Genomic DNA, 57183 nt, shown 5'->3' with positions numbered 1-57183 from the left:
GGCCTTTGTTTTTGTAATGATTAGCCATATAGTAGGAAATACTTACCTATCTTATTTCACGACTCCCTTGTACGGCATAGGCTTGTCTTTCTTATTGTTAAGAGGGATCCCTAAAAAACTCCTTTTCTTTTATGGTCTCTTTCCAATGATATTGGTGAATCTCTTTTATAGAGGTCTTTCTTATTTTGTGCTTCCATTTTTGGGACAAGGGCAAGTACATGATGATTACTCTTTGATTTGGTTGTGTATAATAATTTTCAATTTCTTCATTTCTCTAGCCTTTTTGAAATGGTTGGACTATGATTTCACTAGCTTGAGAAGGGAGATTCTAGATAAAGCCTTTCAAAAGTCCCTGACTAAAATTAACTGGATAATGGGGGCTTACTATTTGGTGATACAAACTCTGTCTTACTTTGAATATGAGCAAGGTATTCAATCAAAGACTATTCGCCATCTCATCCTAGTCTTTTACCTCCTCTTTTTTATGGGGGTTATCAAGAAATTGGATACCTATTTGAAGGACAAACTCCGTGAGAGACTGGACCAAGAGCAGGCCTTGCGCTATAGAGATATGGAACGCTATAGTCGGCAGATAGAGGAACTTTACAAGGAAGTACGGAGCTTTCGCCATGACTACACCAACCTCTTGACCAGCTTACGTCTGGGCATTGAAGAGGAGGATATGGAGCAGATAAAAGAGGTCTACGATTCGGTCTTAAAGGATTCTAGTGAAAAATTGCAGGATAATAAATATGACCTTGGACGATTGGTAAATGTTCGTGACCGTGCCCTCAAAAGTCTTCTAGCAGGGAAATTTCTAAAAGCCAGAGATAAGAACATTGTATTTAATGTCGAAGTTCCTGAGGAGATTCAGGTCGAGGGGATGAGCTTGCTTGACTTTCTAACCATTGTGTCTATCCTTTGTGACAACGCTATTGAAGCCAGTGCAGAGGCTAGTCAACCTCATGTTTCAATCGCCTTTTTAAAAAATGGAGCACAGGAGACCTTCATCATCGAAAATTCCATCAAAGAAGAGGGGATAGATATTTCTGAGATTTTCTCCTTTGGAGTTAGTTCTAAAGGGGAGGAGAGAGGTGTCGGTCTCTATACCGTTATGAAGATTGTGGAAAGTTATCCCAATGCCAGTTTAAATACTACCTGCCAAAATCAAGTCTTTCGTCAGGTGCTTACTATGATACCTACAGAATGATGAAAAAATAAGACCGAGAGTTCTTGTTACTCGGTCTTATTTTTTATAGTTGTATTGGATGATGAAGTCCTTTCGTATTGTTATGCTTAATTATATTAAGGTCGTATAAGATATCTTCCCACCATCCTCCACCTGTAATTTGGTTGAGTTCGGTAGTTGTTAGTTCTTGAAATGAAGTTAGGTTTTGCTTCTTATCCATGTTACAATTCTCCTTTTTGATAAGATAATAAATAGTTATAGAGTGTTATCTGAAAATTAATCAGAATGGGTTAAAATTTTATCTTTGAAATAATCAAAATATGTTTTCTTTGCAGTTACACTAGTGACGCGACCTTGTAAGCCGTATTGGATGAGTTTACTATCCTCATTAGATAGTTTTGCAAGAGCGGTTAATTTAAAGAGATTTCCTTGCTCTGTTCTGGTAGGAGTTTGATCAATTGTCTGAAGTTGACCGATGATGGTAATGCCGTGATTTCCAATCTTCTCCAGTTTTAATCTTACAGTTTGTCCTTTATCCAGTAGAGGTAGATAGTCAGAAGATACGTAGTAAGTGATTAGTACTTCTCTTGTATCTGTGATGATAGGGAATATTTGAGCAATTTCTGTACCAGTTGGAATTCTATTTTTACCTTCAAATTCGCTGTTCAGATGAACGATACCTTTACTTGGGGCGGTTAAGGTATTGTTTTCCAAACGCTGTGTTGCTTGATCTAGTTGTACTTTTAATTCTGTTAATTGATTTTCCACGGTTAGTTGTTGCTGAGAAGCTGTTTGTAAAAACTGAGTGCGGAGTACTTCAATTTTGGTTGCTAAACTATTATCATAAGTTGCTACACTTCCGATACCAGCTTGCTGAATTTTGAGGCTTGCGATAGATGATTCAAGACTTGCAACGTTTTGATTAATTTGAGATAAAAACGGCTCCTCTGCAGTTCCTTGTGTTTGTCCTTGTGAGGCTACAAGATAACGATTCAAAATTGACTGGTGTGGATTGCCAGTTGGTAAGCGAGCCCTTTTATTTATGATAGCATCTCTCAACTCTTGATATTCTCCAATTTGTTGTTGAACTTTTGTAATTTCTTGTTCGATGGCTGATGAACTGCTATTGGCAAGATTAGCTTGATTTGAAACCTCAGTGTTAGTCTTTGTGATACCCAGTTCAATATCATGAGCTTGTTTAGTAAAATTCATAAAGGTATTATGGTAGCCAAATTCATCCTCGCCAGAAAAAAGATCAGTCGCTGTTTCTAAGCTTTGCTTCAAAATTCCAAGTCCTTCTTTTTGCTTCTCAAGTCTTTGTAATTGAGTTTCTAAGGCAGTTTTCTGACTTTCTTCTATTGTTTCAGAGTATTTGATGAGTAAGTCACCTTTTTCAACTACTTGATTTGCCACTAAATGATTAGCAAGGATAGGATTATCACTGGTTGACTGAATGGATGCAATGACACTTGTAGGGGTGATTTCTCCTTGGGAAGTGACAGTAATTTCTTTTGTGGCAACGAGGGAGAAAATCAAGATGAAAGTAAACAGTAATGAAAGAGGTATGATTAATACTGTCGCATAGTTATGGTAACGTCTCTGATAAAACTCGACGCTTCTAAAAAGATTAGGATTCATGACATTCTCCTTATTTATTGAATAGATGATGGTAGAAACCTTGCGCCTGCATTAACTCTTGGTGACTACCAACTTCAATGATTTTCCCCTGGTCAAGAACAATGACACGGTTGGTTCGTTCGGCTATACTGAGACGATGGGCTACAAAGAGAATGGTTTTATCAGTTAGGGACATAAGATTATCTATAACTTTTTTCTCAGTCAAGACATCAAGACCGCTAGTAGCTTCATCTAGTATTAAAACAGGAGATTTAGTTAAAAGAGCACGAGCGAGGGCTATTCGTTGCTTTTGTCCTCCTGATAGACCAGCTCCATCAGAGAGCTGAGTTTGATAGCCCATAGGCATTCTTTCAATGTCTTGACGGATTTCAGCTAATTCACAAGCTCTTAGAATATCTTCTTGGCTAATCGTATTATTACCGCCCAAGGTTAAATTTTCCAATATAGATCCATTAAAGATATAGGCTTGTTGGGGTAGGTAATTAATATGACGGCGCAAGACTTTTTTATCAATGTTTTTAATATCCTGATGATTGATGGAAATATGTCCTTTGTAGGGTTCAAAGAAATTGACAATCATTTTGGCTAAAGTTGTTTTACCAGAACCACTAACTCCAACTAGGCTAACCTTATCTCCTTGTTTAATCGTGAGATTAATATCTGTTAAGGTATCTCGTCCAAAACCATACTTATAAGAAAGGTCATCAAATTCAATATCGCCCATCAAAAAATGTGAATGAACAGGGTTTTCTTGAACTTGAAATTCAGATTCGACTAGATAGACTTCGTTCAAACGGTTATTAGCGACCTTCGCAGATTGGAGTTTGGTTTGGAGGTTGATAATATTTTCCATAGGAGTTGTAAAGTAAGAAAGAAGTGTGTTAAAGGTAATCAGCTGACCGATAGAAATTTTACTTGACATGACTAATTGAGCGCCAAACCATAGGATAAGGATATTCAGAACTAATTTTGTTCCCTGCTTTAAACTCGTTTGTAAAATAGAATATTTACTGAGCTTAAAGGATTTTTCCAAATAATCTACAAATTCGCTGTCTATATTTTGATAGCGATTTTCTTCACTCGTGAGCGACTTTATAGTTTCAATCCCGTTGATATCTTCGATAATGGCAGAGCTAACCATAGAATTACTTTGCATGACATCATGGTTCATTTTTTCGAAAGGCTTCATAAAAGAAAAGATGATGAACATGTATATAGGAATAGAAATAAGAGAAAGAAGGAAGAGATTAGGGTTTTGTGCCAGTAAGACGCCTCCTACAAGAATCAGAATAGAAACATCCAGAAAAAGAGAAAGAATGGTAGAGGCCAAGGCATCTATAATAGAGTTAGCATCTGTGAACCGTGAAATGATTTCTCCTGTACGACGTGTTGCAAAGAAAGACATAGGAAGTTCAAAAATATGGCGAATATAGGATAAAATCACATCAATACTTAATCTCTGACTCAGAACAGTTAGGAGATAATCTCTGGAGAAACCCATGACTTGTTGGAGGATATAGGTAATAACCAGACCAACTGAGATGATTCCTAAAGTTGATTTCATCTGATTTGGGATGTATTCATCCAAGATTCCTTGAAGATAATAAGAACCACCTATATTGATAATCGTGACCAATAAGCTTGAGAGAACAATGTAAGCAATGAGAGATTTTTGTTTGAAAATCAGAGGAAGGAAGCTTAGTAGACCATTCTTTTTATCTTTATGGGGTTGATAGCTAGGTTTGGGAGCTAGAAAAATAGCTACTCCAGTCCATTCAGAGAAAAAGCGTTCTTTTGACATTTTGGTGATTTTTACAGAAGGGTCAGGATCACCAATAACCAGATAGTCTTTCTTTGTTTGATAGACAACATAGTAATGTTGGAGTTTTCCTTCTTTGTTAACGTGAACGATAAATGGATAGGGGACATCACTCATGTCAAATAGCGTTTTATCTGCTTGAACAGGTCTTGTTTCAAAGCCCATTTCATCAGCGGCTTTTACAATGCCAAGAGCAGTCGTTCCTTCTTTATTGGTCTTTGCAAGTTCTCTCAAGTGAGCTAGAGAAAAATCTGAACCATAGAATTTAGCAATCGAGGCTAAGGCAGCAACACCGCAGTCTCTAGCATCTATTTGAGGAACAAATGTACGTTTATAAGAAGTCATTGGCAATTCCTTTCATATAGTAGATAGGTATATTATGTCATAAAAATAGGTTCATATTTTATGAAATCTTGAATAGTCATTGAAACTTCCTGAATGGTAAAAAAGTGATTAGAAATTATCTTTAAAAAAAATTTAGAGGTGGTTTTAAATAAAAAAGCTAATTTAAGACGTTTCGATGACAATTCAAGATTTGGATGAAAAAAATTAATAAACGGTGATATACTAAACTTGTCAAGGTTGCAACAAGACAAAAATTAAAAATAAAAAGGAGGTATTCATCATGAATACAAAAACAATGTCACAATTTTCTGTTATGGATAATGAAATGCTTGCTTGCGTTGAAGGTGGAGATGAAGTAGGGGCTGGAGAAGTTGTTCAAGCATTGGGAATTTGTACAATAGGAGGTGCAGCTCTGGGGAGTGTTATCCCAGTTGTGGGAACTTTTGCTGGAGGGATTTTAGGAGCACAGTTCTGTACAGCAGTTTGGGGAGCTTTGAGGGCAAGTTAAATTTTTAGGGATATAGCAGATTAAAATATAATAGTAACAAATTGATTAAGAGATTTAAAGCAATTTCTAAAAATGCTTTAAAAACGACATTGTGCGATGCTAGATTCAATTTACTATAGTAGTAAAAGGAGGTGATTTATATGAGATACAGGTTATTTCTTGTTATTTTCTTGAGTAGTACGTTGGATATTCTTTTAGGGACATTTTTGAAAATCTCTAATGTATCGATTGGGTGGCTTGTTCTCTACAGTGGCTTGTTTGAAGCAGGAGTTTTCCTTCTTACTAATAAAGGTTTGGCGGTAAAAATCAAGGAAGCAGACATTCAAAATCGCTTTAAATTTATTTTTGGAAAAACGGTATGGTTTCAAATCCTTTTGCTCATCTTTTTGATTTTCAAACTTTATCTTGGTTTGGATGCGAAGATGATTTTATTCTATGGCCATGTTTTCATTATTTTTAATGTTTTAATCTATCTTTTATCTACTAGCCAAATTAATTTAACAAAGAAAGTGTGAAAATAATGGAACAATCAGTAAATAATTTCATCATTTTACCTGATGAAAAACTAACAACGATAACAGCTGGTGATAAACAACTTGCAGACAGATTTTTAAGTGGAGTAGGCGGTGCAGTTGAGGGGATTTCGCTTTGTATGGAGACAATCCCTTTCCCAACTCCTCAGATTTATTTGATTTGCGCAGCAGGTGGAGCGGCAGCTTCGTTTTTATGGCCACATTAGAGAAACCCGATTATTCATAAATAACACAAAAAAGCATCCAGAATCGATATGAAACCAAGGATTCTAGATGCTTTTCTCTTTTCCCCTATTGGGTGCTGTTTTTACTGGATAAAAAGGAGTTTCTCCTTTATGATATAAGTGCAAAAAATAAAAACAAAGGAAACTTCAATGCACAGTATATCAAATAAGTCTACGAAAAACAATACTTTATCACACTTTTCTTTCGATGGTGGAAATCTGACCAATCAAGCTGGTCTTCTGCTCTTCAAAGAACTCTTCACAAAGTTGAATCTAAAAGAAATTATTTCAAAACACCTTGTGACCGATAATAAACGATGCTATTATCACTATTTGGATGCCGATATTGTCATCCAATTTCTTTGAGTGATTATCAACTTGGTTTTTATCTTAGTTACTGTTAGGATAAGAGAGTTTGAAGATGATGATTTGGTTAGTCCTAGAACCAATCAACTTATATTCATCGGCTTGACAGGATTGATGTCTATTATTTGTTTGTATAGAAGTATCACAGCAGGAAAATTATACCAACAATTAATCGCTTATATTGGTGACATTCTCTGCTTGCTTATCATGCTTCTGCTTATGTGGGGCTTGAAGTATTATAAAAAGTAGAGCTTAATGAAGTATAAAGGGATAAGTGTTTTCGAAATACTTACCCTTTTATAATGAATTTTTTTGCAATTCAAGATGTTTCGATGACCATTTAAGATTTATATGAATTTGTAATCTTAAATAAGGTAAGATAAAGATAACAAATGTAAAGGAGTATTCTTATGAAGAATCAAAAGATAAAATCGCTATTACTTGTACCACTTGTATTTGCATCTATTACTACGGGTGTTGTATATGCAGAAGAGCAGCCTACTACTTCATCTATCCAGACGAATCCTAGTTCTGTTGTGGCACCAGATTTGCCATCGGCTAAGGAAAAGGTGGAGCATAAACCTTCTGTTGTAACCCCAGAAGAGTATGAGAAGAATGTTACGGACTTTAAAAAGATAGATATTGAAGCTGTACGTCAATCTTTTACAGAGGATCAATTGGAACATACTATTTATTTTGGTAGAAAAACTTGCTCTCATTGTCGTCAATTTTCTCCTGAATTGAAAGAATTTAATAACTTGATTGAAAAGAAGTTAGAGTATTATGATTTGGATGGTAAGGATTTTGATGGGGAAGCGAGAGAGTTTCTATTTAAAAAAGTCGGTATTCCAGGAACACCAACAATTTTGTATTTAAAAAATGGACATCCGATATCTGGATGGGTTGGTGGCGGAGCAACTGCACAACAGGTGTATGATTATATGTACTCGAGAAACTCACCTAAGCAAACGGAGACAGTGAAATCTTCTGAGGAAACAGTAACTGAAAGTGTCCGTGATGAGAATACTAGAAGTGACAGCATGAATATTAGTGATAAAGTTGTAAGTGACAGCAAAGGTATGAGTGATGAAAAAAGAACTGAAATGAAAATATCCAATGCTAATCCCAATTCTAATAGTGAAAATAGTGGGAAAGTGGAGAGTACAAACTCAACTTCTGAAGCTAAAACTACTCAATCTGACAATTTAGCAATGTTAGACAATAAGAATCAATTGGAAACTCCCAAACCTATTTTTGATGTTGCTCAAGAAAATAAAACTCCTTCAACTGATGTTAAGGGGACTGATTATGTAAGCAAATCTATTACTTCGAATGAAAAATTATTACCGAAAACAGGAGAGGAAGAAAGTTACCAACTGATTCGGCTAGCTGTCGCATTTTTTATGGCTTCTATAATGATTAAAGTGAAACAAAAAATTCATAAATAAAAATAGATAGTAAACAGGGGCAATGATATTATTTGTTTGTAATAACATATAGCTAACATTTGCCTATAGACAAGAGTGAGAAAATAGGTGTATTTATTTTATATATAAAAGATTATAATTGTATATGAAATGAATGGTAAAAGGTAAAGTATTTCCGAAATACTTTCTTTTTCGATTATTTTAACGCCTCAAGATGTTTTGATGACTATTTATGATTTGGATGGAAAATTTCAAAGAATAGTGGTATACTAACCTTGTTAAGGTTGTAGCCGAAAGTGGAATACCAACTCTTATAGGATTAAATAGTAGTTAATGCATAGGTAAAAAAGCATGGTAAATAGTTAGTATTAGCTGAAGTAGAAAATCGAAAATGAAGGGAAAATTATCATGAGTAAGAATAGTAGAACAGAAAAAGCTAGAGTAACAGAAAGTGCAGATTTTGGAGCATATTTTTTAATTTTAGCAGTTGTAGCCGTCGGGGCGCTTGCTTATTTTTCAGAAGATTTTGGGCCAAGGTGAGCAAAAGTTATAGAAATAGTCGGAGCGCCGTTTTCTTTAGGTTTAGGTTTTTTTGCTTTTGATAAAGGTTTTGAAATGCTGAACGATTATAAAGAAAATAAAAGAAAAGAAGACGAAGAGGAAGAAAAAAACAATGTTTCAATTTTCAGAAGCTAACAGTTAAAGTTTGTCTTTGTCCAGTTTGACTTTTACCATAGTATATGAGGTATATTAAATGAATAAGAAATCCTTTTTTATCATCTGTTCTACGTTGATCATAGCATCGAATCTTCTCATGATTTCCGTGGTGAACAAGGGAGAAGAAACAGGGGGCAACCTGTTTGTGATTGCTATAGCCTGTGTTATGTTACCATCATTCTTATATGCGGTTGAGAACCGAATGACTTCATTAATTCGGACAAGGTCAGTAGCTTTACTCTTATTGACAGTATTGTCTTTAGTCCGTCTTGTCAACAGAATAGAGAGGACGCCTGAAATTCTCAACATTATCATTACCCTCCTGGCTTTGGCAGGTGGGACAGCCTGTATCCTTGTTGCAATCATGAGAATCTATGAGAACAGACGGAAGTAAGGGTGAATCGTTTTCGATTATTGTTAAATTCCCATAGGGCAAGTATGTTTTCATGCTTGCTTTTTTAAATTTTTTACAATTCAAGATGTTTTGATGACCATTTGTGATTTGGATGGAAAATTTTAAAAAATAGTAGTATACTAACCTTATTAAGGTTGTAATAGGACGAAAGTAAAAAGAGGTATTCCTCGTGAATGCAAAAACAATTTTACAATTGGCTATTATGCTTGCTTAAAGGTTTGAGCTTGTATGTAGAGGAGCTGTACTTGGAGGTAATTATGGATTTCAAAAGTTTTCTTATTGCTTTTGTTGTTAGTATGTTTGTTTCTTTTATTACTTCTTTAATTAGGAAAAAATTTTTAAAATCTCCAAAGAAGAATAAAGATAGATCTAATTAGATAAAGAGATTTTTTATCGCTAGTTTAATCTACAGTGGAGTTTCTTTAATATTGTTTCGCCTGTTAAAATGATATGTGATAGCAGGATAAAAATCTACAAATTAAGTTGGTATCAATATGGTGTAAAGGGCAAGTATGTCTTTCATGCTTGCTTTTTAAATTTTTTAACAATTCAAGATGTTTTGATGACCATTTATGATTTGAGTGATCCAAGGTCAAAATGAGTGCTATACTAGCAGTGTAAAGGTTGTAGCTCAACTAAGATAAAGCATACATTTAGGAGGAAATCTTATGAAGAAAAAAATACTGATTATTTTCGTTTTGTATTTAATCATGTCCATCTTTCTTTATCCGCTTAGGGAAAGTATTTGGTATCAGCTATTTTATACTATAGCCTATATGATTGCGGTTATAATCTATCTTGCTTTAACTAAAAAGAAAGGAGCAAAGAAATGAAAACTTTTCTTGCTAAAAAACGGAACATCTTTCTTGCAAGATTGTTCCTAGGTCAGTTGCCCTTACTTGTATCTACTTATCTATTTCTATCTCGTCAGTTTTTAACTTTTTCATTGGTTTTCCAATTTCTTTTAGTGGTTATTAATTTGGCTTCTATTTTGGTCACTGTTTACCTCACTAGGGAAATGAGGATAAGAAAGTTTGAAGATGATGATTTAGTTAGTCCTAGAACCAATCAACTCATGTATATTGGTTTAACAGGTTTTATGTCTATTATCTGTTTGTATAGAGGTATCACAGCAGGAGAATCCTATCAACAACTAATCGCTTACATTGGCGCTATTCTCTGCTTGCTTATCATGCTTCTGCTCATTTGGGGCTTGAAGTATTATAAAAAGTAGAGGAAGAGCTTTCTTCTTAATCTGCGCTTAGTCCACAGTCTGGCAAGAGGAGGTCATCATGTATAAACACTTATTTTTCCTAGATTCCAAAACCTTAGACTGGTTGACACCCTATATTCTGGTCTTGGCTTCTGACACCATTGCTTTTAATGTTTTTGTGCTAACCTTTGTATCTGTTGTGGCCTTTTATTTCCTAAATCCCATGCTATCTTTAATGGCTATCTTCTTAGGGGGTGGTTATGTGGTCGGATTTTGGTTACTCAAATGGTTTGTTTTAGAAAGGCTAGAACTAAAGGATGACTTGTAGGGAAGTCTGTTTGTTGAGGAGGATAGTTTTATAGAGTTTTTTGATAAATTTCATGCCTTATGCTTTGGATTTTTAGTACTACTAATCGTCATTACAGTTCCTTATACGATTAACCATGGGGATTTTTTTCAAAATGAGCCTGCACTGATTATTGTAAGTCTTCTTGTAACCTCGATGAGTGTCGCTTATGCTAGACAGTTTGAAATGATTTCTTTTGGGATGTTAAGCAAGAAACAACTCTTGCTCTTCATTGAAATCTTTCTTCTAAGTCTGCTTGAGACGCTAGTTTATATTCATTTCTTCGCTATTTCTTCTGGCGCAGGAGTTCAACACTTGGCGGAAGTCAGCAGAGGAATTTCCCTGTCTTTGATTTTGATGCTAAGCTGGATTCTAGAAAATAGCTAAAATTCTTTGACAATTGGATTATTCTTTAGTATTATAGAGTCGGTGTAAAAAAATTACACTAAGGAGGAAACATGATTAAAACATTTAAAGTTAAAGGTTTTAAGAATTTTAAAGATGAATTAATCTTCGATTTTACCTCAGGGAATTACGAATATAATACTGATGCAATTCAAGATAACCTTGTTAAAGATTCACTAATCTATGGAGATAACGCCAGCGGGAAATCCAATTTAGGCTTGGCTCTTATGGATATAGTTTCACATTTGACAGATAAACATATTAGAAGAGAAGAATATGATAAACATTACTTAAATTTAGACAGTGATATAGATATAGCAGAATTTGAATATACTTTTCAGTTTGATAAGGATGAACTTATATATAGATATAAGAAATCTAGCTTTCTAAGATTAGTAGAAGAAATTGTTTTGATTAATGGAACTCCAGTAATAGACTCTCGTCAAAAAAATGAGAGAGAAAAAGCAACCTTGAAAGGTACCGAGCATCTAACATTTGATTTTGATACTGAGGATCTATCGTTAGTTAAATATATTAGGAATAATACCGCATTAAATCCTAAGACAGATAAAAATGTTGAAGTATTTTTACTTTTTATGGATTTTGTCAATAGAATGCTATCTTTTGATTCGCTGGACGGAAACAGGTATAGAGGTTTTAAAACAGGTTCGGAATCCATTGCCTCAGCAATTATTGAGACTGGAAACCTTAGTAACTATAATCAATTTTTAAAAGATTTAGGTATAGATTATAATCTATTTGAAAAAGAGGTTGATGGAGAAAAACAGATTTATGTGAAATTTGACTCAGGCAAGGAAGTAGAGTTTTGGGGCATTATGTCTAAAGGGACTAGATCACTAACACTTTTCTTTTATTGGTATTTATCGTTTGAAAAAGAAGTTCGTTTTGTTTTTATGGATGAATTTGATGCATATTTTCATAATGATGTTTCTCGTGAAATTATTAAAAGATTAATAAAAATACCATCTCTCCAATTAGTTATAACAACACATAATACCACTAATATGTCTAATACTTTATTACGACCAGATTGTTATTACATCATTGAAGATAATGAAATATCTAGTCTTTCAAATAAAACAGATATGGTTATAAGAAAAACACAAAATTTAGAGAAAATGTACAGAACAGGGTTCTTTGCTGATGTCAAAAACTAAAAGAATACTATTTATTACTGAGGGCAAAAAACCGGATACAAAATTCGTGAAATCGGTTTGCAATTTTCAAAGTGACTTTTTTTCTCATAAAATTGATTATGAAATAGTCATTTTTTCTACAAACATTTATTTCTTATATAATAAATTAAAAGAAAACCAATATGAACAAACAGTAGAACATATTTGTGAATTATCTGATGGGGAATTTGAATATACTAGCGAGGACTTCTCTTTAATTTATCTCTTTTTCGATTTAGATGCCCAACACTATAAAGAAGATAAAAAAGATAAAGATGTAGAAAAAATATATAACGAAATATATAACAAAATTGAGGAGATGTTAAACTTATTTGATAATGCAACCGAAAATGGTAAACTTTTTTTAAGTTATCCTATGGTGGAAGCCAATAATTACTTTCATGAAAGATTTATAAATTGTGATAGTATTAATCTTATTACATACCCTGTGTTTAGCGATGTTCACTTTAAAGATGAGTGTAAGATTTTTATTAAAGAAAATGGTCCATTTCAAATTAGAATGAAAGATAAAAATCAAATTTGGCTTAGTTTGATTCTTTATACAACTTATATATTATTTTATTTAAAAATCAATTCATTTATTCAAGAGGGGACTATAGATTCTAAAGACATATTTTTAAAGCAGTATAACGACTTTATATTACCTCTTGAACGAGTATTGTTACTTAGTGCATTTCCTCAATATTTACTTGATTTTTATGGAGTTGAAAGATTTATAGATAATGAACGACTGCAAATGTTATTAAAAAATGAAGTTGCTATGGAGATTACCCATGTTGGATAATTTTAGCTATGTTGAAAATTCTAAATTTTTACATTATTCACTTTTATTGTCACCTCCCAAAATAATAGATTTTCTATATCTTGTAGTCAAACACAGATAGTCGATAGGTGAATTTTTGAATTATCTAGTTTTTGTGTGAGACAATATAATTATTTTAGCATTTCGTAAAATTTTTGGCTCTTTGTCAACTGTAGTGGGTTGAAGTCAGCTAAGATCTAGAAAGGACAAATTTCGTCCTTTCTTTTTTGATATTTAGAGCGATGAAAATCCGTTTTTTGAAGTTTTCAAAGTTCCGAAAACCAAAGGCATTTCGCTTGATAAGTTTAATGAGATTATTAGTCGCCTCCAATTTGGCGTTAGAATAGGGTAGTTGAAGAGCGTTGACAATCTTTTCTTTATCCTTGAGGAAGGTTTTAAAGATAGTCTGAAAAAGAGGATGAACCTGCTTAAGATTGTCCTCAATAAGTCCGAAAAATTTGTCAGGCTCCGTATTCTGAAAGTGAAAAAGCAAGAGTTGATAGAGATGATAGTGGTGTTTCAAGTCTTCTTAATAGCTCAAAAGCTTGTCTAGAATTTCTTTATTCGTCAAGTGCATACGAAAAGTAGGACGATAAAATCGTTTATCACTCAATTTACGACTATCCTGCTGAATGAGTTTCCAGTAGCGTTTAATAGCCTTGTATTCATGAGATATTCTATCGAATTGATTCATGATTTGGACACGAACACGACTCATAGCACGGCTGCTACTATCCTAAAATCAAAAAAACATCTTATAATGGTAGTTATGAAACTTACAAACGAAGAAATACAGAAAATTGCAAAACTCCTAAGAGATTCATCGTACGCCAAATATCACAAACGTCTACAGATTATTTATTTTCGCTCAAAAGGAAAGAGTTATAAGGAAGTTACCCGAAATGCTTTTCTTTGAGAATCGGGTGTGGAGCGGTTGACGAATAGGCCAAAAACTAGTAGAATAGTAAGGAAACTTTATACGGAGGAAAGAAATGGATTTGGGTGATAATGAGCTAACACTGACTCCCATACCTGGGAAAAGTGGCAAGGCTTATATGGGTAGCTATCCTGATGGGAAGCGTATCTTTGTAAAAATGAACACCTCTCCAATCCTACCTGGTCTAGCTAGAGAACAAATTGCTCCACAATTATTATGGAGTCGCCGTTTGGCAGATGGGCGTGATATGTGTGCTCAAGAATGGTTGACTGGCAAGATATTGACCCCCTATGATATGAATCGTAAGCAAATCGTCAATATTTTAACCCGCCTTCATCGCTCACGTCCGTTGATGACACAGTTGAGTCGTTTGGGGTATGCCATGGAAACACCTGTAGATTTACTGCAGTCTTGGCAGGAAACGGCTCCAGATGCTTTGCGTAAAAATCATTTTATCAGTGAAGTGATGGCTGATTTACGTCAGACTATTCCAGGATTTAGAGAGGACCATGCGACCATTGTCCATGGAGATGTACGACATAGTAATTGGATTGAGACAGACAGTGGCTTGATTTATTTGGTGGATTGGGATTCGGTTCGCTTGACTGACCGCATGTTTGATGTGGCCCATATGCTCTGCCATTATATTCCAGAACATCAGTGGAAGGAATGGTTGACCTACTACGGTTATAAGTACAATCAAACGGTATTAAGTAAATTGTACTGGTATGGTCAACTGTCTTACTTGAGCCAGATTTCCAAGTATTATATGAACCAAGATTTAGAAAATGTCAATTGGGAGATTCATGGCTTGCGTCACTTCCGAGACAAGTATGGAAAGAGAAGATGAGAGTTAGAAATCGTAAAGGGGCGACAGAATTACTAGAGGCAAATCCCCAGTATGTGGTCCTCAATCCCTTGGAAGCCAAGGGAAAATGGAGGGGCTTGTTTGGCAATGATAATCCCATTCATGTGGAAGTTGGAAGTGGAAAGGGTGCCTTTGTTTCAGGTATGGCCAAGCAAAACCCTGACATCAACTATATCGGGATTGACATTCAAAAGTCTGTTTTGAGCTACGCTTTGGACAAGGTGCTTGAAGTTGGAGTACCTAATATCAAGCTCTTGTGGGTAGATGGTTCTGACTTGACTGACTACTTTGAAGACGGTGAGATTGATCGCTTGTATCTGAACTTTTCAGATCCATGGCCTAAAAAACGCCATGAAAAGCGTCGTTTGACTTACAAGACCTTCCTGGATACCTTCAAGCGTATCTTGCCTGAAAATGGAGAAATTCATTTCAAGACGGATAACCGTGGCTTGTTTGAGTACAGCCTAGTGAGTTTTTCTCAGTATGGCATGAAGCTCAATGGTGTCTGGCTTGATTTACATGCCAGTGATTTTGAAGGCAATGTCATGACAGAATACGAGCAAAAATTCTCCAACAAGGGGCAAGTTATCTACCGAGTTGAGGCAGAATTTTAAGAATTAACCTGAAATCAGGCTGTATAAGTGCTTTTGCTTTACATAAGTTGGCAAACGTGCTATACTAAGAGTAAGAATATGAAAAGTGAGGCGGGGAAATATCTTCGCCTCTTGCTTATGAGGAGGTGGACGCAATCGCAACAATCGTAGAATTAGTCAGAGAAGTTGTAGAACCTGTCATAGAAGCTCCTTTCGAACTCGTGGATATCGAGTATGGAAAGATTGGCAGTGACATGATTCTCAGTATTTTTGTAGATAAACCTGAAGGAATTACCTTGAACGACACGGCAGACTTGACAGAAATGATCAGTCCTGTCCTAGACACCATCAAGCCAGATCCCTTCCCAGAACAATATTTCCTAGAAATCACCAGTCCAGGCTTGGAGCGTCCTTTGAAAACCAAGGAAGCTATAGCTGGAGCAGTTGGGAAATACATTCACGTTGGTCTTTATAAGGCTATCGACAAGCAGAAAGTCTTTGAGGGAACCTTGTTGGCCTTTGAAGAGGACGAGTTGACTATGGAATATATGGACAAGACGCGTAAGAAAACCGTCCAAATTCCATACAGTTTAGTATCAAAAGCACGTTTAGCAGTTAAATTATAGAAAAAGAAAGGATAGCTTTTGAGGATTCAAAAGTGAAGAAAACATGAGTAAAGAAATGCTAGAGGCCTTCCGCATTTTGGAAGAAGACAAGGGAATCAAAAAAGAAGATATCATCGACGCAGTAGTAGAGTCGCTTCGTTCCGCTTATCGCAGACGCTATGGTCAATCAGACAGCGTAGCCATTGACTTTAACGAAAAAACAGGTGACTTTACCGTTTATACTGTCCGTGAAGTGGTTGATGAAGTATTTGATAGCCGTTTGGAAATCAGCTTGAAAGATGCTCTTGCCATCAATTCAGCCTATGAGCTTGGTGACAAAATCAAGTTTGAAGAAGCGCCTGCTGAGTTTGGTCGTGTAGCAGCCCAATCTGCCAAACAAACTATCATGGAAAAAATGCGCAAGCAAACACGTGCCATTACTTACAATACTTACAAAGAGCATGAGCAAGAAATCATGTCTGGTACAGTAGAGCGCTTTGACAACCGCTTTATCTATGTCAACCTTGGTAGTATCGAAGCCCAATTGTCAAAACAAGACCAAATTCCTGGAGAAGTTTTTGCTTCTCATGATCGTATTGAAGTTTATGTCTACAAGGTTGAAGATAACCCTCGCGGTGTCAACGTCTTTGTTAGCCGTAGCCATCCAGAAATGATCAAACGTTTGATGGAGCAAGAAATTCCAGAAGTTTATGACGGAACGGTTGAAATCATGAGCGTGGCTCGTGAAGCTGGTGACCGTACTAAAGTTGCCGTTCGTAGTCATAATCCAAACGTGGATGCTATCGGTACAATCGTTGGACGCGGTGGAGCGAATATCAAGAAAATCACTAGCAAATTCCACCCAGCTCGCTACGATGCTAAGAATGATCGTATGGTGCCAATCGAAGAAAATATCGATGTTATCGAGTGGGTAGCAGATCCAGCTGAATTTATCTACAATGCCATCGCTCCTGCTGAGGTTGACCAAGTTATCTTTGACGAAAACGACAGCAAACGTGCCTTGGTAGTTGTTCCTGATAACAAGCTTTCTCTTGCCATTGGTCGTCGTGGACAAAATGTTCGCTTGGCGGCTCACTTGACTGGTTACCGTATCGACATCAAGTCTGCTAGCGAATTTGAAGCCATGGAAGAAGCTGGTTCGGTAGATTTGGAAGCAGAAAACGATACTGTCGAAGAATAAAAGCTGCTAGAGGAGGGAAAGATGAAAACAAGAAAAATCCCTTTGCGCAAGTCTGTTGTGTCCAATGAAGTGATTGATAAGCGTGATTTGCTCCGCATTGTCAAGAACAAGGAAGGACAAGTCTTTATCGATCCGACAGGCAAGGCTAACGGCCGCGGCGCTTATATCAAGCTAGACAATGCAGAAGCCCTAGAGGCGAAAAAGAAGAAGGTCTTTAACCGCAGCTTTAGCATGGAAGTGGATGAAAGCTTTTATGACGAGTTGATCGCTTATGTGGATCACAAAGTGAAAAGAAGAGAGTTGGGACTTGAATAAGCAAAAGATAAGCAATCTCTTGGGACTTGCTCAGCGAGCAGGGCGGATTATATCGGGTGAAGAATTGGTGGTCAAGGCCATTCAAGACGGCAAGGCCAAGTTGGTCTTTCTAGCTCATGATGCTGGACCCAATCTGACCAAGAAGATTCAAGATAAAAGTCATTATTATCAAGTAGAAATTGTAACCGTGTTTTCAACACTGGAATTAAGCATAGCAGTCGGAAAATCGAGAAAGGTTTTGGCTGTAACAGATGCTGGATTTACAAAGAAAATGAGGTCTCTTATGGAATAGAAGAGGAGGACATGATTTGTCTAAGAAAAGATTGTACGAAATCGCAAAAGAGCTTGGAAAAGAAAGCAAAGAAGTTGTAGCACGTGCAAAAGAGTTGGGCTTGGATGTGAAAAGCCATTCATCAAGTGTGGAAGAAGCTGTCGCTGCAAAAATCGCTGCCAGCTTTAAGCCTGCAGCTGCTCCGAAAGTAGAAGCAAAACCTGCAGCACCAAAAGCAAGTGCAGAAAATAAAGGTGAAAAGAAAGCCGAAAAATCTGAGCCAGCTAAACCAGCTGTAGCTAAGGAAGAAGCAAAACCTGCAGAGGCAGTTGCTCCTAAAGCAGAAAAAGTAGTGGCTAAACCGCAAAGCCGTAATTTCAAGGCTGAGCGTGAAGCCCGTGCCAAAGAGCAGGCAGAACGACGCAAGCAAAATAAGGGCAATAACCGTGACCAACAACAAAACGGAAACCGTCAGAAAAACGACGGTCGCAATGGTGGAAAACAAGGTCAAGGCAACCGCGACAATCGTCGCTTTAATGACCAAGCTAAGAAGCAGCAAGGTCAGCAAAATCGTAGAAATGAGCGCCGTCAACAAGAGGACAAGCGTCCAAATCAAGCGGCTCCACGTATTGACTTTAAAGCTCGTGCAGCAGCTCTAAAAGCAGAACAAAATGCAGAATATGCACGTTCAAGTGAGGAACGTTTCAAACAGACTCAGGCTGCCAAAGAAGCCTTGGCCCAAGCAAACAAACGCAAGGAGCCAGAGGAAATCTTTGAAGAAGTGGCTAAGTTAGCTGAACAAGCGCAACAAGAACAGCAAGTTCAAGCAGTGGTTGAAGTCGTCCCTGAGAAAACAGAACCTGCAGTGGATACACGTCGTAAAAAACAAGCTCGACCAGACAAAAATCGTGACGATTATGATCACGAAGAAGATGGTCCTAGAAAACAACAAAAGAATCGAAGTAGTCAAAATCAAGTGAGAAATCAAAAGAATAGTAACTGGAATAACAACAAGAAGAACAAAAAAGGCAATAACAAGAACAACCGTAATCAGACTCCAAAACCTGTTACAGAGCGTAAATTCCATGAATTGCCAACAGAATTTGAATATACAGATGGTATGACCGTTGCGGAAATCGCAAAACGTATCAAACGTGAACCAGCTGAAATCGTTAAGAAACTTTTCATGATGGGTGTCATGGCCACACAGAACCAATCCTTGGATGGAGAAACAATTGAGCTCCTCATGGTGGATTATGGTATTGAAGCCAAACAAAAGGTTGAAGTGGATAATGCCGATATCGAACGTTTCTTTGTCGAAGATGGTTATCTCAATGAAGATGAATTGGTTGAGCGTCCACCAGTTGTAACTATCATGGGACACGTTGACCACGGTAAGACAACACTCCTAGATACCCTTCGTAACTCTCGTGTTGCGACAGGTGAAGCGGGTGGTATCACTCAGCATATCGGTGCCTACCAAATCGTGGAAAATGGCAAGAAGATTACCTTCCTTGATACACCAGGACACGCAGCCTTTACATCTATGCGTGCGCGTGGTGCTTCTGTTACCGATATTACTATCTTGGTCGTAGCGGCAGATGACGGGGTTATGCCTCAGACTATCGAAGCCATTAACCACTCAAAAGCGGCCAACGTTCCAATCATCGTAGCCATTAACAAGATTGATAAACCAGGTGCCAACCCAGAACGCGTTATCGGTGAATTGGCAGAGCATGGAGTTATGTCAACTGCTTGGGGTGGAGATTCTGAATTTGTTGAAATCTCAGCTAAATTCAACCAAAACATCGAAGAATTGTTGGAAACAGTCCTTCTTGTGGCTGAAATCCAAGAACTTAAAGCAGACCCAACAGTTCGTGCGATCGGTACAGTTATCGAAGCACGCTTGGATAAAGGAAAAGGTGCGGTCGCAACCCTTCTTGTTCAACAAGGTACCTTGAATGTTCAAGACCCAATCGTTGTCGGAAATACCTTCGGTCGTGTCCGTGCTATGACCAACGACCTTGGTCGTCGTGTTAAAGTTGCTGGACCATCAACACCAGTTTCAATCACAGGTTTGAATGAAGCACCGATGGCGGGTGACCACTTTGCCGTTTACGAAGATGAAAAATCTGCGCGTGCAGCAGGTGAAGAGCGTGCCAAACGTGCCCTCATGAAACAACGTCAAGCTACCCAACGTGTTAGCCTTGAAAACCTCTTTGATACGCTTAAAGCTGGTGAACTCAAGTCAGTTAACGTTATCATCAAGGCAGACGTACAAGGTTCAGTTGAAGCCCTTTCTGCCTCACTTCAGAAAATTGATGTGGAAGGTGTCAAAGTTACCATCGTCCACTCAGCGGTCGGTGCCATCAACGAATCAGACGTGACCCTTGCCGAAGCTTCAAATGCCTTTATCGTTGGTTTCAATGTACGCCCTACACCACAAGCACGTCAACAAGCTGAAGCTGACGATGTGGAAATCCGTCTCCACAGCATTATCTACAAGGTTATCGAAGAGATGGAAGAAGCCATGAAAGGGATGCTTGATCCAGAATTTGAAGAAAAAGTTATCGGTGAAGCAGTTATTCGTGAAACCTTCAAGGTGTCTAAAGTGGGAACTATCGGTGGATTTATGGTTACTAGCGGTAAAGTTACCCGTGACTCTAAAGTCCGTGTTATTCGTGACGGTGTCGTTATTTACGATGGTGAACTTGCAAGCTTGAAACACTATAAAGACGACGTTAAGGAAGTTACAAACGGTCGTGAAGGTGGATTGATGATTGATGGCTACAATGATATCAAGATGGATGATGTGATTGAGGCGTATGTCATGGAAGAAATTAAGAGATAAGATTTTTTGCTCCTTTCTTAGGTGGTGAGGGACGCAAGCAAACCGATGGTTTCATTGCTTATTTTTGAGCCTATGGTCTCAAAAATCCCCTGTGATGGGACTGATAAATCAGTTCCATCACTTTTACCACGGCGAAAGAAGCAGATGATTTCAAATTGAACTTCGTTCCAATTTGAAATGAAAATCAATAAATTTAAAAATAGCTAGGTCTGCTGGCCTAGCTTTTGGTTCAAAGTAGAGAAAGGAATATCATGGCAAATCATTTTCGTACGGATCGTGTGGGCATGGAAATCAAGCGTGAAGTCAATGAGATTTTGCAAAAGAAAGTCCGTGATCCGCGTGTCCAAGGTGTGACCATCACAGATGTTCAGATGCTAGGTGATTTGTCTGTTGCCAAGGTTTACTACACCATTTTGAGTAACCTTGCTTCAGATAATCAAAAAGCCCAAATCGGGCTTGAAAAAGCAACTGGTACTATCAAACGTGAACTTGGTCGCAATTTGAAATTGTACAAAATCCCAGATTTGACTTTCGTCAAAGACGAATCCATTGAATATGGAAACAAGATTGACGAGATGCTACGCAATCTGGATAAGAACTAAGAAGGAGGGGCAACCCTCTTTTTTGGTGGAGGAAATAGGTGGAATTTGAAATGGAAAAATATTCTTTTAAAAAAGGGATTCTATATTTTTTAATGTTAGCTAATCAGAAAATGCTTTTTTTTTAGGAAATATGATATGATGATTTCATAAATAAAAGGAGATTCTATCAATGAATAATGTAAAAAAAGTTTGTCGTTTAGCTTTGCTATGTCTTTCCGTCTCTACTCTAGTTGCTTGTAGTTCTCTTTCTGAAAAAACAAGTAGCTCTTCTAGTGAGAATCAAACAGAAGCTTCATCTAGTAGTTCTGAGAAGAAAGGGTTGTTTGCTAAAGCAAAAGAAAAACTCAGTTCAAGCGATTTTAACCCACAAGATGTTAGCGATACGACAATTGAGTCTATAAAAACCTATGAAGATTACTTGATTATGAATGAGAAAATAATCGATAATTACTATACAGAAGCAGATGAAGCCTTTAAAGGGACTGTTTTAGAAGATAGTGCTGCTATCCAAGAACTGAAAGATAGCACTAAAAAAGAAATGGAAGATTTGAAAAAACAATATGGTCCACTAAAGAAAGCACCGATTCAAGGGAAAGAAGAAGTGATTAAGACTCTAAAAGATTATCGTGATAATCTACATGAACAAGTGGAGCAGTGGAAAGCTAGTCTTTAATAGGAAGAGTGGAGTTCAATATGGATTATCAATTATTGCCACATGAATACATGGTTATGAATAGTGACCATGTGAGTTTTGGGAAAAATGGTTTGTCTACAGATGAATTAATTTTAACGAATCTACACTTAATACATATCAAAAAAGGTTTTTGGGGAGGGAAAAAAGATCAAGTTACCATACCTATTAACCAGATTAAAATTTTTGAAGGGAAACCTCAAGTTTCAGTAACCAAAACCAATGGTGTGAAACGGCTGGAAATTTATTATAATGGCGGACAAGCTATCTTTGCATTTAATAATACTAAGGATACTGACAAGTGGGCTAGAAACATTATTAAATTGATTTCAGGTGATACAAGTAATTTTGAAACCTTGGGAGATAGTAGCTTGTTTGGAGCAAATGTTTTGGCAGAAACATTTAAGGATACATTTGACACTTTTAAAGCAGGGCTTGGGATTAAGGATGCAGAGCCAGAAAAGATTTCAACCAAGTGTAGCTTTTGTGGAGCACCTTTGTCAGGTCAAGTGAAGCAAACAGTGAGATGTGCCTATTGTGATATGGAGCAAAGTTTATAAGGGGGCAATTAAATGGGGTTGATAAAAGCAATCACAGATTCTATTGGTGGGACATTTGCAGATCAGTGGAAAGAAATTATCACAGTTCATGCTTTTGATGAACATACAGCTGTAAGTCCAGGTATTGTTCAAGAAAGTAATAATGGTAGGGGTGTCAATACGAAGGGATCTGTAGGTGTTATTTCGAACGGATCCAAGATTTTTATTCCAGAAAATACTGCTGCCTTTATCTTTAGTCAGTCTGGTATCGAGGAAATTATTACAGAACCAGGTGGATATGAATACCAAAATGGTGAGAGCAGTGTTTTTAACGGTGATGGATTGAAAAAGTCACTGTTTGACAATGTTGTGAATCGTGTTGGATTCGGTGGTCAAAGTGATCAGCAAAAACAGATTTGTTTTGTTAATTTGAGAGAAATTCGTGATATTAAATTTGGGACTCGCGGTCCAGTCATGTATAATGATTTGTTTTATGGGACAGATTTAGAAGTACGTGCTTTTGGAACATTTTCTATCCAAATTACAGATGCTAAGCAATTTATCAGAAACTTTCTTCCTGCCAATGTGACTTATTATACCTTTGATAGCGCTCAAGCTAGATCACAAATAGTGACAGAATTTCTCCAATCTTTTATTGTTGCACTTAATTCTTTGTCAACAACTTATCGTATTTCACAATTGCCGTCACAAGCTACAGTTCTTGCGGAACAAGTATCAAATGATGGACAGTATGCAGGGACTTGGAAAGAACGTTTTGGATTTGAGATTGTGAAAGTTGCCATTGCTAATATTGAGTTCTCACCAGAATCTAAGGAATTGGTTAAACAATTTTCATCAAATAAGATGAATTTAAAAGCTTATGATGATGTATCGCAGAAAGCTTCTAATATTGCGGCACAACAAAAAATTGCATCAGGAGTGGAGCAACATGGTTTAGGTGATAGTGCTGGAATGATATTTGGAATGAATATGGCTCAAAGTTTAGATGAAAAAGCCATGAAACCAAATCTATCATTAGATGAGCAAATCGAAGCACTTACAAAACTAAAATCTCTTTTAGATGCAGGGATATTATCTCAGGAAGAATTTGATCGAAAGAAAAAAGAAATTATGGATTTATAAAATGAAACTCAAAAGTTCATAGTTAGTACGTATTCAAGGGACATTCTAGGTGAAACAATAATAGACTATCGTTCACAGATAGAATATCATGTTGTAAGGGTAGGAGTGGAATATTCGAGTTGTCTCTACAAAGACTATTAAAGTTCTTTAACAAATAAGTTGCCAAGGATTTTGATTTTGTGTTTTGGACTATTTATCTAAAAGAATAAGGAGTTTTTGAAAATTTTTGAGGGGGATTTGAAACATACTTTAAAAGAGTATGCTATCATAGAATATAACTTACAGAAGTAAAAGGAGTTTGTATATGGCTGAACAAGACTTAGCTATGCAAGTATTGCAACAAGTGGTAAAACTACCTGTTGTTAGGGTTGATCGTTCGAAATTTTTAGTGGATAAGTTTTCCAAAGAATTGGATCCACAGGACATTCCTACCTTATTGGAACAAGGTCCAACGACTCTCTTATCTCAAGAAATCTTAGATCGAGTGGCTAATGCCTGTATTCGGGATAATGTTTTATTAGCGAGTGGAACTTCTGTTGTTGCAGGATTACCAGGTGGACTTGCCATGGCAATTATCATACCAGCGGATGTAGCTCAATTTTATGCTTTTTCTTTAAAATTAGCTCAAGAACTAGGTTATATTTATGGATATGAGGATCTTTGGGCTTCACGCGATGAGTTGAGTGAAGATGCTCAAAATACCCTCTTGCTTTATCTAGGTGTCATGTTGGGGGTGAATGGAACCGCTGCTTTGCTACGTGCTGGTGGTATAACAATTGCCAAACAGGTAATGAAAACAGTACCTAATAAAGCGTTAACAAAGACGCTTTGGTACCCTATTTTGAAAAAAGTCTTAAAAATATTTGGTGTGAATCTTACCAAGGGAGGGTTGGCCAAAGGAATGGGGAAATTCATACCTATCTTGGGAGGTATCATTTCAGGTGGTTTAACCTTTGCAACTATGAAACCGATGGGTGAAAGCTTGCAGAAAGAATTGTCCAAACTAGTTAACTATAGTGAAGTTCAATATCAAGAAGATGTTGAAACAATCCGAAAAGAGGCTGAAATAATCGAGGGTGAGTGAGATGAATCCTATCAAAGCTTTTGCTAAAATTTATGGGAATTACTTTTTGACCGTGCAAGGTGTAAAAGTAATGAAAACGATAAAGAAAGATGACAATGTTATTGTCGGTCTGGGGAAACTTTTTATTGCAGACAAGTTAATGGATACGGCTCGGTGGCTCATCAAGCCAGAGGAGAGATAATGAAATTTTTTTTGGGTCTTCTTGCCATTATTTTTATCAAACCGATTATTGGAATTGTGAAATTCCTGTGGATAATCATCTCTTTTGCAGTCCAATTGCTGTTTTACAAGCTATTATTTAAGCTATTGGATTGGCTTTTTAAACTTTTTTAGGCCGTAATTCAGATTTCAGATAACTAGCAAGGTATGTACTGCTAGTTTTTTATTCACTTTCCATATGGTATAATATAAGCAGTAAAATCATTTTAGAACATACATGGAGGTCGTCATGGACAATATCATCGATGTGTCAATTCCCGTTGCAGAAGTGGTGGACAAGCATCCAGAAGTCTTGGAAATCCTAGTGGAGCTGGGATTTAAACCCCTTGCTAATCCCTTGATGCGCAATACAGTCGGTCGCAAAGTATCGCTCAAACAGGGTTCTAAGCTAGAAGGAACTCCTATGGACAAGATTGTCCGCACGCTGGAAGCAAATGGCTACGAAGTGATTGGATTAGACTAATGGCAGATGAACGGATTCATATCCTACGGGATATTTTGTTAGAATTGCACAATGGTGCTTCTCCTGAGTCGGTTCAAGAGCGCTTTGATGCGACCTTTACAGGTGTCTCAGCCATCGAGATTTCCCTTATGGAGCACGAGCTGATGAACTCAGACTCAGGTGTCACCTTTGAAGATGTCATGGAGCTCTGTGATGTCCATGCCAATCTTTTTAAAAATGCTGTTAAGGGTGTCGAAGTGGAGGATACCGAGCATCCAGGTCACCCAGTTCGCGTCTTCAAGGATGAAAATCTGGCTCTCCGCGCTGCCTTGATTCGCATTCGGAGATTGTTAGATACCTATGAGTCTATGGAAGATGAAGAAATGCTGGTGGAGATGCGCAAGGGTTTGGTCCGTCAAATGGGGCTTTTGGGACAATTTGACATCCACTACCAGCGCAAGGAAGAACTCTTCTTTCCTATCATGGAGCGCTATGGGCACGATTCACCTCCTAAGGTCATGTGGGGAGTGGATGATCAGATCAGAGAACTCTTTCAAACAGCTTTAGCGACAGCCAAGTCATTGCCAAAAGTGTCTATTAGTAGTGTAAAGGAAGCTTTTGAAGTCTTTGCGCCAGAGTTTGAAAGTATGATTTTCAAGGAAGAGTCTATCCTTCTCATGATTCTCCTTGAGTCCTTTACTCAGGATGACTGGCTTCAGATTGCGGAGGAGAGCGATACCTATGGCTATGCCATCATCCGTCCGTCTGAGAAATGGGTTCCAGAACGCCAGAGTTTTGTCGAGGAAAAGAGTGCAGAGGAGCCCATACAACTAGATACGGCAGAGGGGCAAGTTCAGCAAGTTATCGATACGCCAGAAGGGCAGTTTACCATTACCTTTACCCCTAAGGAAAAGGAAGCAGTGCTGGACCGTCATAGTCAACAGGCTTTTGGCAATGGCTATCTTTCAGTCGAGCAGGCTAATCTCATCCTCAATCACCTCCCCATGGAGATTACCTTTGTCAATAAAGACGATATTTTCCAGTATTACAATGACAATGCGCCAGCTGATGAGATGATTTTCAAACGGACACCGTCCCAAGTCGGGCGTAATGTTGAACTTTGCCATCCGCCTAAGTACTTGGACAAGGTAAAGACCATCATGAAGGGGCTTCGTGAGGGAAGCAAAGACAAGTATGAAATGTGGTTCAAGTCTGAGTCGCGAGGCAAGTTTGTCCACATCACCTACGCTGCAGTGCACGATGAAGATGGGGAATTCCAAGGTGTGCTGGAATACGTTCAGGATATCCAGCCCTACCGTGAGATTGATACGGACTATTTCCGTGGATTAGAATAAGGAGAAAAAATGAGTTACGAACAAGAATTTATGAAGGAATTTGAAGCTTGGGTTAATACCCAGATTATGATTAACGACATGGCGTATAAGGAAAGCCAAAAAGTCTACGAAGAAGACCAAGACGAGCGTGCCAAAGATGCCATGATTCGCTACGAAAGCCGCTTGGATGCTTATCAGTTCTTGCTTGGTAAGTTTGAAAACTTCAAAGCAGGCAAGGGATTCCATGATTTGCCAGAAGGCTTGTTTGGTGAGCGGAATTATTAGGAGGATACTACTATGGTTCAAAAACAAAATCGTAAAAAGCAGTTGCGTAAGAATAGTCGCGAGAAGAAGATTGTGTCTATTTATGATTATGATTTTGAAGATGATTTGAATGATTTTCCTGCTGATATTTTTGATGACTTTGATGTTGAAAATAAAAATGAAGAAATTCAAAATCGATATGATGCGTTTGACATCGAACGTTTTGCAACGATGCAATATTTAGAGAATTTTGGGCAAGCTTCTAGTTTTCAACATGTATTAGAGTATACACTTGATTTGGTAAGTCATCCTGAAAAATTGAAACCAGAATATCGGGAATTATTAGAGATTCTGGAGGAAGAAAATTCTAGTAAGCGACAAGAACGCTTAGAAGCTTATATTCGCGATTATCCCTATTCCTTGAACGGTAAATATGCTCACCTAGTGTTTACGATAGACATATTTGATGTAGGAGAACTGGATAGAATTGCGGCTCTATGTGAAGAGGCTAAGGCTGCATGGAAAAGGGAAAATTTTGTAGATTATAGCTTTATTGAACATAAAGAAAAATTAGAGATTTTTTCATTTGCAGTCCATTATTATATTTCGCATGGTTTCTTTGGTCGTGCTCTAGAATGTGTCCAATACCTTATAGGGAAACGTTTAGATACTTATCCACCACGATTTATAAATATGGCTCTTTGTTTGTATAACCAGCTGTTTCGTTATGATTTGTTACAGTCTTATTATCAAACGGCAAAGAAATTCAAAAAAGTAGATGATGTTTTGTTGTTTCATATGAGTATTGCCGAATTTTTACGTGGGAATAGAAATAGCGCAGCAGACTATTTCCAAGAATTACGGGAACTGAATCCCTTTACAGACCAATTATTTATAGATATAGATTGGGTTGAAGAGATAGAAGACTTAGAGACCGAGTTAGAGACTTATCTTCCAAACAGTAAGGAATCCCTTCAACTAGGAATGTATGTATTGTGGCCTTTTATCGCTCAACGTCCTTTTTTGTTTGAATTTATTATGGAACAAGTGGATTCTAATTTAGAAGAAGTGATGGAAGATTACAACCTATTTGCTACCTATCATTTATCTGAATCCCCTGCTCTCCAAGGAATTGGGTATGACAAAATTAGGATATTTAATCTAGAACTTGGGATTCAGAAAGTAGAAGATTTTTCTAAGTATACAGAGAAAGAATTATTGTCTCTGAAAGGAATTGGAGCAGTAACAATTCGTACTTTAAAAAATAATGGAGTTGTCTTTAAACAATGAAATTCTTGATTTTTTACTAAAATCTTGATAGAATATTTATATTAAATCCTTGTCAGAGCAGGGGTTTTTTATTGAAAGGATTTTATCATGTCAAAGAAACTCAATCGTAAAAAACAATTACGAAATAGCCTCCGTCGCGCAGGTGCCTTTTCAAGTACTGTGACTAAGGTTGTAGAAGAGACAAAAAAAGTCGTTAAGCGTGCAGAGCAATCAGCAAGCCAAGCTGGTAAGGCTGTTTCTAAAAAAGTTGAACAAGCAGTAGAAGCTACTAAAGAGCAAGCTCAAAAAGTAGCCAACTCTGTGGAAGATTTTGCAGCAAACTTGGGTGGACTTCCACTTGACCGTGCCAAAACTTTCTATGATGAAGGAATCAAGTCTGCTTCAGATTTCAAAAATTGGACTGAAAAAGAACTTCTTGCCTTGAAAGGAATCGGTCCAGCTACCATCAAGAAATTGAAAGAAAATGGCATCAAGTTCAAGTAATCTTTCTTGTCCCTTGCATTTCCGTCAAAATCTTGCTACAATAGAGCCATTAGAGGTGTTTTGAATCCCACATTTTACAGAAAGTGGCAGTGCTGAGAAGTCCACAAATGTGTCAAAACTGGTTGCTGATGGATGAAAAATGAAATAATATTGTCTTTTTGTTTTAAAGACGAGAGTGGCGGGCTCTGCCCGAAATTGGGTGGTACCGCGGATAAACACATTCGTCCCTGTCATGTAGATGGCAGGGGCGATTTTTTGTGTCTTAGGCAAAGGAGGTTGTTATGAAACAATCATTTAAAACTAATAAACTATACTATGGCTTTCCTGTTTTTATTTTAGGATATCAAGATCAGAATTTTGGATATAACATCACGACCTGTAGTTCCTCTTATAGTCTAGGAGATTGGATTGTGGTTGGAGTCGTTGCGAGAGAGAATGTCGCAGAGCAAATTAAACATTATCAAAAATTTACTGTGAATATCCCTGATGAAAATCTCATGCTCGAGATGGAGCAGGCTGGTTTTATCAGTCATCGAGAGAAATTGGAACGTTTGGGAGTGCATTATGAAATTTCTGAACGAACTCAGGCACCGATTTTAGAGGCCTGTCCAGTCGTTTTGGATTGTCAGGTAGATAGGATTGTTGAGGAAGGGGGAATTTGTCATATTTTCGCTAAGATTGTTGAGAGACTTGTTGATCCAGAACTTTTGGATGAAAAGGGACATTTTAGAAATGAACTGTTTGCCCCAACCTATTTCATGGGAGATGGATATCAGCGCGTCTATCGTTATCTGGACAAGCGTGTAGATATTAAGGGGAGCTTCATCAAAAAAGCGAGGAAGAAGGATGACAAGAGCTGAGTTACCAGAACGATTGGAAACAGAGCGTCTGGTCTTACGAGTTCGTACAGTGGCGGATGCTGAGGATATCTTTGATTATGCTAGTCGTCCAGAAGTTTCTTACCCAGCAGGTTTTCCACCTGTCAAGACCTTGGAAGATGAGATTTATTATCTGGAGCATATCCTTCCCGAACGCAATCAAAAGGAAAATCTCCCAGCTGGCTATGGGATTGTCGTCAAAGGAACCGATAAAGTCATTGGTTCTGTTGATTTCAACCATCGCCATGCGGATGATGTGCTAGAGCTTGGCTATACCTTGCATCCAGACTATTGGGGTCGAGGCTATGTACCAGAAGCAGCGCGTGCCTTGATTGATCTGGCTTTTAAAGAATTGAATCTACATAAAATTGAATTGTCTTGCTTTGGATATAACTTTCAAAGTCAACGAGTTGCAGAAAAACTTGGTTTTACTCTTGAAGCTCGCATAAGAGATCGCAAAGATGTTCAAGGAAACCGCTGTGACAGTCTGATATATGGTTTGCTGAGTAGTGAGTGGGAGGTAATTTGATGCATCTTTTCATCATTGGTGCTCCAGCATCAGGAAAAATGACCATTGGTCAAGAATTATCTCGACTGACGGATGCTACCCTATTTTATAACCATCAAGCCATCGATTTTGCACTAGAAATCTATCAGGACTACACAGAGGAAATGTGGGAATTTGTTCGTGGAATGACCTTTTCTTTCCTTGGAGCTAGCGCTAGAAATCAGCGATATGTGATTTTAACAGACGTGATTGATTTTTCAAACCAGTACCAGCTGCTGTATTTGAAGCAAATTCAGGATTTGTTGGATGACTATCATCAAGAGATTCTGTTTGTTGAGTTGGAAACAAGTCTTGAAGAGCGTTTACGTCGAAATCGAACGGAGAATCGATTAAAGCACAAACCCTTAAAACGACATATTGAGGTATCTGAAAGAGAAATTTTGGAGACTACTGAAACACTTCAATTAAATTCCCAACATCAACCGAATGAGTTGTACCACTACCTTAAAATAAATAATACAAATCTGTCTGCGGAAGAAGCTGCTAGGCAGATTCAAGAAAAAATTAACAAAATAGAGAAAGGACACACACATATCTAAACAACTTCATGAAGACGTTCTCAAGACTCAATAAGTTCAAAAGTCTCAACCTTTTTCGTTCGTGATTCCATCACCAAACGTAACTAGAAAACTCTACCTTAATCACACCTGGGGTACAACCTTCAAAGTAAACGAATCACAAAGAAGCTGAGATTTACCATTAAAACCTGTATCCGAGGCTGTAAGAATATTCAATACAGTTGAGATAGGATCTATTGAAGAATGAGTTAGAGGAGAAAATAGATGGCTAAAAAGAAAAATAGAAAAAAAGAATTAAAACGCCAGCAGAAGTTGGATATTAAAGTTATTTCTGAAGAAGAGGCTACCTGGACAGAACTACTAGCTACAAACCCAACTTTTGTAGAACGTCGTACCATTCAAAATTTCGATGAACTACATACAGCAGTGATGCAATATGCTGATGAACACGGAGAGTATCCAGATGTTCAGCTAATCAATTACCAACTGAAAAATAGGACTTTTGATTGGAATCAGGATCATGCTTTATTTAGAGAAGCTATGCATACTCCGAATACACAGAAGCGAAATAAATTGTTAAAGCAAGTTTTAAAAATAAATCCAGATTATTTTGCTGCTGATTTTCATTTATTCTTATCCGAGGTTGAAAGTTTTGATTTGTCAACCTTTAAAAAAGTATTGGATTTTGAAATTCTAGTTTTAGAAAAATGGAAAATGAATGGCTACAATAGTTGGAATTATTTTGAAGCCCGCCCTATCCTGTCTGCTCTGATGTTTCTGATTGAGTATTATATGAAGGAGAACTTCAATTCTAAGGCTATAGAATTGATTAACCTATATTTGAGTAAGCGACCAGACCGTTTTCCTCCTAATTTTGTCTTCTGTATGCTTTCCTTGTATCATATTACTGGTCAGGAACTAAATGTTGAACGTTTCTATCGTGAAGAATTAAATAAAGGGAAACGGGATGATACCATTCTTATTCATGCCATCATCTCTGCTTTTTCTCAAGGAAAAATTGAAGAAGCAAGTCAGCTATTTGCAAAATTAGTGGAAATCAATGATGAAGCTGTTGAATTCTTTATAGAGGAAGATTGGCAATTCAAAGTTATAGATATCGAAGACCAAGAATGTTATTGTCCAAATTCAGTTGAATCGCTACAAGCTAGTTTGTATCCTCTATTTGATTATTTACTAGAAAATATTATTTTAACGAAATTTTTAACAAACGAAGCCAAGAAGTTTCGCCGTAAACCAGTATTTTCGAATCATTCTAGTATGATAAGAAATTTATCCGAGGTCACTGACTGGCATTCCTTTATGAACGAGGAAGAAATGAAGGGAATTCGGATGGATTTTGTTCACATCTTTGTTGAAAATGGGATTCGTACATCTTCAGATTTCAAAAAATGGACTGAAAAAGAAGTTCTCGCTTTGAAGGGAATTGGTCCCGTAACCGTTAAGAAGTTGAAGGAAAACGGCATAAAGTTTAAAAACGAGAAGTAATTGTTTACTGAAGGGAGGAGGTGGAATTATCTTGAATGAAATTTCGAATTTCATCCTGTATACTACACCCAATGGCCATGTTCAGCTAGATATCCTTTTACAGGATGAAAATCTTTGGTTGACTCAAATAGGTCTTGCAGAGCTCTTTGAAGTTGAACGAAGTGTCATTACAAAGCATTTGAGAAATATTTATGATAGCGGTGAGTTGGATAAGGTATCAACTTGTGCAAAATTTGCACAGGTTCAACAAGAGGGAAATAGAACTGTTCGGCGTGAACTTGAATATTACAATCTGGATGCTATTATTTCAGTTGGCTATCGCGTAAATTCCAGCAAGGCTACTCAATTTAGAATTTGGGCAACCAAGACCTTGAAAGAATTTATCATCAAAGGTTTTGTTTTGAATGATGAACGCTTGAAACAAGGACAGACAGTTTTCGGACAGGATTATTTCCGTGAACTTTTAGAACAGATTCGCTCTATTCGTTCTAGCGAGCGCCGAATCTATCAACAAATCACGGATATCTTTGCTGAATGTGCCATAGATTATGATCGAAACTCAGATATTACTAAAAATTTCTATGCTATGGTGCAAAATAAATTTCATTATGCAATTACTGGAAATACTGCTGAAGAAATTATCTATCAGCAAGCCGATGCTAGTAAAGAAAAAATGGGATTAACTACTTGGAAGAATGCACCTAATGGACGAGTGCTCAAATCAGATGTAACGGTAGCCAAAAATTATTTGCAAGAAAAAGAAATTCGACAACTAGAGCGAACTGTTACAGCCTATTTTGATTATATTGAGGGTTTGGTTGAGCGCCGTAATACTTTTACAATGCGAGGATTGGCAGATAGTATTGATCGTTTTCTATCTTTTAATGAGTACGAAATTTTAGAAGGAAAAGGAAGTATTTCCAAGAAACAAGCAGACTCAAAAGCCATCCAGGAGTATGAAAAATTTAACCGAACTCAAAAAATTCTATCGGACTTTGATAAACATATTCTGAAGATAATGAGAGAAAGTTAATGTAAAATTTTTATACAGTTTCTTTTTTGCTAATAGAAGATACTGAAAAATCAGATGTGCTGAATCAAGGCCTATCTTCTACATACTAATTTTATTTAAAGATATTAACTAGAAAGGACAAACACATGTCTAAAGAACTTTCACCTAAATACAATCCAGCCGAGGTTGAGGCTGGTCGTTACCAAAAATGGCTTGATGCCGATGTTTTCAAGCCTTCAGGGGATCAAAAGGCTAAGCCTTATTCAATCGTCATTCCGCCACCAAACGTAACTGGGAAACTTCACCTTGGTCACGCTTGGGATACGACTTTGCAAGATATCATCATCCGTCAAAAACGCATGCAAGGTTTTGATACCCTTTGGCTTCCAGGGATGGACCACGCGGGGATTGCCACTCAAGCTAAGGTTGAGGAGCGCTTGCGTGGAGAAGGCATTACACGTTATGACCTAGGTCGTAAAAAATTCCTCGACAAGGTCTGGGAATGGAAAGACGAATATGCCACTACTATCAAGGAACAATGGGGTAAGATGGGGCTCTCTGTAGACTACTCTCGTGAGCGTTTCACTCTTGACGAAGGTTTGTCAAAAGCTGTTCGTAAGGTCTTTGTGGACCTTTACAAGAAAGGTTGGATCTATCGTGGTGAGTTTATCATCAACTGGGACCCAGCAGCTCGCACAGCCCTTTCTGATATCGAGGTTATCCATAAGGATGTCGAAGGTGCCTTCTACCATATGAACTACATGCTGGAAGATGGCTCACGCGCCCTTGAAGTTGCGACAACTCGTCCTGAGACCATGTTTGGAGACGTTGCGGTTGCGGTCAATCCAGAAGACCCGCGCTACAAGGACTTGATTGGTAAAAATGTCATCCTTCCAATCGCTAATAAACTCATCCCAATCGTTGGAGACGAACACGCAGATCCTGAGTTTGGTACGGGTGTCGTGAAAATCACACCTGCCCATGATCCAAACGACTTCTTGGTTGGTCAACGCCATAACTTGCCACAAGTCAACGTCATGAACGACGACGGAACTATGAATGACTTGGCCTTTGAATTTGCAGGCATGGATCGTTTTGAAGCTCGTAAGGCAGTCGTTGCTAAGCTGGAAGAAATAGGTGCTCTTGTCAAAATCGAAAAACTTGTTCACAGTGTTGGCCACTCAGAACGTACAGGTGTCGTGGTTGAGCCACGCTTGTCTACTCAGTGGTTCGTCAAGATGGACCAATTGGCCAAAAATGCTATTGCCAATCAAGACACAGATGACAAGGTAGAATTCTACCCACCTCGTTTCAACGATACCTTCCTTCAATGGATGGAAAATGTTCATGACTGGGTAATCTCTCGTCAACTCTGGTGGGGTCACCAAATCCCTGCTTGGTACAATGCTGAGGGTGAAATGTACGTTGGCGAAGAAGCTCCAGAAGGTGACGGATGGACTCAGGACGAAGACGTCTTAGATACGTGGTTCAGTTCGGCTCTTTGGCCATTCTCTACCATGGGCTGGCCGGATGTCGACTCAGAAGACTTCAAACGCTACTTCCCAACATCAACATTGGTAACAGGTTACGATATCATCTTCTTCTGGGTGTCTCGTATGATCTTCCAATCCTTGGAATTCACAGGTCGTCAGCCATTCCAAAACGTGCTTATCCACGGTCTTATCCGTGACGAGCAAGGACGTAAGATGTCTAAGTCTCTCGGTAACGGAATTGACCCGATGGATGTCATCGAGAAATACGGTGCGGATGCCCTTCGTTGGTTCCTTTCAAACGGTTCTGCACCAGGACAAGACGTGCGCTTCTCTTACGAGAAAATGGATGCTTCATGGAACTTCATTAACAAAATCTGGAACATCTCTCGCTACATCCTCATGAACAATGAAGGCTTGACTCTTGAGCAAGCAACTGCCAATGTCGAAAAAGTTGTTAACAAGGAAGCTGGAAATGTCACAGACCGCTGGATTCTCCACAACCTCAATGAAACGATCGGCAAAGTCACTGAAAACTTTGACAAGTTTGAATTTGGTGTTGCTGGACACATCCTCTACAACTTCATCTGGGACGAGTTTGCGGACTGGTACGTTGAGTTGACCAAGGAAGTCCTTTATAGCGATAACGAAGAAGAGAAAGTCATCACACGTTCTGTTCTCCTTTATACTTTGGACAAGATCCTTCGTCTTCTTCACCCAATCATGCCATTCGTGACAGAGGAAATCTTTGGACAAATCTCAGAAGGCTCTATCGTGACAGCAGAATACCCAACTGTCAATCCAGCCTTTGAAGACCTTGTTGCCCACACTGGTGTGGAAAGTCTCAAAGACTTGATTCGTGCTGTTCGTAATGCGCGTGCGGAAGTAAACGTAGCACCAAGCAAGCCTATCACAATCCTTGTTAAGACAAGTGATAGCGACTTGGAAGCCTTCTTTAACAGTAATGTCAACTACATCAAACGCTTCACAAATCCAGAACACTTGGAAATCGCATCAACTATTCCTGCATCTGAACTCGCTATGTCAAGCGTCATCACAGGAGCAGAAATCTACCTGCCACTGGCAGATCTCCTCAATGTCGAAGAAGAATTGGCTCGTCTCGACAAAGAACTCGCTAAATGGCAAAAAGAACTGGACATGGTTGGTAAGAAACTCTCTAATGAACGCTTCGTAGCCAACGCCAAACCAGAAGTCGTCCAAAAAGAACGTGATAAACAAACCGACTACCAAGCGAAATATGATGCGACCGTAGCACGTATTGATGAGATGAAGAAGTTGGTTTAGAAAAATCAAGGGTGATATTATGACAGAATTAATTACGTTTCTAAAAAAGCAATGGAAAATAGTTGATAAGTTAGATTTTAGAGAGCATAAGGAAAATAAGAAAAATCGAAATCGTGATTCTTTTCAAAGAGATTACGCGAGAGTTATCTACTCAACTTCTTTTAGACGCCAACAAGGTAAAATGCAACTATTTGAAGTAAACAGTAAATCTTTTCATAGAAATCGATTAACCCATAGTTTTGAGGTTTCACAAATAGCTCATGGAATTGTCGATGAACTCAAGAAAAAGGTTAAGAAAGAAATTCAAACTAAATCTAAGGACACCAACACAAAAAAACATATTCGATATGAGAAAAAGGTTGAAGAAAATTTCTCAAAAATGAGCATAGTGGTGGAGACAGGTTCCTTAATTCATGATGTTGGAAATCCTCCTTTTGGTCATCATGGAGAAAGAGTTTTGAATAATCTAGCTCCTGATATTGGATTTGAAGGAAACGCGCAAGGTATTCGAGTCTTAAGAAAAATTGAAAAGAAGTTTCCCCAATCTAGCGGTCTCAACTTGACTTATCGTACCTTAGCGGCAATCATCAAATATTTTATTCCTTACGACAAGAAAAAGAAAAAATTTTTATATAGAGATGATTATGATGAACTATCTGAGAGTCTAAAAGACGTTCTTGAAAATAATAACTTTCCGTTTAGAACAATAGATGTCCAAATAGTTGATCTTGCTGATGAAATCGCTTATTGTGCTCACGATTTAGAAGATGCATTAGCTAGCAACTACTTTACAATTGATGAGTTTATTTTTAGATTGGAAAATATAAAAGATAATGAACTAAATGTTGAATCTAAAAAAGCATTCAATGCATGGGTAAGAAATGCAAAAACTTTTGCAAAAGAGAAGGGAAATAAAGGACTTCAATCTGAAGATTATGATTTTTATTTCCGAAGAGAATTAATTTCTATTATTGTGAATAAACTAATCGAAGATATCGGTGTTATTACAGTAACTCCTGAATTTCAATCAAAAACAGGAACAAAGAACAAGAAAGAGCTCGGCTTTAAAAATTATAAAGATTTAGCAGAAGCACTTAAAACTACTATCTTTAAATGTGTGACAAGTTCAGATAATATCATGCTTTATGAAAGAGTTGGAACAAAAATTTTAACGAAACTCTTTGAATTATTTATGAATGATGAGTACAATGAAGATGGAATGCTAATGCCTGTAGAGTACAGATGGAACACTGAAGACAGTAAAGAGACTAAAGCTAGAAAAGTGTTAGACTATATCTCTGGCATGATGGACACATATGCTATAGAAGTTTACATGAAACACTTTGGAGAAGATCCGTTTAATGTGAAATATGATAAAGAAATATTTAGCTCACCAAAAAATAAATATAAATTATTCAGAATAAAAGAAAAATAGAATAAATTAATAATTTGGTTAATCTTATAGTGACTATATAATTATTAATTAGCAAAAATTTGAGTGATTTTATAATTTAGAAACCAGCTTACTACACAACAAACCCTCTAAGTTCGAACCGACCTGATAAGTACAACGTTGCAACTTTCTTCTCAGATAATGTGGGAATTGAGTTGGGATTTGAACAGACCAACGAGTTCATAGTGGTGTATGCCAATGAGTTTGATAAGTCTGCTCGTCAGACTTATTAGTTCATTTATCCAGAGATATCTCGATAATCATATTATTCAGTCAAAGAACATTCCAGATGACTGCATGATATATTGAGTGTAACTTGTTCACTATGAAGATGAAGTATATATTTCATAGAACCTATTATGAGGGCATTTTATAGTTTTAGCCAGTTTCCAACCAATTTCATGACTTACTGGTACTGAAGAAAAACAATTGAAAGGATCTTTCTATGAAACCAACTTACAACATTGACAATCCAAACTTGTCTTATGAAGCTAAGCGTGACTTATGGCAGATCGGTTTTGGTCTGCAGAAAGTTGACAATCTAGTGCCATCAGCTTATATGGAATCTTTGGCTGAGAAACAGGCTCGGGGTGAACTGACTTATGAGCAGGTTTATGAGGATGCAACGGCTTATCATCATACCATTGATGCAAGTACGGAAGAGGCAGACTTGGTTTCTCTACGTATTGTAGAACTATTGTCTCGAAGAGGCTTTAGCTTCAGTCCTGCGACCTTACTTGCTATTCATAAGGAGTTGTTTCAAGATATATTTGAATCCTCTATTCCGGTAGGGCAATTTCGTCAAACCAATATCACAAAGAATGAACCTGTTTTGAGTGGTGAAAGCGTTGTGTACTCTGACTACTCTATGATTCAAATGACCTTGGATTATGATTTTAATCAGGAAAGACAAGTTTCATATGCAACACTAACCCAGGCGGATATGGTTAAACAAATTCAGAGTTTTATTTCAGGAATCTGGCAGATTCATCCATTTCGCGAAGGAAATACTCGGACGGTAACGGTATTTTTGATTCAGTATCTTCGTGAGTTTGGTTTTGATATTGATAATACACCATTTCAGCAACATTCCAAGTATTTTCGTGATGCCTTAGTATTAGATAATGCAAAAATTTTACAGCGACGTCCTGAGTTTTTAACAGCTTTTTTTGAAAATCTCTTGCTCGGTGGTCAAAATGATTTGTCTTCAGAAAAAATGTATCTAGATTTAGACCTCGATTTTTCATAATCCTAATACTGAGTAAACATTGAATTTTAGTCAAAAATGAAGTAAATATTCTCATAAGAAAACGTATATCATCAAAGTTTTAGTGTACTGACCCCAAAAGTTAGATTTTTTCTGTCTAACTTTTGGGGTGCAGTTCATAGGTCGCTTGATAATATGCGTTTTTTAGTTTTATAGACTGCTCGTTTAAACTCTATTTACCTCGTACCTTACGGAGCGAGACGGACTATTAGTCACATACAAAATGAGTGCGATTCGAATTTTATTTTCGTGTACAATTTCAGCTATTCTTGTTATAATCAGCCTATAGGAATCAAGGAGGTGACTGTTATGGCTGTTTTTGTGTCTTTGGATGGAATTGTGGTAGAAGTACTTGATGTCTTTTCTTCTTTTAATGGGGATAGTGAGTTTTTCTTGTGTAAACGTCTTAAAGACAAGAGTCAGTTTGTTATGGAACGCTCTCAGTTCGAGGAGATGTTCCAACTTCAAAGTAGTCACTTGACGACGCAAGAAAAATTACAATTGTTTACCTCCGTGTTTGCTGGTCGTTATGATGTTTATGCTAAGAGTTTCATCAATGATCAAGGGAAAATTCAATATTTTCCATCCTATGATTATGGTTGGAAGCAGTTGCCGCCTGAAAAACGGAGTTTCCAGACATTGACGGATTCCGTTTTGAAATCTCATTTTCGTGGGGAGATAGCCATTGGTATCTTTCCTATGCACTTAGATGATAGCTGCTATTTTTTGGTACTGGATTTGGATGAAGGAGATTGGAAAGACGCCGGTTTAACCATTCGAAGAATAGCCAGGGAACGCCAGATGGAAGCCCATCTAGAGATTTCTCGTTCGGGTCACGGACTCCATATTTGGTTTTTCTTTGAGGAAGCGATTCCGAGTCGAGAGGCTCGCTTGTTTGGAAAGAAACTGTTAGAACTGGCAATGCAGGAAAGTATGCAACTGTCCTTTGATTCTTTTGATCGCATGTTTCCAAATCAGGATGTTCTTCCTAAAGGTGGATTTGGTAATTTGATTGCCCTTCCTTTTCAAGGAGAAGCTTATCATCAAGGGCGAACGGTCTTTGTGGATGAACAGTTTCAGCCTTATGAAGACCAATGGAGGTATCTACAAGAAATTCAGAGGGTTTCAACTGCTAAAGTAGCATTGTTAATCCAAGAGGAGTTAGGCAAGCAAGAATTGGACAAGGAGTTGCAGATCGTCTTATCTAATACTATCCAACTTGAAAAATCGTCTGTGACACCCAAGACACTGTTTTTCTTGAAAAATATGGCTTCATTTTCTAATCCCGAATTTTATTTAAAGCAGGCTATGCGACAGCCAACCTATCAAATTCCTGAGAGAATGTATTTATTTGGAGAATCCGATCATTATTTATGGTTGCCAAGAGGTTTGCTGTATCCATTGCAAGATAAATTTAAGCAGGTATCTGTGGAAGATAGGAGAAAGGTACAAAGGTCTATTAGCGTGGAATTTAAGGGAGAACTCACTTTTGAGCAAGAGTTAGCCCTGTCAGATATGACTTCTAAAGAAAATGGTTTACTTCATGCGGAGACTGGTTTTGGGAAGACCGTTTTAGGTGCTGCTCTTATCTCTGAACGGAAAACAAAAACAATTATTCTAGTCCATAATAAGCAACTCTTAGACCAATGGCTAGATCGCTTAAACTGCTTTTTGACTTTCGAAGAGGAGGAGGCTATCCGTTATACGGCATCAGGTCGTGAAAAGGTAATCGGCTATGTTGGACAGTACGGTGGGACTAAGAAATGGCTGAGTAAACTGGTTGATGTCGTTATGATTCAATCTCTATTTAAGTTGGAAAATAGTCAAAGTCTTTTGGATGAGTATGAGATGATGATTGTGGATGAGTGTCATCATGTCTCTGCCTTGATGTTTGAAAAAGTTGTTGCTCAGTTTAGAGGGAAGTATCTTTATGGTTTGACGGCTACGCCTGAGCGTAAGAATGGTCATGAGCCTATTGTTTTTCAGAGAATTGGTGAGATACTCCATACTGCTGATAAGAGGGAAACGAATTTTAAACGGCAATTGCAACTAAGATTCACTTCCTTTGGTCATTTGGAAATTGAAAAGACCAAAGCAAGTAATTTTATACAGCTTAGTGATTGGATTGCTACTGACTCAGTGAGGAATCAGATGATTCTTAAGGATATTCTAGACCAAGTGGCAGAAGGACGAAATATCTTGGTTTTAGTCAATCGAATTCAACAGATAGATGCCTTTGAAAAGTTATTGAAAGAGAAAGAGGTTGATGACTGTTATATTATTAACGGAAAAACCAAAGTTCGAGAGAGAACGAGTTTACTGGAGACGTTAGAACAGTTAGATAAAGGGTTTGTTTTGTTGTCTACTGGAAAATACATTGGCGAAGGTTTTGACTTGCCTCAGTTGGACACGCTGATCTTGGCAGCACCCTTTTCTTGGAAAAATAATTTGATTCAGTATGCAGGTCGGATTCATAGAAACTACAAGGATAAGTCTTTGGTACGTATTTTCGATTATGTGGATATTCATGTTCCTTATTTAGAAAAGATGTTTCAGAAACGACAAGTAGCTTATCGAAAGATGGATTATAGTGTCATTGAGGGTGAGGAGAAACAATTCGTTTATGTTGATAGTAGATATGAGAATGTGCTGAGAGAGGACTTAGCAGGGGAAAGACAGGAGTGTATACTTGTTTTACCTTATGTGCACCAGACAAAACTGATGAATTTTCTAAAAGAATTTAGGATTAGTCAAATTGAGATATGTATACCAGAGACGGTTGCAAATAAAGCATGGCTAGACCAGTTGAAGAGCCAGAAAATTAAAGTATCTTTTACTCAATCGAAAATAGTCACGCCTATTCTTTTGGTAAACAAAACCATTGTTTGGTATGGTGCAATGCCATTATTAGGGAAGGTAGATGAAATGACCATATTACGTTTGGAATCAGCTAATATAGTTTCTGAAATAGTGGCAGTTTTACGATAGAGAAAATTTTTAAAAATTTCTATGTATGATTTTCATTTTGAATCAAACGTCTCACACTTAATTCCACCATAAAAATTCGTTTTAGACTAATTTCCACTTTGGTCAGGCAAGTGGAAGTTACTTTGAGAAGTTAGCTCCGCTAAAGTCCTATTACTTTCTCCCATTTAACCTTTGACTATTCTGCAAAATTATCGTAAAATAAAGAGTAAATGATAAAATGAGGTCAGAGTCTGTTCGCTCTGGCGATAGTAGTATAAATGAGGAGAAACGCTTTGGAATTAGAAGTATTTGCTGGGCAAGAAAAAAGTGAACTATCTATGATTGAGGTAGCGCGTGCTATCTTGGAACTTCGTGGTCGCGATCATGAGATGCATTTTAGCGATCTTGTAAACGAAATTCAAAACTACCTTGGAACATCAAACAGCGATATCCGTGAAGCCTTGCCTTTGTTCTACACAGAGTTGAACTTTGACGGTAGCTTCATCTCACTTGGAGACAACAAATGGGGTCTTCGTTCATGGTATGGTGTGGACGAAATCGATGAAGAAATCATCGCTCTTGAAGAAAATGACGACGATGAAGTAGCACCAAAAGCTAAGAAAAAACGTGTCAATGCCTTCATGGATGGTGATTCAGATGCTATTGACTACAATGCAGATGACCCAGAAGACGAAGATGCATACGAAGCAGATCCAGCTCTTTCATACGATGATGAAAATCCAGATGATGAGAAAAACGAAGTGGAAGCTTACGATGCAGAAATCAACGAAATCGCTCCTGATGACTTGGGTGAAGACGTGGATCTCAACGAAGACGACGACGAATTTTCAGATGATGATGCTGAAAACATCGAGGAATAAAAGTTAGCTATTGACAATTATCCTATTTTTAGGTATCATATTGTTCGGGCACCTCTTTTAGAGGTCGGGGCTCCCTAGTTCTTAGGGAGCTATTTTTGTTTTTTCAAGAAGTTATCTTCTTGTATTTTATACTCAATGAAAATCAAAGAGCAAACTAGGAAGCTAGCCGCAGGCTGCTCAAAACAATATTTTGAGATTGTAGATAAGACTGACAAAGTTAGGAACACATATCTACGGCAAGGCGACGCTGACGCAGTTTGAAGAGATTTTCGAAGAGTATTAGTTGTGAATCTGGCGCAGTCGTCCCAGATTATCTTATTAGTAGGGTCTCGTTTCCTATGTCCCCTCGTAGTTAACAAGGCCTTGAGCATTTTAGAAAGAGGAATCTATGTCTACGAAATATATTTTTGTAACTGGTGGTGTGGTATCGTCTATTGGGAAAGGGATTGTGGCAGCGAGTCTAGGCCGTCTCTTGAAAAATCGTGGTCTCAAAGTAACTATTCAAAAATTTGACCCTTATATCAATATCGATCCGGGAACTATGAGTCCTTACCAGCACGGGGAAGTTTTTGTGACAGATGACGGAGCTGAGACAGATTTGGACTTGGGTCACTATGAACGTTTCATCGATATCAATCTCAACAAATATTCCAACGTGACAACTGGTAAAATTTACAGTGAAGTGCTTCGTAAAGAACGCCGTGGAGAATACCTTGGGGCAACTGTTCAGGTTATTCCTCATATCACAGATGCTTTGAAAGAAAAAATCAAGCGTGCCGCTCTAACGACCGACTCTGATGTCATTATCACAGAGGTTGGTGGAACAGTTGGGGATATTGAGTCCTTGCCATTCCTAGAGGCCCTTCGTCAGATGAAGGCAGATGTGGGGGCGGATAATGTTATGTACATCCATACAACCTTGCTTCCTTACCTCAAGGCTGCTGGTGAAATGAAGACCAAACCAACTCAACACTCTGTAAAAGAATTGCGTGGATTGGGAATCCAACCAAATATGTTGGTTATTCGTACAGAAGAGCCAGCTGGTCAGGGAATTAAAAACAAACTAGCTCAGTTCTGTGATGTGGCACCAGAAGCCGTTATCGAATCGTTGGATGTTGAACATCTTTACCAAATTCCGTTGAATTTGCAGGCTCAAGGTATGGACCAGATTGTCTGTGACCATTTGAAATTAGACGCACCAGTAGCAGATATGACAGAATGGTCAGCTATGGTGGACAAGGTTATGAACCTCAAGAAACAAGTCAAGATTTCCCTTGTCGGTAAGTATGTTGAGTTGCAAGATGCCTATATCTCAGTGGTCGAAGCTTTAAAACACTCTGGCTATGCCAACGATGCAGAAGTTAAAATCAATTGGATCAATGCCAATGATGTGACAGCAGAGAATGTGGCGGAACTCTTGTCTGATGCGGACGGAATCATCGTACCAGGAGGTTTTGGCCAACGTGGTACGGAAGGGAAAATCCAAGCCATCCGCTATGCGCGTGAAAATGATGTTCCAATGTTAGGTGTCTGCTTGGGCATGCAGTTAACTTGTATCGAGTTTGCTCGTCACGTTTTGGGTCTTGAAGGTGCCAATTCTGCAGAGCTTGCACCAGAAACAAAATACCCTATCATTGATATCATGCGTGATCAGATTGATGTTGAGGATATGGGTGGAACCCTTCGTTTGGGACTTTATCCGTCTAAACTAAAACGTGGCTCTAAGGCAGCAGCTGCTTATCATAATCAAGAAGTGGTGCAACGCCGTCACCGTCACCGCTATGAGTTTAACAATGCCTTCCGTGAGCAATTTGAGGCAGCAGGCTTTGTTTTCTCAGGTGTTTCTCCAGACAATCGTTTGGTCGAAATTGTGGAAATTCCTGAAAATAAATTCTTTGTAGCGTGTCAGTATCACCCTGAACTGTCAAGCCGTCCAAATCGTCCAGAAGAACTCTACACTGCCTTTGTGACTGCAGCAGTTGAGAACAGTAATTAGCAAGATCAAAACCTTTGAGAACAATCTCAGAGGTTTTTTGCTTGCATATTTAGGATATGAGTTGCAAAATAAAAATATAGTGATATAATTAACATAAAAAATCCTAAGGAGGATCTATAATGAAAAAAATCACATTATTTGGTTTGTCTCTAGCTGGTCTAGCTTTACTGGCTTTTCCACATTCAGGGCAGGCATTTGAGCTTAAAGAAGAATGGGTTGTTAAGTGTGGAGTACAGTATCAAGATGGCAAGATTCTTCGGTTTAACAATGGTCATGAAGTGGATATCAAAGTCTTGGATTTGCCAAAAACCGAGAAAATCGAGTGGACGGTTAGTCTCGATGGTCAAGATCAGACAGTCAATTTTCTAGGTCAAGAAAAGGACAAGTCTATGATTGGTATAGAAGGGCGTTACCTGAATTTCTATGTTCCATATGGCTATAGAGGAGATATCAAGGTAGAGGCCAAGAGCGGAAACGAAGTGAGGACCTGGTCAACGAAAGTTGTGGATGATATTCATAATGATAGTGGAAAGAGAGGTTACTATCGTATTGAAGAATCAAGTGATCAATACACCTACCTTGATACAAAATGGGACTATCAAACCAAGACTTACACTGCTACCTTACCAGAGACTGTCAATGGTCAAAAAGTATATGCTTGGGCAGACTATGACAATAGTGAGTTGAAACTTGAAAAACTAAAATCTATCAGTCGTAAATATGATGGAGGATCTTTCAAAGAACTTTATCCGATTGTAAAAGCAGAAAGTTGGCTAAAATCAAACCAAAACTGGTACTATCAAAAACAAGGTCAATTAGTGCAGAAGGATTGGGTTAAGGACAAGGGAATTTGGTACTTTATGAATGATAAAGGGGTCATGTTCAATCAAACTTGGCTTTATCAAGGTAGCAACTGGTATGCCTTTAAATCATCAGGAGCCATGATTGCGAGTGACTGGCTTTATGACCAAGGCAAGTGGTACTATTTATCAACTTCAGGAGTCATGAAAGCAAGCACTTGGGTTTATGACAAGGAAGACTGGTATTATGTAAGTTCTTCTGGAGCCATGTTAGCGAATGATTGGGTCAAAGATAATGGCAAGTGGTATTATTTAGCTTCATCAGGTAAGATGCTTCGCAATACCTACACCCCTGATGGTTACTACGTTGGTAACTCAGGTGCCTGGCAATAAGAATAATACTCTTCGAAAATCTCTTCAAACCATGTCAGCGTCATCCACAACCCCAAAACAGTGTTTTGAGCTGACTTCGTCAGTTCTATCTACAACCTCAAAGTAGTGCTTTGAGCAGCCTGCGGCTAGCTTCCTAGTTTGCTCTTTGATTTTCATTGAGTATAAGAAGTCCTTTTCCTTAAAGGGAGAGGCTTTTTACTTGCTTTTCTGCTGCTTCCTCATTTGTCCTAAAGCCTTTTTTGTGTTAAAATGAATGGTATGAAAGCTAAAAAAATGTGGATGGCAGGTCTGGCTCTGTTTGGTATTGGGAGCCTTGCCCTTGCTACTAAAAAAATTGCAGATGACCATAAGCTCATGAAGACTCAGGAAGAGTTGACAGCGATTGTGCGAGACCATTTTTCAGATATGGGGGAAATTGCGACCCTATATGTTCAAGTTTATGAAAGCAGTCTGGAGAGCTTGGTTGGTGGCGTCATTTTTGAGGATGGTCGTCATTATACCTTTGTCTATGAAAATGAAGACCTAGTCTATGAGGAGGAAGTCTTATGATACAACCAGCAAGTTTAGAAGAATTGGCATCTTTAGTGGAAAAAGAGGGTAAGAAGGTCTTCCTTTTTGTGGCGGACTGGTGTGGCGATTGCCGTTATATTTATCCTGCCTTGCCAGAAATTGAGGAGACCAATCCAGAGTTCACCTTTATTCGAGTGGACCGAGACCAGTATATGGATTTGGCCAAACTATGGGATGTTTATGGAATTCCTAGCCTTGTTGTTCTAGAAAAGGACAAGGAAATTGGTCGTTTTGTTAATCGAGACCGTAAAAGTAAGCAACAAATTAACGACTTTTTAGCAGGACTGAAATAGGAGAAAAGGAAACAATGATTTTTACATATAACAAAGAACATGTCGGTGATGTCCTTATGGTCATCGTGAAAAATAGCGGAGATGCCAAACTGGATGTGGAGCGCAAAGGCAAGGTAGTCCGTGTTTTTCTCAAAGAGAATGGGGAAACAGTGGCTTGGAATATTTTTGAAGTTTCAAGTTTGTTTGAAATTGCAGAGCGCGGTCAAGTCTTTTTATCAGATGAGCAAGTATCTCGTTTGAACCAAGAATTACAAACGGAAGGTTTTGCAGAGGAAATTGTTAATGACAAGGAACCTAAGTTTGTTGTTGGTGAAATTGTCGAGATGGTAGCTCATCCAGATAGTGACCACCTTAACATCTGCCAAGTTGCAGTTGCAAGTGACAAGACAGTGCAAATCGTTGCAGGGGCTCCTAATGCGCGTGTTGGATTGAAAACCATTGTAGCTCTTCCTGGAGCTATGATGCCAAAAGGGAATCTCATTTTCCCAGGTGAACTTCGTGGTGAAAAGAGTTTTGGCATGATGTGTAGTCCTCGTGAATTGCATTTGCCAAACGCTCCGCAAAAACGAGGGGTGCTTGAATTGTCAGAAGACCAAGTTGTCGGAACTCCATTTGACCCAGCGAAACACTGGACTGCCTAAGAGTTGTTAGTATCTGATAGACCAGCTAGAAGGAAATAAGATGGCAAAAAATGTAGTGATTACAGGAGCGACCTCAGGAATCGGTGAAGCGATTGCGCGTGCTTATCTGGAGCAGGGTGAGAATGTCGTTCTAACCGGACGACGGACAGACAGACTAGAAATCCTCAAGTCGGAGTTTGCAGAAACTTTTCCAAATCAAACCGTCTGGACCTTTCCACTAGATGTCACGGATATGACTATGGTAAAGACGGTCTGCTCCGATATTCTAGAAACGATAGGGAAGATTGACGTCTTGGTTAATAACGCCGGTCTGGCTCTTGGCTTGGCTTCATATCAAAACTATGAAGAGTTGGATATGTTGATCATGCTGGATACCAATGTCAAAGGTTTGATGGCAGTCACTCGCTGTTTCTTGCCAGCAATGGTAAAAGCCAATCAAGGACATATCATCAATATGGGGTCAACCGCAGGAATCTATGCCTATGCGGGTGCAGCTGTTTACTCAGCCACCAAGGCGGCAGTTAAAACTTTTTCAGATGGTCTGCGAATTGATACCATCGCAACGGATATCAAGGTGACAACCATTCAGCCTGGGATTGTCGAAACAGATTTTTCTACAGTACGTTTTCATGGTGACAAAGAGCGAGCTGCGTCCGTTTACCAAGGAATCGAAGCCTTGCAAGCTCAGGATATTGCAGACACAGTAGTCTATGTGACCAGTCAACCTCGTCGTGTGCAGATTACAGATATGACCATCATGGCCAATCAACAGGCGACAGGTTTCATGGTTCATAAAAACTAAAAAATTTTCTCGAAAAGTTACAAATTTCTGTAACTTTTTTTGATTTCCTACGAATAGATAAGTAGGAGGAAAAAATATGTATAATAAAGTTATCATGATTGGACGCTTGACGTCTACACCAGAATTGCACAAAACCAACAATGACAAGTCAGTAGCGCGAGCGACTATTGCAGTTAACCGTCGTTACAAAGACCAAAACGGTGAACGTGAAGCTGATTTTGTCAATATGGTCCTATGGGGCAGACTAGCAGAAACTTTGGCAAGCTACGCAACTAAAGGCAGTCTCATTTCCGTTGATGGAGAATTACGTACCCGTCGTTTTGAGAAAAATGGCCAGATGAACTACGTGACCGAAGTCCTTGTTACTGGATTCCAACTCTTGGAAAGTCGTGCCCAACGTGCCATGCGTGAAAACAACGCAGGGCAGGATTTGGCAGATTTGGTCTTGGAAGAGGAGGAATTACCATTTTAAACATTGAAAAGTCTGAGTTGGTCTCAGGCTTTTTATCTTGAGAAAGTCAGACTTTTTCCTTGACTATTTCTGACCAAGTGATACAATAGAACTATGAATTAGCACTCAGATATAAAGAGTGCTAATAATATGTAGTTCATCATGGAGGAAAACAGATGTTGAAACCATTAGGGGACCGTGTGGTCTTAAAAGTAGAAGAAAAAGAACAAACTGTTGGAGGTTTTGTCCTTGCAGGCTCAGCCCAAGAAAAAACAAAAACAGCTAAAGTTGTAGCTACTGGACAAGGTGTTCGTACCTTAAACGGTGACTTGGTTGCTCCAAGTGTTAAAGCTGGAGACCGTGTCTTAGTTGAAGCTCACGCAGGTCTTGATGTCAAAGATGGCGATGAAAAGTACATCATCGTAGGCGAAGCTAACATCTTGGCTATCATTGAAGAATAGAAGGAGAAAGTAAGTATGTCAAAAGAAATTAAATTTTCATCAGATGCCCGTTCAGCTATGGTTCGCGGTGTCGATATCCTTGCAGACACTGTTAAAGTAACCTTGGGACCAAAAGGTCGTAATGTCGTTCTTGAAAAATCATTTGGCTCACCCTTGATTACCAATGACGGTGTGACCATTGCTAAAGAAATCGAATTGGAAGATCATTTTGAAAATATGGGTGCCAAATTGGTATCAGAAGTAGCTTCAAAAACCAATGATATCGCAGGTGACGGAACGACAACTGCAACTGTCTTGACCCAAGCAATTGTCCGCGAAGGAATCAAAAACGTCACAGCAGGTGCCAATCCAATCGGAATTCGTCGTGGGATTGAAACAGCAGTTGCTGCAGCAGTTGAAGCCTTGAAAAACAATGCTATTCCTGTTGCCAACAAAGAAGCCATCGCTCAGGTTGCTGCCGTCTCTTCTCGTTCTGAAAAAGTCGGTGAATACATTTCTGAAGCCATGGAAAAAGTTGGTAAAGACGGAGTCATTACTATCGAAGAGTCACGTGGTATGGAAACAGAGCTTGAAGTCGTAGAAGGAATGCAGTTCGACCGTGGTTACCTTTCACAGTACATGGTGACAGATAGCGAAAAAATGGTGGCTGACCTTGAAAATCCGTACATTTTGATTACAGACAAGAAAATTTCCAATATCCAAGAAATCTTGCCACTTTTGGAAAGCATTCTCCAAAGCAATCGTCCACTCTTGATTGTTGCGGATGATGTGGATGGTGAAGCTCTTCCAACTCTTGTTTTGAACAAGATTCGTGGAACCTTCAACGTGGTAGCAGTCAAGGCACCTGGTTTTGGTGACCGTCGCAAAGCTATGCTCGAAGACATTGCCATCTTAACAGGCGGAACAGTTATCACAGAAGACCTTGGTCTTGAGTTGAAAGATGCTACGATTGAGGCGCTTGGTCAAGCAGCGAGAGTGACTGTGGACAAAGATAGTACAGTTATTGTAGAAGGTGCTGGAAATCCTGAAGCGATTTCTCACCGTGTAGCGGTTATCAAGTCTCAAATCGAAACTACAACTTCTGAATTTGACCGTGAAAAATTGCAAGAACGCTTGGCGAAATTGTCAGGTGGTGTAGCGGTTATTAAGGTCGGAGCCGCAACTGAAACTGAGTTGAAAGAAATGAAACTCCGCATCGAAGATGCCCTCAACGCTACTCGTGCAGCTGTTGAAGAAGGAATCGTTGCAGGTGGTGGAACAGCCCTTGTCAATGTCATTCCAACCGTGGCTAATTTGGAATTGGCAGGTGATGAAGCAACAGGACGCAATATTGTTCTCCGTGCCTTGGAAGAACCAGTCCGTCAAATTGCCCACAATGCAGGATTCGAAGGTTCAATCGTTATCGATCGTTTGAAAAATGCTGAAGTTGGTACAGGCTTCAACGCAGCAACTGGTGAGTGGGTTAATATGATTGATCAAGGGATTATTGACCCAGTTAAAGTGAGCCGTTCAGCCCTTCAAAATGCAGCATCTGTAGCCAGCTTGATTTTGACAACAGAAGCAGTCGTAGCCAATAAACCAGAACCAGCAGCCCCAGCTCCAGCAATGGATCCAAGCATGATGGGTGGGATGATGTAAGATTTCTATAGAAAAGAACTTATAAAAAACACAAAAGGAGGGAATGGCTATTCCTCCTTTTTATGCTATTCACTTCTAAATTGATTTGAGCTCTCCTGACTTATATGATAAAATAAGACTAGAAAAAGGAGAAGAACATGATCGATGTAGAAGAAATTCTGAGCAAGATGAACCCCAATCAGAAGATTAATTATGACCGTGTTATGCAGAAGATGGTACAAGTATGGGAGAAAAATGAGCAACGTCCAACTATTCTCATGCATGTTTGCTGTGCCCCTTGCAGTACCTATACCCTCGAATATTTGACCAAGTATGCAGATGTGACCATCTATTTTGCCAATTCTAATATCCATCCCAAGGCAGAATACCATAAGCGTGCCTATGTGACTAAAAAGTTTGTCAGTGATTTCAATGAGCGAACTGGCAATAACGTTCAATACCTAGAAGCTCCTTATGAACCTAACGAATATCGTAAACTGGTTCGAGGTTTGGAAGAAGAGCCTGAAGGTGGTGACCGTTGTAAGGTTTGCTTTGACTACCGACTGGATAAGACGGCGCAAGTGGCTATGGATTTAGGCTTTGACTACTTTGGCTCAGCCTTGACCATCAGTCCTCATAAGAATTCTCAAACCATCAATAGCATCGGAATCGATGTGCAAAAAATTTACACAACCCACTATCTTCCCAGTGATTTCAAGAAAAATCAAGGCTACAAACGTTCAGTAGAGATGTGTGAAGAGTATGACATCTACCGTCAATGTTATTGTGGATGCGTCTATGCAGCTCAAGCCCAGAATATTGACTTGGTTCAGGTCAAGAAGGACGCCACAGCTTTCTTACTGGATAAGGATGTTGAAAAAGACTATTCCCATATCAAATTTACTGTTACGAAATTAGATATATAAATGAAAACTTGCCTCAAGGTAGGTTTTTTGCTAGTAGAAAAGCGATAGACAGAAATTACTGGACCAATCTTTGAATTTCTAGTCCAAGTCTTGTGGGTCTTCAACAAGCCTTGGACTCTTAAAAAAATGAAGTTTTGCTCAAAAGAGCTTTTTAAATGAAAACGAGCAATTATCAGTTCAAATCTGTTTCAAAAGAAGAACGGATAAATTAATCGATGCTTTGTTTTTGAGTTAGGAAGTTAAGCATGCTAAACTGAGTCGTAGGAATAAATTTCTTTATAGAAATGTGTTACAACTTTGCTATAACGGAATATTCCTTTTTTGCATTTATACAACTTATTTAACACTATCTTTATTCTTGTGATATAATGTCAAATTATAGAGTGGAGGTCATTTAAAATGATTGATAAAGTAATTGAACAATATAAAAGTCATGATAATCTGGATATTCGAGTAGAATTGCATAAGAAGTATTCAAAAAATAAATTGGGATTTAATAATTGGATATTTTCTAACTACCAAATCACTGATGAAGTAAAGGTTCTAGAATTGGGATGTGGTACAGGAGAACTATGGACAAGTAATAGTGATTCTATAGATAAAATGAAGCAGTTGGTTGTTACAGATTTTTCTAAAGATATGGTAAAAACAACGAAGTCAGTAATTGGAAATAGAGACAACGTTAACTATAAAATAATGGATATTCAAAAAATTTCTTTTGAGAATGAAACGTTTGATATTGTTATTGCTAATATGCTTTTACATCATGTGAATGATATTCCTAAAGCTCTCTCTGAGGTGAATAGGGTCTTAAAAAACGGAGGAATTTTTTACTGTGCTACATTTGGTGAAAATGGAGTTGTAAATTATTTGGCAAGTTTATTTAAAGATGAGGTTAATCAAGATTTAGAAAATAAAACGTTTACTTTACAAAATGGTAAAAGGTACCTGAGCAAGTATTTTAACTCTGTCGATACATTACTCTATGATGATGAGTTGCAGGTAACTAGTATAGATGACCTAGTTAAATACATCCAATCATTTAAAGGAATTTCAGAAATAGGTTCACTAGAAGAGGAAATAATACGTAAAAGATTGGAAAGTGAGTTTTATAATGGTATGATGATCATTCCTAAAGAATATGGTATGTTTATCGCTCGAAAAGAAAGTTAAGGGAATGAAAGTGTGAAAAATTATGGAGAAGCTTTTCGATATTTTAGAAAATTAAACGGATATTCTTTAGAGTATGCTGCAGCTGATTCTATATCAAAATCTCAACTTTCTAGATTTGAAAGAGGAGAAAATGAAATTTCTCTTTCAACGTTCTTTAAATTATTATCAAATATCAATGTTTCGATAGAGAATTTTTGTAATTACCTAGAACATTATAAAAGATCGGAGCTCGATGATTTTTTTGTTAATTTATCTCCAAATTTTTATAGTTTGAATACTAAAGGATTGGAGGAAATAAAAAATGAGCAACAAAAACTTTTTGAGAAGAGTGGGGAAAAAACTCATAAAATAAATACAATTATGGTTCAGGGATTATTAAATCAGATAGATTGTAATCATGTAGTTAGTAGAGATGATCTAAATTTAGTGTATGACTATTTATTCCAGAAGGAACGATGGGAGTCCTATGAGATAACGCTGATTGGTAATTTATATCATCTTTTTGAAATAGATTATATTTACATGGTCGGAAAAGAAATACTAGAGCGTACACATTATTACGAAAAAATCGGCAAGAATAGAAATTTAGTTGTGTCAGCTTGTTTAAATTTTTGGTTCTGTTGCCTTGAAAATTCACATCTAATATATGCAGACTACTTTGAAATGAAATTAAAAAAATTATTAAAAGATGACACAAAAGTTTTTGAAAAATCTACATTCAAATTTATAGAAGGATATAAAATATACCTGACAGAATCTAAAGAATCTGGAATTAAGCAAATGAAAAATGTTATTAAATATTTTGAGTTTATTGAGTCTAAAAATATTGCGTTATATTTTAAAAAACGATTAAATGAGCTGATAGATTAAATAGCATTTTCTCTGTTGAGATATTGTTTTTAAAATATTGTACTAAATGATTGATGCTATGTGGAAATACAAAAAAATTTTTTTGATACGAAGTTGACCTGTATTTTTTATACTAATCATTTTCGTATTTTTTATATTAAACGATAGAAGTTTGTTGTAAACTTACAAGGAATAAAGACATTAAAAAATAACAGTATATCTATTTGTTTTATATATTTCGCGAATTTTGCATAAATCTCTTTCTAGTAATGTGTTGCAACTCTGCTATAATGGATTTATTCCTTTTTTGTGTTTACACAATTTATTTTACACTACCAAAAAATAAGGTCAGGATTTTGTTCCTGACCTTTGACAACTTTACCGATTCTTTAGTTCTACATAGCGCTTGTACCAAATGTTTACATAGGCTTCTGAGAAAGGACCTCGTCCATTGTTAATCCAATCAACAAGAATTTTGACATGTTCTTTTAAAATATAGTCCAAGTCATCAGAATAATTCATTTTGCGTTTGTGACGCTCATACTCCTCAACGTCCAAGAGACGTTTTTCCCCATCTGTAAAAATTTTAACATCCAAATCGTAATCAATATACTTCAGTGCTTCTTCATCCAGATAGTAGGGGCTAGCCATATTGCAATAGTAGGAAATTCCATTATCACGAATCATAGCAATGATATTAAACCAATATTTCTTGTGAAAGTAAACAATAGCCGGTTCTCGAGTAACCCAACGACGACCATCACTTTCGGTAACCAGTGTATGATCGTTGACACCAATAATGGCGTTTTCTGTTGTTTTTAGTACCATGGTGTCCTGCCAAGTTCGGTGGAGACTCCCATCATGCTTATAACTTTGAATTGTAATAAAGTCGCCTTCTTTTGGAAGCTTCATAACTAACCAACTTTCTACAATTTATAAGTTTATCATTTACTATTGTACCATAAAATTACCTAAAATCTGTGAATTTCACTTGGAAATATTAAAGATATTCTCTAAGAGCGCTTGCTATATCCGAAAAATCGTAGCCTTTTCGAGCTAAAACTTGAGTTAAACGCTGTTTAAGTTCGTATCCTTCATATTTTCGAGCATACTTAGCATATTGCTTATCAAGTTCCTTGAAGATGAGTTCCTGAGTCGTTTCTTGGTCAATTTGACTATCCAACTCGTCAAAGGCACTTTTAGCATCAGAATAGGAAAACCCCTTGTTGATCAGATTTTGGATTATCTTATCTTGCAAGGCGCGAGTTGGAAGTTTTCCTTCATATTTTTTCAATAGTTTATTAGCTACACGTTGAGCAACTTCAGAAAAATCAAATTCTTTCAAGTTCTCTTCTATAATAGATTTTGAAATCCCTTTTTGAGCTAGTTTCTGAGTCAGTACATAAGGACCCTTGTCTCCTGAAAGTTGATTGGCATTGATGATAGCATAAGCGTACTGGCTATCATTAATCCAATTATCTTCTTTAAGATTAGCAATGACTTGAGAAACGGTGTTTTTATTAATATCGTATTTTTTCAGATATTCTCTGATTTCTTTTTCAGTGCGTGCTTTAAAGGATAAATGGTAGAGGGCTAGATTTTTACCGTAAGAAAATTTGGCAAAGTCCTGAATCTCTTTCAATTCTTCTTCACTTATCACCTTATCTCTTGATAACATAAAACGAACAATAGTATCTTCAGTAATGTAGCATTTGTCGCCATTATCAAGCACCATCAGATAGAGTCTTTTTTTCTTTTCAAGTTTTGTGATTTTCATAGTTCTATTATAACTCAAAATGTGATAAGATAGGGGTATGAATCTGAAAGTGAAACAAAAAATACCATTAAAAATCAAGCGCATGGGAATTAATGGTGAGGGAATCGGCTTTTATCAAAAAACCTTAGTCTTTGTGCCTGGTGCTCTCAAAGGTGAAGATATCTATTGTCAGATTACTTCTATTAAACGTAACTTTGTAGAGGCAAAATTACTAAAGGTCAACAAGAAGTCTAAATTTCGAGTTGTGCCAGCTTGTACTATTTATAATGAGTGCGGAGGCTGCCAAATCATGCACCTGCATTATGATAAGCAGCTGGAGTTCAAGACGGACTTGCTTTATCAAGCGCTGAAAAAATTTGCCCCTGCAGGATATGAAAATTATGAAATCCGCCCGACGATTGGTATGAAGGAACCAAAGTACTACCGTGCTAAGTTACAATTTCAGACTCGAAAATTTAAGAATCAGGTTAAGGCGGGCTTATATGCACAAAACTCTCACTATTTAGTAGAATTGAAAGATTGTTTAGTTCAAGATAAGGAAACACAGGTTATTGCAAACCGCCTAGCAGAATTATTAACCTATCACCAGATTCCAATCACGGATGAGAGAAAAGTTCTAGGTGTTAGAACTATAATGGTACGACGAGCTAGAAAGACTGGACAGGTTCAGATTATTATTGTTACAAACCGTCAGCTTAACTTAACACAACTGGTAAAAGATTTAGTTAAGGATTTCCCAGAAGTTGTGACAGTCGCTGTGAATACAAATACAGCTAAAACAAGTGAGATATATGGTGAAAAGACAGAAATCATCTGGGGACAAGAGAGTATTCAAGAAGGTGTTCTCGATTATGAATTTTCACTATCCCCTAGAGCTTTTTATCAGCTAAATCCTGAACAAACAGAAGTCCTTTATAACGAGGCGGTAAAAGCCTTGGATGTAAATAAAGAAGACCATTTGATTGATGCTTATTGTGGAGTTGGAACGATTGGGTTTGCCTTCGCAAAGAAAGTTAAAACACTAAGAGGTATGGATATTATTCCAGAAGCCATTGAAGATGCCAAGCGAAATGCTAAAAGAATGGGATTTGACAATACTCATTATGAAGCTGGAACAGCAGAAGAGATTATTCCTCGTTGGTACAAGGAAGGCTACCGAGCAGATGCACTGATTGTGGACCCACCACGTACAGGTCTGGATGATAAGTTATTAGATACTATTCTTACTTATGTACCAGAAAAAATGGTTTATATTTCTTGTAATGTTTCGACTTTGGCTCGTGATTTAGTGCGCTTAGTAGAAGTCTATGATCTTCATTATATCCAGTCAGTTGATATGTTCCCCCATACCGCTCGGACTGAAGCTGTTGTAAAATTAATAAAAAAAGATTAAAAAAGTATTGACAAAGTTTAAAAAGCCTGTATAATAGTAAGAGTTGAAAACAACTCAGGTCCGTTGGTCAAGGGGTTAAGACACCGCCTTTTCACGGCGGTAACACGGGTTCGAATCCCGTACGGACTATGGTATGTTGTGGTTGAGGCACTTGATAAAAAAAGATTAAAAAAGTTTCAAAAAAGTGTTGACAAGCGAAAGCGACTGTGATATACTAATACAGTTGTCGCTTAAGAGAAGTAAGTGACAAAGACCTTTGAAAACTGAACAAGACGAACCAATGTGCAGGGCGCTACAACT

At 37.8% G+C, this 57183-nt stretch carries 61 protein-coding genes, 1 tRNA gene and 5 pseudogenes (1 of these 67 only partly in view); 60 read left to right on the top strand and 7 right to left on the bottom strand.

The window, feature by feature from the left end:
* On the top strand, nucleotides 1-1210 hold the 3' portion of the coding sequence (locus SMIDD28_RS06430; protein WP_061425332.1) for a sensor histidine kinase. Its footprint begins 131 nt before the window's first position; 1210 of the gene's 1341 nt are visible here — the last part of the coding sequence; the start codon falls outside the window, past its left edge; it ends in the stop codon at nucleotides 1208-1210.
* A 43-nt stretch (nucleotides 1211-1253) separates the two neighbouring features.
* Here the strand turns inward: SMIDD28_RS06430 and blpC are convergent, their stop codons facing one another.
* From blpC to blpA, 3 genes are read right to left on the bottom strand one after another with little or no spacing between them, the layout of a single operon-like run.
* Nucleotides 1254-1409, bottom strand: a complete 156-nt coding sequence (gene blpC / locus SMIDD28_RS06425; protein WP_061425331.1) for a quorum-sensing system pheromone BlpC — start codon at nucleotides 1407-1409, stop codon at nucleotides 1254-1256.
* Between the two features lie 56 nt (nucleotides 1410-1465).
* Nucleotides 1466-2827 (bottom strand): peptide export ABC transport accessory protein BlpB, encoded by a 1362-nt coding sequence (locus SMIDD28_RS06420; protein ID WP_061425330.1) that lies wholly within the window; start codon nucleotides 2825-2827, stop codon nucleotides 1466-1468.
* Between the two features lie 10 nt (nucleotides 2828-2837).
* Nucleotides 2838-4991, bottom strand: a complete 2154-nt coding sequence (gene blpA / locus SMIDD28_RS06415; protein WP_061425329.1) for a peptide cleavage/export ABC transporter BlpA — start codon at nucleotides 4989-4991, stop codon at nucleotides 2838-2840.
* A 280-nt stretch (nucleotides 4992-5271) separates the two neighbouring features.
* Here blpA and SMIDD28_RS06410 point away from each other — a divergent pair, with 280 nt between their 5' ends.
* From SMIDD28_RS06410 to SMIDD28_RS06350, 14 genes and pseudogenes are all read left to right on the top strand, one after another.
* The gene (locus SMIDD28_RS06410; RefSeq protein ID WP_061425328.1) at nucleotides 5272-5499 is read left to right on the top strand and encodes a Blp family class II bacteriocin; all 228 of its coding nucleotides are present in this window, start codon (nucleotides 5272-5274) and stop codon (nucleotides 5497-5499) included.
* A 140-nt stretch (nucleotides 5500-5639) separates the two neighbouring features.
* Nucleotides 5640-6014 (top strand): hypothetical protein, encoded by a 375-nt coding sequence (locus SMIDD28_RS06405; protein WP_001270579.1) that lies wholly within the window; start codon nucleotides 5640-5642, stop codon nucleotides 6012-6014.
* A 5-nt stretch (nucleotides 6015-6019) separates the two neighbouring features.
* Nucleotides 6020-6238, top strand: coding sequence for a hypothetical protein (locus SMIDD28_RS06400; protein WP_000438254.1), 219 nt, complete (start codon nucleotides 6020-6022; stop codon nucleotides 6236-6238).
* Between the two features lie 318 nt (nucleotides 6239-6556).
* Nucleotides 6557-6871, top strand: a pseudogene (locus tag SMIDD28_RS12500) (immunity protein).
* Between the two features lie 161 nt (nucleotides 6872-7032).
* On the top strand, nucleotides 7033-8070 hold the full coding sequence (locus SMIDD28_RS06390) for a DUF6568 family protein (RefSeq protein WP_061425327.1): 1038 nt from the start codon (nucleotides 7033-7035) through the stop codon (nucleotides 8068-8070).
* Between the two features lie 387 nt (nucleotides 8071-8457).
* Complete coding sequence (locus SMIDD28_RS12420; RefSeq protein WP_269139752.1) at nucleotides 8458-8589, top strand: hypothetical protein; 132 nt, start codon at nucleotides 8458-8460, stop codon at nucleotides 8587-8589.
* A 379-nt stretch (nucleotides 8590-8968) separates the two neighbouring features.
* Nucleotides 8969-9160 carry a hypothetical protein gene (locus SMIDD28_RS12555; RefSeq protein WP_416069022.1) on the top strand — a complete coding sequence of 64 codons (192 nt, stop codon included), beginning with the start codon at nucleotides 8969-8971 and terminating at the stop codon, nucleotides 9158-9160.
* A 194-nt stretch (nucleotides 9161-9354) separates the two neighbouring features.
* The gene (locus SMIDD28_RS12495; RefSeq protein ID WP_061425325.1) at nucleotides 9355-9558 is read left to right on the top strand and encodes a PncF family bacteriocin immunity protein; all 204 of its coding nucleotides are present in this window, start codon (nucleotides 9355-9357) and stop codon (nucleotides 9556-9558) included.
* Between the two features lie 291 nt (nucleotides 9559-9849).
* Entirely contained in the window at nucleotides 9850-10014 is a 165-nt protein-coding gene (locus SMIDD28_RS11180; RefSeq protein WP_081103239.1) for a hypothetical protein, read from the top strand.
* Entirely contained in the window at nucleotides 10011-10415 is a 405-nt protein-coding gene (locus SMIDD28_RS06370; RefSeq protein WP_061425324.1) for a hypothetical protein, read from the top strand. The genes SMIDD28_RS11180 and SMIDD28_RS06370 overlap by 4 nt, the downstream gene beginning before the upstream one ends.
* Nucleotides 10416-10473: 58 nt before the next feature.
* A complete protein-coding gene (gene blpZ, locus SMIDD28_RS06365) occupies nucleotides 10474-10722 on the top strand; it encodes an immunity protein BlpZ (RefSeq protein WP_061425323.1) in 249 nt (82 codons plus the stop codon).
* A gap of 30 nt (nucleotides 10723-10752) precedes the next feature.
* A pseudogene (locus tag SMIDD28_RS06360) lies at nucleotides 10753-11106 on the top strand (CPBP family intramembrane glutamate endopeptidase); the annotation flags it as partial.
* 92 nt (nucleotides 11107-11198) lie between these two features.
* A complete protein-coding gene (locus SMIDD28_RS06355) occupies nucleotides 11199-12323 on the top strand; it encodes an AAA family ATPase (protein ID WP_061425322.1) in 1125 nt (374 codons plus the stop codon).
* Nucleotides 12310-13146, top strand: coding sequence for a hypothetical protein (locus SMIDD28_RS06350; RefSeq protein WP_061425321.1), 837 nt, complete (start codon nucleotides 12310-12312; stop codon nucleotides 13144-13146). The genes SMIDD28_RS06355 and SMIDD28_RS06350 overlap by 14 nt, the downstream gene beginning before the upstream one ends.
* Nucleotides 13147-13354: 208 nt before the next feature.
* Here the strand turns inward: SMIDD28_RS06350 and SMIDD28_RS06345 are convergent.
* A pseudogene (locus SMIDD28_RS06345) lies at nucleotides 13355-13891 on the bottom strand (transposase); the annotation flags it as partial.
* 42 nt (nucleotides 13892-13933) lie between these two features.
* Between SMIDD28_RS06345 and SMIDD28_RS12205 the strand changes: the two are divergent.
* The 33 genes and pseudogenes from SMIDD28_RS12205 to SMIDD28_RS06195 all read left to right on the top strand — a co-directional run.
* Nucleotides 13934-14059: pseudogene (locus SMIDD28_RS12205) on the top strand (IS630 family transposase); the annotation flags it as partial.
* A 97-nt stretch (nucleotides 14060-14156) separates the two neighbouring features.
* Nucleotides 14157-14951, top strand: coding sequence for a cell cycle regulator CcrZ (gene ccrZ, locus SMIDD28_RS06340; protein WP_061425320.1), 795 nt, complete (start codon nucleotides 14157-14159; stop codon nucleotides 14949-14951).
* The gene (gene trmB, locus SMIDD28_RS06335) at nucleotides 14948-15583 is read left to right on the top strand and encodes a tRNA (guanosine(46)-N7)-methyltransferase TrmB (protein ID WP_061425319.1); all 636 of its coding nucleotides are present in this window, start codon (nucleotides 14948-14950) and stop codon (nucleotides 15581-15583) included. Before ccrZ ends, trmB begins: the two co-directional genes overlap by 4 nt.
* A 125-nt stretch (nucleotides 15584-15708) precedes the next feature.
* A complete protein-coding gene (rimP, locus tag SMIDD28_RS06330; protein ID WP_016399196.1) occupies nucleotides 15709-16188 on the top strand; it encodes a ribosome maturation factor RimP in 480 nt (159 codons plus the stop codon).
* 43 nt (nucleotides 16189-16231) lie between these two features.
* Nucleotides 16232-17368 (top strand): transcription termination factor NusA, encoded by a 1137-nt coding sequence (gene nusA / locus SMIDD28_RS06325; protein WP_000032274.1) that lies wholly within the window; start codon nucleotides 16232-16234, stop codon nucleotides 17366-17368.
* A gap of 21 nt (nucleotides 17369-17389) precedes the next feature.
* The gene (gene rnpM, locus SMIDD28_RS06320) at nucleotides 17390-17683 is read left to right on the top strand and encodes an RNase P modulator RnpM (RefSeq protein ID WP_000857561.1); all 294 of its coding nucleotides are present in this window, start codon (nucleotides 17390-17392) and stop codon (nucleotides 17681-17683) included.
* Nucleotides 17676-17975: a YlxQ-related RNA-binding protein gene (locus SMIDD28_RS06315; protein ID WP_001041390.1), complete on the top strand. Its 300-nt coding sequence runs from the start codon at nucleotides 17676-17678 to the stop codon at nucleotides 17973-17975. Before rnpM ends, SMIDD28_RS06315 begins: the two co-directional genes overlap by 8 nt.
* A gap of 16 nt (nucleotides 17976-17991) precedes the next feature.
* A complete protein-coding gene (infB, locus tag SMIDD28_RS06310; RefSeq protein WP_061425318.1) occupies nucleotides 17992-20805 on the top strand; it encodes a translation initiation factor IF-2 in 2814 nt (937 codons plus the stop codon).
* A 251-nt stretch (nucleotides 20806-21056) separates the two neighbouring features.
* Nucleotides 21057-21407, top strand: coding sequence for a 30S ribosome-binding factor RbfA (gene rbfA / locus SMIDD28_RS06305; protein ID WP_001273601.1), 351 nt, complete (start codon nucleotides 21057-21059; stop codon nucleotides 21405-21407).
* 169 nt (nucleotides 21408-21576) lie between these two features.
* Nucleotides 21577-22080 carry a hypothetical protein gene (locus tag SMIDD28_RS06300; protein ID WP_001067003.1) on the top strand — a complete coding sequence of 168 codons (504 nt, stop codon included), beginning with the start codon at nucleotides 21577-21579 and terminating at the stop codon, nucleotides 22078-22080.
* A 20-nt stretch (nucleotides 22081-22100) separates the two neighbouring features.
* A complete protein-coding gene (locus SMIDD28_RS06295; protein WP_061425317.1) occupies nucleotides 22101-22658 on the top strand; it encodes a C1 domain-containing protein in 558 nt (185 codons plus the stop codon).
* A gap of 12 nt (nucleotides 22659-22670) precedes the next feature.
* Nucleotides 22671-23780: an SPFH domain-containing protein gene (locus tag SMIDD28_RS06290; RefSeq protein ID WP_061425316.1), complete on the top strand. Its 1110-nt coding sequence runs from the start codon at nucleotides 22671-22673 to the stop codon at nucleotides 23778-23780.
* Nucleotides 23781-24084: 304 nt separating this feature from the next.
* Nucleotides 24085-24864, top strand: coding sequence for a hypothetical protein (locus SMIDD28_RS06285; protein ID WP_061425315.1), 780 nt, complete (start codon nucleotides 24085-24087; stop codon nucleotides 24862-24864).
* Between the two features lies 1 nt (nucleotide 24865).
* Nucleotides 24866-25045 carry a hypothetical protein gene (locus SMIDD28_RS06280; RefSeq protein WP_061425314.1) on the top strand — a complete coding sequence of 60 codons (180 nt, stop codon included), beginning with the start codon at nucleotides 24866-24868 and terminating at the stop codon, nucleotides 25043-25045.
* Between the two features lie 267 nt (nucleotides 25046-25312).
* Nucleotides 25313-25546: a DUF1858 domain-containing protein gene (locus tag SMIDD28_RS06275; RefSeq protein WP_000368739.1), complete on the top strand. Its 234-nt coding sequence runs from the start codon at nucleotides 25313-25315 to the stop codon at nucleotides 25544-25546.
* Nucleotides 25546-26880, top strand: coding sequence for a DUF438 domain-containing protein (locus tag SMIDD28_RS06270; RefSeq protein WP_061425313.1), 1335 nt, complete (start codon nucleotides 25546-25548; stop codon nucleotides 26878-26880). Before SMIDD28_RS06275 ends, SMIDD28_RS06270 begins: the two co-directional genes overlap by 1 nt.
* 9 nt (nucleotides 26881-26889) lie before the next feature.
* Complete coding sequence (locus SMIDD28_RS06265) at nucleotides 26890-27144, top strand: DUF1912 family protein (RefSeq protein WP_061425312.1); 255 nt, start codon at nucleotides 26890-26892, stop codon at nucleotides 27142-27144.
* 12 nt (nucleotides 27145-27156) lie between these two features.
* Nucleotides 27157-28413 carry a helix-hairpin-helix domain-containing protein gene (locus tag SMIDD28_RS06260; RefSeq protein ID WP_061425311.1) on the top strand — a complete coding sequence of 419 codons (1257 nt, stop codon included), beginning with the start codon at nucleotides 27157-27159 and terminating at the stop codon, nucleotides 28411-28413.
* 87 nt (nucleotides 28414-28500) lie between these two features.
* On the top strand, nucleotides 28501-28896 hold the full coding sequence (locus SMIDD28_RS06255) for a helix-hairpin-helix domain-containing protein (protein WP_000038635.1): 396 nt from the start codon (nucleotides 28501-28503) through the stop codon (nucleotides 28894-28896).
* A 281-nt stretch (nucleotides 28897-29177) separates the two neighbouring features.
* The gene (locus SMIDD28_RS06250) at nucleotides 29178-29756 is read left to right on the top strand and encodes a flavin reductase family protein (RefSeq protein ID WP_061425310.1); all 579 of its coding nucleotides are present in this window, start codon (nucleotides 29178-29180) and stop codon (nucleotides 29754-29756) included.
* The gene (locus SMIDD28_RS06245; protein WP_061425309.1) at nucleotides 29743-30303 is read left to right on the top strand and encodes a GNAT family N-acetyltransferase; all 561 of its coding nucleotides are present in this window, start codon (nucleotides 29743-29745) and stop codon (nucleotides 30301-30303) included. The genes SMIDD28_RS06250 and SMIDD28_RS06245 overlap by 14 nt, the downstream gene beginning before the upstream one ends.
* On the top strand, nucleotides 30303-30881 hold the full coding sequence (locus SMIDD28_RS06240) for an AAA family ATPase (protein WP_061425308.1): 579 nt from the start codon (nucleotides 30303-30305) through the stop codon (nucleotides 30879-30881). The genes SMIDD28_RS06245 and SMIDD28_RS06240 overlap by 1 nt, the downstream gene beginning before the upstream one ends.
* A 243-nt stretch (nucleotides 30882-31124) precedes the next feature.
* Nucleotides 31125-32366, top strand: coding sequence for a helix-hairpin-helix domain-containing protein (locus SMIDD28_RS06235; protein WP_061425307.1), 1242 nt, complete (start codon nucleotides 31125-31127; stop codon nucleotides 32364-32366).
* 31 nt (nucleotides 32367-32397) lie between these two features.
* Complete coding sequence (locus SMIDD28_RS06230) at nucleotides 32398-33399, top strand: virulence RhuM family protein (protein ID WP_061425306.1); 1002 nt, start codon at nucleotides 32398-32400, stop codon at nucleotides 33397-33399.
* A 125-nt stretch (nucleotides 33400-33524) separates the two neighbouring features.
* A complete protein-coding gene (locus SMIDD28_RS06225) occupies nucleotides 33525-36173 on the top strand; it encodes a valine--tRNA ligase (protein WP_061425305.1) in 2649 nt (882 codons plus the stop codon).
* A gap of 19 nt (nucleotides 36174-36192) precedes the next feature.
* A complete protein-coding gene (locus SMIDD28_RS06220; protein ID WP_061425304.1) occupies nucleotides 36193-37608 on the top strand; it encodes a deoxyguanosinetriphosphate triphosphohydrolase family protein in 1416 nt (471 codons plus the stop codon).
* Nucleotides 37609-37706: 98 nt separating this feature from the next.
* A pseudogene (locus SMIDD28_RS12200) lies at nucleotides 37707-37856 on the top strand (DNA (cytosine-5-)-methyltransferase); the annotation flags it as partial.
* A gap of 215 nt (nucleotides 37857-38071) precedes the next feature.
* Nucleotides 38072-38875, top strand: a complete 804-nt coding sequence (locus tag SMIDD28_RS06215) for a Fic/DOC family protein (RefSeq protein ID WP_061425303.1) — start codon at nucleotides 38072-38074, stop codon at nucleotides 38873-38875.
* Nucleotides 38876-39202: 327 nt separating this feature from the next.
* Complete coding sequence (locus tag SMIDD28_RS06210; RefSeq protein WP_061425302.1) at nucleotides 39203-41881, top strand: TOTE conflict system archaeo-eukaryotic primase domain-containing protein; 2679 nt, start codon at nucleotides 39203-39205, stop codon at nucleotides 41879-41881.
* 272 nt (nucleotides 41882-42153) lie between these two features.
* A complete protein-coding gene (gene rpoE, locus SMIDD28_RS06205) occupies nucleotides 42154-42741 on the top strand; it encodes a DNA-directed RNA polymerase subunit delta (RefSeq protein WP_000418401.1) in 588 nt (195 codons plus the stop codon).
* Between the two features lie 135 nt (nucleotides 42742-42876).
* Nucleotides 42877-43002: a hypothetical protein gene (locus tag SMIDD28_RS12415; protein ID WP_269139751.1), complete on the top strand. Its 126-nt coding sequence runs from the start codon at nucleotides 42877-42879 to the stop codon at nucleotides 43000-43002.
* Between the two features lie 127 nt (nucleotides 43003-43129).
* Nucleotides 43130-44737 carry a CTP synthase gene (locus SMIDD28_RS06200; protein WP_000105246.1) on the top strand — a complete coding sequence of 536 codons (1608 nt, stop codon included), beginning with the start codon at nucleotides 43130-43132 and terminating at the stop codon, nucleotides 44735-44737.
* A gap of 119 nt (nucleotides 44738-44856) precedes the next feature.
* Nucleotides 44857-45930: a PspC-like choline-binding domain-containing protein gene (locus SMIDD28_RS06195; protein ID WP_061425301.1), complete on the top strand. Its 1074-nt coding sequence runs from the start codon at nucleotides 44857-44859 to the stop codon at nucleotides 45928-45930.
* A gap of 24 nt (nucleotides 45931-45954) precedes the next feature.
* Here the strand turns inward: SMIDD28_RS06195 and SMIDD28_RS11155 are convergent, their stop codons facing one another.
* Entirely contained in the window at nucleotides 45955-46086 is a 132-nt protein-coding gene (locus SMIDD28_RS11155) for a chlorohydrolase (protein WP_155719321.1), read from the bottom strand.
* Between the two features lie 93 nt (nucleotides 46087-46179).
* On the opposite strand from SMIDD28_RS11155, the gene SMIDD28_RS06190 reads away from it, so the two are divergent.
* From SMIDD28_RS06190 to SMIDD28_RS11150, 10 genes are all read left to right on the top strand, one after another.
* A complete protein-coding gene (locus tag SMIDD28_RS06190; RefSeq protein ID WP_061425300.1) occupies nucleotides 46180-46479 on the top strand; it encodes a DUF4651 domain-containing protein in 300 nt (99 codons plus the stop codon).
* A complete protein-coding gene (locus tag SMIDD28_RS06185; RefSeq protein ID WP_000615781.1) occupies nucleotides 46476-46793 on the top strand; it encodes a thioredoxin family protein in 318 nt (105 codons plus the stop codon). Before SMIDD28_RS06190 ends, SMIDD28_RS06185 begins: the two co-directional genes overlap by 4 nt.
* Nucleotides 46794-46807: 14 nt before the next feature.
* Entirely contained in the window at nucleotides 46808-47434 is a 627-nt protein-coding gene (gene ytpR, locus SMIDD28_RS06180) for a YtpR family tRNA-binding protein (RefSeq protein WP_061425299.1), read from the top strand.
* A 40-nt stretch (nucleotides 47435-47474) separates the two neighbouring features.
* Nucleotides 47475-48236, top strand: a complete 762-nt coding sequence (locus SMIDD28_RS06175) for an SDR family NAD(P)-dependent oxidoreductase (RefSeq protein ID WP_061425298.1) — start codon at nucleotides 47475-47477, stop codon at nucleotides 48234-48236.
* A gap of 76 nt (nucleotides 48237-48312) precedes the next feature.
* Entirely contained in the window at nucleotides 48313-48708 is a 396-nt protein-coding gene (locus SMIDD28_RS06170; protein WP_000282467.1) for a single-stranded DNA-binding protein, read from the top strand.
* A 155-nt stretch (nucleotides 48709-48863) separates the two neighbouring features.
* A complete protein-coding gene (gene groES / locus SMIDD28_RS06165; RefSeq protein ID WP_049499818.1) occupies nucleotides 48864-49148 on the top strand; it encodes a co-chaperone GroES in 285 nt (94 codons plus the stop codon).
* Nucleotides 49149-49163: 15 nt separating this feature from the next.
* A complete protein-coding gene (gene groL / locus SMIDD28_RS06160; protein WP_061425297.1) occupies nucleotides 49164-50786 on the top strand; it encodes a chaperonin GroEL in 1623 nt (540 codons plus the stop codon).
* 137 nt (nucleotides 50787-50923) lie between these two features.
* Nucleotides 50924-51691, top strand: a complete 768-nt coding sequence (locus SMIDD28_RS06155; RefSeq protein ID WP_020900987.1) for an epoxyqueuosine reductase QueH — start codon at nucleotides 50924-50926, stop codon at nucleotides 51689-51691.
* A 399-nt stretch (nucleotides 51692-52090) separates the two neighbouring features.
* Complete coding sequence (locus SMIDD28_RS06150) at nucleotides 52091-52864, top strand: class I SAM-dependent methyltransferase (protein WP_061425296.1); 774 nt, start codon at nucleotides 52091-52093, stop codon at nucleotides 52862-52864.
* A gap of 12 nt (nucleotides 52865-52876) precedes the next feature.
* Entirely contained in the window at nucleotides 52877-53734 is an 858-nt protein-coding gene (locus SMIDD28_RS11150) for an Rgg/GadR/MutR family transcriptional regulator (RefSeq protein ID WP_081103238.1), read from the top strand.
* A 357-nt stretch (nucleotides 53735-54091) separates the two neighbouring features.
* Here the strand turns inward: SMIDD28_RS11150 and SMIDD28_RS06135 are convergent, their stop codons facing one another.
* Both SMIDD28_RS06135 and recX read right to left on the bottom strand, forming a co-directional pair.
* Nucleotides 54092-54625: a nucleoside tri-diphosphate phosphatase gene (locus SMIDD28_RS06135; RefSeq protein ID WP_061425295.1), complete on the bottom strand. Its 534-nt coding sequence runs from the start codon at nucleotides 54623-54625 to the stop codon at nucleotides 54092-54094.
* A gap of 88 nt (nucleotides 54626-54713) precedes the next feature.
* Complete coding sequence (recX, locus tag SMIDD28_RS06130; RefSeq protein ID WP_061425294.1) at nucleotides 54714-55490, bottom strand: recombination regulator RecX; 777 nt, start codon at nucleotides 55488-55490, stop codon at nucleotides 54714-54716.
* A gap of 37 nt (nucleotides 55491-55527) precedes the next feature.
* Here recX and rlmD point away from each other — a divergent pair, with 37 nt between their 5' ends.
* Complete coding sequence (gene rlmD, locus SMIDD28_RS06125; protein WP_061425293.1) at nucleotides 55528-56883, top strand: 23S rRNA (uracil(1939)-C(5))-methyltransferase RlmD; 1356 nt, start codon at nucleotides 55528-55530, stop codon at nucleotides 56881-56883.
* A 57-nt stretch (nucleotides 56884-56940) separates the two neighbouring features.
* Nucleotides 56941-57012, top strand: a tRNA-Glu gene (locus SMIDD28_RS06120).
* Nucleotides 57013-57183: the final 171 nt, after the last annotated feature.

The organism is Streptococcus mitis, from assembly GCF_001579045.1.
Classification (GTDB): domain Bacteria; phylum Bacillota; class Bacilli; order Lactobacillales; family Streptococcaceae; genus Streptococcus; species Streptococcus mitis_D.
Note: the sequence above shows the minus strand (reverse complement) of the source record. Positions and strands in the feature narration are given on the sequence as shown.

Coding starts and splice junctions, on each gene's coding strand:
- blpC (WP_061425331.1), bottom strand. CDS start 1,409: ATGGATAAGAAGCAAAACCTAACTTCATTTCAAGAACTAACAACTACC.
- SMIDD28_RS06420 (WP_061425330.1), bottom strand. CDS start 2,827: ATGAATCCTAATCTTTTTAGAAGCGTCGAGTTTTATCAGAGACGTTAC.
- blpA (WP_061425329.1), bottom strand. CDS start 4,991: ATGACTTCTTATAAACGTACATTTGTTCCTCAAATAGATGCTAGAGAC.
- SMIDD28_RS06410 (WP_061425328.1), top strand. CDS start 5,272: ATGAATACAAAAACAATGTCACAATTTTCTGTTATGGATAATGAAATG.
- SMIDD28_RS06405 (WP_001270579.1), top strand. CDS start 5,640: ATGAGATACAGGTTATTTCTTGTTATTTTCTTGAGTAGTACGTTGGAT.
- SMIDD28_RS06400 (WP_000438254.1), top strand. CDS start 6,020: ATGGAACAATCAGTAAATAATTTCATCATTTTACCTGATGAAAAACTA.
- SMIDD28_RS06390 (WP_061425327.1), top strand. CDS start 7,033: ATGAAGAATCAAAAGATAAAATCGCTATTACTTGTACCACTTGTATTT.
- SMIDD28_RS12420 (WP_269139752.1), top strand. CDS start 8,458: ATGAGTAAGAATAGTAGAACAGAAAAAGCTAGAGTAACAGAAAGTGCA.
- SMIDD28_RS12555 (WP_416069022.1), top strand. CDS start 8,969: ATGACTTCATTAATTCGGACAAGGTCAGTAGCTTTACTCTTATTGACA.
- SMIDD28_RS12495 (WP_061425325.1), top strand. CDS start 9,355: ATGCAAAAACAATTTTACAATTGGCTATTATGCTTGCTTAAAGGTTTG.
- SMIDD28_RS11180 (WP_081103239.1), top strand. CDS start 9,850: ATGAAGAAAAAAATACTGATTATTTTCGTTTTGTATTTAATCATGTCC.
- SMIDD28_RS06370 (WP_061425324.1), top strand. CDS start 10,011: ATGAAAACTTTTCTTGCTAAAAAACGGAACATCTTTCTTGCAAGATTG.
- blpZ (WP_061425323.1), top strand. CDS start 10,474: ATGTATAAACACTTATTTTTCCTAGATTCCAAAACCTTAGACTGGTTG.
- SMIDD28_RS06355 (WP_061425322.1), top strand. CDS start 11,199: ATGATTAAAACATTTAAAGTTAAAGGTTTTAAGAATTTTAAAGATGAA.
- SMIDD28_RS06350 (WP_061425321.1), top strand. CDS start 12,310: ATGTCAAAAACTAAAAGAATACTATTTATTACTGAGGGCAAAAAACCG.
- ccrZ (WP_061425320.1), top strand. CDS start 14,157: ATGGATTTGGGTGATAATGAGCTAACACTGACTCCCATACCTGGGAAA.
- trmB (WP_061425319.1), top strand. CDS start 14,948: ATGAGAGTTAGAAATCGTAAAGGGGCGACAGAATTACTAGAGGCAAAT.
- nusA (WP_000032274.1), top strand. CDS start 16,232: ATGAGTAAAGAAATGCTAGAGGCCTTCCGCATTTTGGAAGAAGACAAG.
- rnpM (WP_000857561.1), top strand. CDS start 17,390: ATGAAAACAAGAAAAATCCCTTTGCGCAAGTCTGTTGTGTCCAATGAA.
- rbfA (WP_001273601.1), top strand. CDS start 21,057: ATGGCAAATCATTTTCGTACGGATCGTGTGGGCATGGAAATCAAGCGT.
- SMIDD28_RS06300 (WP_001067003.1), top strand. CDS start 21,577: ATGAATAATGTAAAAAAAGTTTGTCGTTTAGCTTTGCTATGTCTTTCC.
- SMIDD28_RS06295 (WP_061425317.1), top strand. CDS start 22,101: ATGGATTATCAATTATTGCCACATGAATACATGGTTATGAATAGTGAC.
- SMIDD28_RS06290 (WP_061425316.1), top strand. CDS start 22,671: ATGGGGTTGATAAAAGCAATCACAGATTCTATTGGTGGGACATTTGCA.
- SMIDD28_RS06285 (WP_061425315.1), top strand. CDS start 24,085: ATGGCTGAACAAGACTTAGCTATGCAAGTATTGCAACAAGTGGTAAAA.
- SMIDD28_RS06280 (WP_061425314.1), top strand. CDS start 24,866: ATGAATCCTATCAAAGCTTTTGCTAAAATTTATGGGAATTACTTTTTG.
- SMIDD28_RS06275 (WP_000368739.1), top strand. CDS start 25,313: ATGGACAATATCATCGATGTGTCAATTCCCGTTGCAGAAGTGGTGGAC.
- SMIDD28_RS06270 (WP_061425313.1), top strand. CDS start 25,546: ATGGCAGATGAACGGATTCATATCCTACGGGATATTTTGTTAGAATTG.
- SMIDD28_RS06265 (WP_061425312.1), top strand. CDS start 26,890: ATGAGTTACGAACAAGAATTTATGAAGGAATTTGAAGCTTGGGTTAAT.
- SMIDD28_RS06260 (WP_061425311.1), top strand. CDS start 27,157: ATGGTTCAAAAACAAAATCGTAAAAAGCAGTTGCGTAAGAATAGTCGC.
- SMIDD28_RS06255 (WP_000038635.1), top strand. CDS start 28,501: ATGTCAAAGAAACTCAATCGTAAAAAACAATTACGAAATAGCCTCCGT.
- SMIDD28_RS06250 (WP_061425310.1), top strand. CDS start 29,178: ATGAAACAATCATTTAAAACTAATAAACTATACTATGGCTTTCCTGTT.
- SMIDD28_RS06245 (WP_061425309.1), top strand. CDS start 29,743: ATGACAAGAGCTGAGTTACCAGAACGATTGGAAACAGAGCGTCTGGTC.
- SMIDD28_RS06240 (WP_061425308.1), top strand. CDS start 30,303: ATGCATCTTTTCATCATTGGTGCTCCAGCATCAGGAAAAATGACCATT.
- SMIDD28_RS06235 (WP_061425307.1), top strand. CDS start 31,125: ATGGCTAAAAAGAAAAATAGAAAAAAAGAATTAAAACGCCAGCAGAAG.
- SMIDD28_RS06225 (WP_061425305.1), top strand. CDS start 33,525: ATGTCTAAAGAACTTTCACCTAAATACAATCCAGCCGAGGTTGAGGCT.
- SMIDD28_RS06220 (WP_061425304.1), top strand. CDS start 36,193: ATGACAGAATTAATTACGTTTCTAAAAAAGCAATGGAAAATAGTTGAT.
- SMIDD28_RS06215 (WP_061425303.1), top strand. CDS start 38,072: ATGAAACCAACTTACAACATTGACAATCCAAACTTGTCTTATGAAGCT.
- SMIDD28_RS06210 (WP_061425302.1), top strand. CDS start 39,203: ATGGCTGTTTTTGTGTCTTTGGATGGAATTGTGGTAGAAGTACTTGAT.
- SMIDD28_RS12415 (WP_269139751.1), top strand. CDS start 42,877: ATGAAAATCAAAGAGCAAACTAGGAAGCTAGCCGCAGGCTGCTCAAAA.
- SMIDD28_RS06200 (WP_000105246.1), top strand. CDS start 43,130: ATGTCTACGAAATATATTTTTGTAACTGGTGGTGTGGTATCGTCTATT.
- SMIDD28_RS06195 (WP_061425301.1), top strand. CDS start 44,857: ATGAAAAAAATCACATTATTTGGTTTGTCTCTAGCTGGTCTAGCTTTA.
- SMIDD28_RS11155 (WP_155719321.1), bottom strand. CDS start 46,086: ATGAAAATCAAAGAGCAAACTAGGAAGCTAGCCGCAGGCTGCTCAAAG.
- SMIDD28_RS06190 (WP_061425300.1), top strand. CDS start 46,180: ATGAATGGTATGAAAGCTAAAAAAATGTGGATGGCAGGTCTGGCTCTG.
- SMIDD28_RS06185 (WP_000615781.1), top strand. CDS start 46,476: ATGATACAACCAGCAAGTTTAGAAGAATTGGCATCTTTAGTGGAAAAA.
- ytpR (WP_061425299.1), top strand. CDS start 46,808: ATGATTTTTACATATAACAAAGAACATGTCGGTGATGTCCTTATGGTC.
- SMIDD28_RS06175 (WP_061425298.1), top strand. CDS start 47,475: ATGGCAAAAAATGTAGTGATTACAGGAGCGACCTCAGGAATCGGTGAA.
- SMIDD28_RS06170 (WP_000282467.1), top strand. CDS start 48,313: ATGTATAATAAAGTTATCATGATTGGACGCTTGACGTCTACACCAGAA.
- groES (WP_049499818.1), top strand. CDS start 48,864: ATGTTGAAACCATTAGGGGACCGTGTGGTCTTAAAAGTAGAAGAAAAA.
- groL (WP_061425297.1), top strand. CDS start 49,164: ATGTCAAAAGAAATTAAATTTTCATCAGATGCCCGTTCAGCTATGGTT.
- SMIDD28_RS06155 (WP_020900987.1), top strand. CDS start 50,924: ATGATCGATGTAGAAGAAATTCTGAGCAAGATGAACCCCAATCAGAAG.
- SMIDD28_RS06150 (WP_061425296.1), top strand. CDS start 52,091: ATGATTGATAAAGTAATTGAACAATATAAAAGTCATGATAATCTGGAT.
- SMIDD28_RS06135 (WP_061425295.1), bottom strand. CDS start 54,625: ATGAAGCTTCCAAAAGAAGGCGACTTTATTACAATTCAAAGTTATAAG.
- recX (WP_061425294.1), bottom strand. CDS start 55,490: ATGAAAATCACAAAACTTGAAAAGAAAAAAAGACTCTATCTGATGGTG.
- rlmD (WP_061425293.1), top strand. CDS start 55,528: ATGAATCTGAAAGTGAAACAAAAAATACCATTAAAAATCAAGCGCATG.